This window comes from Polaribacter uvawellassae (genome assembly GCF_039748955.1).
Classification (GTDB): domain Bacteria; phylum Bacteroidota; class Bacteroidia; order Flavobacteriales; family Flavobacteriaceae; genus Polaribacter; species Polaribacter uvawellassae.
In genome coordinates this window covers 461,372-519,042 of record NZ_JBDIZN010000002.1, presented here as the reverse complement: position 1 = coordinate 519,042, position 57,671 = coordinate 461,372, and the positions used below count along the sequence as shown (strand labels likewise).

At 31.1% G+C, this 57,671-nt stretch carries 48 protein-coding genes, 1 other RNA gene and 1 pseudogene (2 of these 50 running past the window's edge); 21 read left to right on the top strand and 29 right to left on the bottom strand.

Going from position 1 to position 57,671, the window contains the following annotated elements; translation table 11 throughout:
* Positions 1-140, top strand: the final stretch of a protein-coding gene (locus ABDX67_RS06735; RefSeq protein ID WP_347174192.1) for a hypothetical protein. The gene continues 319 nt to the left of window position 1, outside the view; the window shows 140 of its 459 coding nt (coding positions 320-459); the start codon falls outside the window, past its left edge; it ends in the stop codon at positions 138-140.
* On the opposite strand, the gene ABDX67_RS06730 is transcribed toward ABDX67_RS06735, so the two are convergent.
* Positions 137-637, bottom strand: a complete 501-nt coding sequence (locus ABDX67_RS06730) for a DUF456 domain-containing protein (protein WP_347174191.1) — start codon at positions 635-637, stop codon at positions 137-139. The genes ABDX67_RS06735 and ABDX67_RS06730 overlap by 4 nt on opposite strands.
* 193 nt (positions 638-830) lie before the next feature.
* On the opposite strand from ABDX67_RS06730, the gene ABDX67_RS06725 reads away from it, so the two are divergent.
* The 4 genes from ABDX67_RS06725 to ABDX67_RS06710 all read left to right on the top strand — a co-directional run bounded on the left by ABDX67_RS06725 (position 831) and on the right by ABDX67_RS06710 (position 4,386).
* Positions 831-1,748, top strand: coding sequence for a hypothetical protein (locus ABDX67_RS06725; RefSeq protein ID WP_347174190.1), 918 nt, complete (start codon positions 831-833; stop codon positions 1,746-1,748).
* A gap of 4 nt (positions 1,749-1,752) precedes the next feature.
* A complete protein-coding gene (locus tag ABDX67_RS06720; protein WP_347174189.1) occupies positions 1,753-2,112 on the top strand; it encodes a BlaI/MecI/CopY family transcriptional regulator in 360 nt (119 codons plus the stop codon).
* Positions 2,113-2,184: 72 nt separating this feature from the next.
* Positions 2,185-3,801: a M56 family metallopeptidase gene (locus tag ABDX67_RS06715; RefSeq protein WP_347174188.1), complete on the top strand. Its 1,617-nt coding sequence runs from the start codon at positions 2,185-2,187 to the stop codon at positions 3,799-3,801.
* Positions 3,802-3,912: 111 nt separating this feature from the next.
* Positions 3,913-4,386 carry a hypothetical protein gene (locus ABDX67_RS06710; protein WP_347174187.1) on the top strand — a complete coding sequence of 158 codons (474 nt, stop codon included), beginning with the start codon at positions 3,913-3,915 and terminating at the stop codon, positions 4,384-4,386.
* 195 nt (positions 4,387-4,581) lie between these two features.
* On the opposite strand, the gene obgE is transcribed toward ABDX67_RS06710, so the two are convergent.
* The 3 genes and pseudogenes from obgE to secDF form a co-directional block, all read right to left on the bottom strand.
* On the bottom strand, positions 4,582-5,571 hold the full coding sequence (gene obgE / locus ABDX67_RS06705) for a GTPase ObgE (RefSeq protein WP_347174186.1): 990 nt from the start codon (positions 5,569-5,571) through the stop codon (positions 4,582-4,584).
* A gap of 87 nt (positions 5,572-5,658) precedes the next feature.
* Positions 5,659-6,778, bottom strand: a pseudogene (locus tag ABDX67_RS06700) (adenylate kinase).
* A gap of 85 nt (positions 6,779-6,863) precedes the next feature.
* Positions 6,864-9,842 carry a protein translocase subunit SecDF gene (gene secDF, locus ABDX67_RS06695; RefSeq protein ID WP_347174185.1) on the bottom strand — a complete coding sequence of 993 codons (2,979 nt, stop codon included), beginning with the start codon at positions 9,840-9,842 and terminating at the stop codon, positions 6,864-6,866.
* Positions 9,843-10,050: 208 nt separating this feature from the next.
* On the opposite strand from secDF, the gene ABDX67_RS06690 reads away from it, so the two are divergent.
* Complete coding sequence (locus ABDX67_RS06690; RefSeq protein ID WP_347174184.1) at positions 10,051-11,727, top strand: formate--tetrahydrofolate ligase; 1,677 nt, start codon at positions 10,051-10,053, stop codon at positions 11,725-11,727.
* A gap of 150 nt (positions 11,728-11,877) precedes the next feature.
* Here ABDX67_RS06690 and mdh read toward each other — a convergent pair whose 3' ends face one another.
* From mdh to asnB, 7 genes are all read right to left on the bottom strand, one after another.
* On the bottom strand, positions 11,878-12,804 hold the full coding sequence (gene mdh / locus ABDX67_RS06685) for a malate dehydrogenase (protein ID WP_347174183.1): 927 nt from the start codon (positions 12,802-12,804) through the stop codon (positions 11,878-11,880).
* Between the two features lie 131 nt (positions 12,805-12,935).
* Entirely contained in the window at positions 12,936-14,003 is a 1,068-nt protein-coding gene (locus ABDX67_RS06680; protein ID WP_347174182.1) for a DUF6588 family protein, read from the bottom strand.
* A gap of 116 nt (positions 14,004-14,119) precedes the next feature.
* Positions 14,120-16,057: a DNA topoisomerase (ATP-hydrolyzing) subunit B gene (gene gyrB / locus ABDX67_RS06675; protein ID WP_347174181.1), complete on the bottom strand. Its 1,938-nt coding sequence runs from the start codon at positions 16,055-16,057 to the stop codon at positions 14,120-14,122.
* 335 nt (positions 16,058-16,392) lie between these two features.
* Positions 16,393-17,091 (bottom strand): CPBP family intramembrane glutamic endopeptidase, encoded by a 699-nt coding sequence (locus ABDX67_RS06670; protein WP_347174180.1) that lies wholly within the window; start codon positions 17,089-17,091, stop codon positions 16,393-16,395.
* Positions 17,092-17,113: 22 nt separating this feature from the next.
* The gene (locus ABDX67_RS06665) at positions 17,114-17,683 is read right to left on the bottom strand and encodes a magnetosome magnetite crystal formation protein family (RefSeq protein ID WP_347174179.1); all 570 of its coding nucleotides are present in this window, start codon (positions 17,681-17,683) and stop codon (positions 17,114-17,116) included.
* A gap of 159 nt (positions 17,684-17,842) precedes the next feature.
* On the bottom strand, positions 17,843-21,295 hold the full coding sequence (locus ABDX67_RS06660; protein WP_347174178.1) for a pyruvate carboxylase: 3,453 nt from the start codon (positions 21,293-21,295) through the stop codon (positions 17,843-17,845).
* A 93-nt stretch (positions 21,296-21,388) separates the two neighbouring features.
* Positions 21,389-23,053: an asparagine synthase B gene (asnB, locus tag ABDX67_RS06655; RefSeq protein WP_347174177.1), complete on the bottom strand. Its 1,665-nt coding sequence runs from the start codon at positions 23,051-23,053 to the stop codon at positions 21,389-21,391.
* A gap of 419 nt (positions 23,054-23,472) precedes the next feature.
* Here asnB and ABDX67_RS06650 point away from each other — a divergent pair, with 419 nt between their 5' ends.
* From ABDX67_RS06650 to trpA, 7 genes are all read left to right on the top strand, one after another.
* The gene (locus tag ABDX67_RS06650) at positions 23,473-24,864 is read left to right on the top strand and encodes an anthranilate synthase component I family protein (protein WP_347174176.1); all 1,392 of its coding nucleotides are present in this window, start codon (positions 23,473-23,475) and stop codon (positions 24,862-24,864) included.
* Positions 24,865-24,920: 56 nt separating this feature from the next.
* The gene (locus ABDX67_RS06645) at positions 24,921-25,499 is read left to right on the top strand and encodes an anthranilate synthase component II (RefSeq protein WP_347174175.1); all 579 of its coding nucleotides are present in this window, start codon (positions 24,921-24,923) and stop codon (positions 25,497-25,499) included.
* 109 nt (positions 25,500-25,608) lie between these two features.
* Positions 25,609-26,595, top strand: coding sequence for an anthranilate phosphoribosyltransferase (gene trpD / locus ABDX67_RS06640; RefSeq protein WP_347174174.1), 987 nt, complete (start codon positions 25,609-25,611; stop codon positions 26,593-26,595).
* 119 nt (positions 26,596-26,714) lie between these two features.
* Entirely contained in the window at positions 26,715-27,503 is a 789-nt protein-coding gene (trpC, locus tag ABDX67_RS06635; protein ID WP_347174173.1) for an indole-3-glycerol phosphate synthase TrpC, read from the top strand.
* Between the two features lie 143 nt (positions 27,504-27,646).
* On the top strand, positions 27,647-28,288 hold the full coding sequence (locus tag ABDX67_RS06630; RefSeq protein ID WP_488168662.1) for a phosphoribosylanthranilate isomerase: 642 nt from the start codon (positions 27,647-27,649) through the stop codon (positions 28,286-28,288).
* A 58-nt stretch (positions 28,289-28,346) separates the two neighbouring features.
* Positions 28,347-29,531 carry a tryptophan synthase subunit beta gene (gene trpB / locus ABDX67_RS06625; protein ID WP_347174171.1) on the top strand — a complete coding sequence of 395 codons (1,185 nt, stop codon included), beginning with the start codon at positions 28,347-28,349 and terminating at the stop codon, positions 29,529-29,531.
* Positions 29,532-29,623: 92 nt separating this feature from the next.
* Positions 29,624-30,385 carry a tryptophan synthase subunit alpha gene (gene trpA / locus ABDX67_RS06620; protein ID WP_347174170.1) on the top strand — a complete coding sequence of 254 codons (762 nt, stop codon included), beginning with the start codon at positions 29,624-29,626 and terminating at the stop codon, positions 30,383-30,385.
* Here trpA and ABDX67_RS06615 read toward each other — a convergent pair.
* The 5 genes from ABDX67_RS06615 to ABDX67_RS06595 all read right to left on the bottom strand — a co-directional run bounded on the left by ABDX67_RS06615 (position 30,382) and on the right by ABDX67_RS06595 (position 38,860).
* Positions 30,382-30,825 carry an FKBP-type peptidyl-prolyl cis-trans isomerase gene (locus ABDX67_RS06615; RefSeq protein ID WP_347174169.1) on the bottom strand — a complete coding sequence of 148 codons (444 nt, stop codon included), beginning with the start codon at positions 30,823-30,825 and terminating at the stop codon, positions 30,382-30,384. The two genes, trpA and ABDX67_RS06615, sit on opposite strands and share 4 nt — an antisense overlap.
* A gap of 116 nt (positions 30,826-30,941) precedes the next feature.
* The gene (locus ABDX67_RS06610) at positions 30,942-32,564 is read right to left on the bottom strand and encodes an amidohydrolase (protein WP_347174168.1); all 1,623 of its coding nucleotides are present in this window, start codon (positions 32,562-32,564) and stop codon (positions 30,942-30,944) included.
* Positions 32,565-32,568: 4 nt separating this feature from the next.
* Positions 32,569-34,002 (bottom strand): M20/M25/M40 family metallo-hydrolase, encoded by a 1,434-nt coding sequence (locus ABDX67_RS06605; protein ID WP_347174167.1) that lies wholly within the window; start codon positions 34,000-34,002, stop codon positions 32,569-32,571.
* Between the two features lie 63 nt (positions 34,003-34,065).
* The gene (locus ABDX67_RS06600) at positions 34,066-35,814 is read right to left on the bottom strand and encodes a TonB-dependent receptor (protein ID WP_347174166.1); all 1,749 of its coding nucleotides are present in this window, start codon (positions 35,812-35,814) and stop codon (positions 34,066-34,068) included.
* A 4-nt stretch (positions 35,815-35,818) separates the two neighbouring features.
* A complete protein-coding gene (locus ABDX67_RS06595) occupies positions 35,819-38,860 on the bottom strand; it encodes a tetratricopeptide repeat protein (RefSeq protein WP_347174165.1) in 3,042 nt (1,013 codons plus the stop codon).
* 183 nt (positions 38,861-39,043) lie between these two features.
* On the opposite strand from ABDX67_RS06595, the gene ABDX67_RS06590 reads away from it, so the two are divergent.
* The 3 genes from ABDX67_RS06590 to ABDX67_RS06580 are packed head-to-tail and all read left to right on the top strand — an operon-like array spanning position 39,044 to position 41,586.
* Positions 39,044-39,730, top strand: a complete 687-nt coding sequence (locus ABDX67_RS06590; protein WP_347174164.1) for a cell division ATP-binding protein FtsE — start codon at positions 39,044-39,046, stop codon at positions 39,728-39,730.
* Positions 39,731-39,741: 11 nt separating this feature from the next.
* Positions 39,742-40,842 carry a glycosyltransferase family 4 protein gene (locus ABDX67_RS06585; protein WP_347174163.1) on the top strand — a complete coding sequence of 367 codons (1,101 nt, stop codon included), beginning with the start codon at positions 39,742-39,744 and terminating at the stop codon, positions 40,840-40,842.
* Positions 40,843-40,848: 6 nt separating this feature from the next.
* Positions 40,849-41,586: a glycosyltransferase family 2 protein gene (locus ABDX67_RS06580; protein ID WP_347174290.1), complete on the top strand. Its 738-nt coding sequence runs from the start codon at positions 40,849-40,851 to the stop codon at positions 41,584-41,586.
* Between the two features lie 134 nt (positions 41,587-41,720).
* Here ABDX67_RS06580 and msrA read toward each other — a convergent pair whose 3' ends face one another.
* From msrA to ssrA, 3 genes are all read right to left on the bottom strand, one after another.
* Positions 41,721-42,257 carry a peptide-methionine (S)-S-oxide reductase MsrA gene (gene msrA / locus ABDX67_RS06575; RefSeq protein WP_347174162.1) on the bottom strand — a complete coding sequence of 179 codons (537 nt, stop codon included), beginning with the start codon at positions 42,255-42,257 and terminating at the stop codon, positions 41,721-41,723.
* The gene (msrB, locus tag ABDX67_RS06570) at positions 42,254-42,694 is read right to left on the bottom strand and encodes a peptide-methionine (R)-S-oxide reductase MsrB (protein WP_347174161.1); all 441 of its coding nucleotides are present in this window, start codon (positions 42,692-42,694) and stop codon (positions 42,254-42,256) included. Before msrB ends, msrA begins: the two co-directional genes overlap by 4 nt.
* Before the next feature lie 103 nt (positions 42,695-42,797).
* Positions 42,798-43,192, bottom strand: a transfer-messenger RNA (tmRNA) gene (gene ssrA / locus ABDX67_RS06565).
* Positions 43,193-43,381: 189 nt separating this feature from the next.
* Here ssrA and ABDX67_RS06560 point away from each other — a divergent pair.
* Together ABDX67_RS06560 and ABDX67_RS06555 are read left to right on the top strand one after the other, a co-directional pair.
* On the top strand, positions 43,382-44,587 hold the full coding sequence (locus ABDX67_RS06560; protein ID WP_347174160.1) for an NAD(P)-dependent oxidoreductase: 1,206 nt from the start codon (positions 43,382-43,384) through the stop codon (positions 44,585-44,587).
* Between the two features lie 58 nt (positions 44,588-44,645).
* Positions 44,646-44,867 (top strand): DUF3820 family protein, encoded by a 222-nt coding sequence (locus ABDX67_RS06555; protein ID WP_347174159.1) that lies wholly within the window; start codon positions 44,646-44,648, stop codon positions 44,865-44,867.
* 24 nt (positions 44,868-44,891) lie between these two features.
* Here ABDX67_RS06555 and ABDX67_RS06550 read toward each other — a convergent pair whose 3' ends face one another.
* Positions 44,892-45,476, bottom strand: a complete 585-nt coding sequence (locus ABDX67_RS06550; RefSeq protein WP_347174158.1) for a hypothetical protein — start codon at positions 45,474-45,476, stop codon at positions 44,892-44,894.
* A gap of 25 nt (positions 45,477-45,501) precedes the next feature.
* On the opposite strand from ABDX67_RS06550, the gene ABDX67_RS06545 reads away from it, so the two are divergent.
* On the top strand, positions 45,502-45,867 hold the full coding sequence (locus ABDX67_RS06545; RefSeq protein ID WP_347174157.1) for a DUF5655 domain-containing protein: 366 nt from the start codon (positions 45,502-45,504) through the stop codon (positions 45,865-45,867).
* Between the two features lie 3 nt (positions 45,868-45,870).
* On the opposite strand, the gene ABDX67_RS06540 is transcribed toward ABDX67_RS06545, so the two are convergent.
* On the bottom strand, positions 45,871-46,821 hold the full coding sequence (locus ABDX67_RS06540) for a transglutaminase domain-containing protein (RefSeq protein WP_347174156.1): 951 nt from the start codon (positions 46,819-46,821) through the stop codon (positions 45,871-45,873).
* A gap of 22 nt (positions 46,822-46,843) precedes the next feature.
* On the bottom strand, positions 46,844-47,662 hold the full coding sequence (kdsA, locus tag ABDX67_RS06535; protein WP_347174155.1) for a 3-deoxy-8-phosphooctulonate synthase: 819 nt from the start codon (positions 47,660-47,662) through the stop codon (positions 46,844-46,846).
* Between the two features lie 76 nt (positions 47,663-47,738).
* Here kdsA and ABDX67_RS06530 point away from each other — a divergent pair, with 76 nt between their 5' ends.
* A complete protein-coding gene (locus tag ABDX67_RS06530; protein ID WP_347174154.1) occupies positions 47,739-48,740 on the top strand; it encodes a M20/M25/M40 family metallo-hydrolase in 1,002 nt (333 codons plus the stop codon).
* A gap of 77 nt (positions 48,741-48,817) precedes the next feature.
* Here the strand turns inward: ABDX67_RS06530 and ABDX67_RS06525 are convergent, their stop codons facing one another.
* The gene (locus tag ABDX67_RS06525) at positions 48,818-49,285 is read right to left on the bottom strand and encodes a hypothetical protein (protein WP_347174153.1); all 468 of its coding nucleotides are present in this window, start codon (positions 49,283-49,285) and stop codon (positions 48,818-48,820) included.
* A gap of 135 nt (positions 49,286-49,420) precedes the next feature.
* Between ABDX67_RS06525 and ABDX67_RS06520 the strand changes: the two genes are divergently transcribed.
* Positions 49,421-50,773, top strand: a complete 1,353-nt coding sequence (locus ABDX67_RS06520; RefSeq protein WP_347174152.1) for a UDP-N-acetylmuramate--L-alanine ligase — start codon at positions 49,421-49,423, stop codon at positions 50,771-50,773.
* Here the strand turns inward: ABDX67_RS06520 and ABDX67_RS06515 are convergent.
* The 6 genes from ABDX67_RS06515 to trkA all read right to left on the bottom strand — a co-directional run.
* Complete coding sequence (locus tag ABDX67_RS06515) at positions 50,770-51,840, bottom strand: nucleotidyltransferase domain-containing protein (protein WP_347174151.1); 1,071 nt, start codon at positions 51,838-51,840, stop codon at positions 50,770-50,772. The genes ABDX67_RS06520 and ABDX67_RS06515 overlap by 4 nt on opposite strands.
* Positions 51,827-52,951, bottom strand: coding sequence for a phosphoenolpyruvate carboxykinase (ATP) (locus ABDX67_RS06510; RefSeq protein WP_347174150.1), 1,125 nt, complete (start codon positions 52,949-52,951; stop codon positions 51,827-51,829). The genes ABDX67_RS06515 and ABDX67_RS06510 overlap by 14 nt, the downstream gene beginning before the upstream one ends.
* A gap of 85 nt (positions 52,952-53,036) precedes the next feature.
* Positions 53,037-53,213: a hypothetical protein gene (locus ABDX67_RS06505; protein ID WP_347174149.1), complete on the bottom strand. Its 177-nt coding sequence runs from the start codon at positions 53,211-53,213 to the stop codon at positions 53,037-53,039.
* A gap of 18 nt (positions 53,214-53,231) precedes the next feature.
* Positions 53,232-55,526 carry a T9SS type A sorting domain-containing protein gene (locus ABDX67_RS06500; RefSeq protein WP_347174148.1) on the bottom strand — a complete coding sequence of 765 codons (2,295 nt, stop codon included), beginning with the start codon at positions 55,524-55,526 and terminating at the stop codon, positions 53,232-53,234.
* A gap of 78 nt (positions 55,527-55,604) precedes the next feature.
* Positions 55,605-57,104, bottom strand: a complete 1,500-nt coding sequence (locus ABDX67_RS06495) for a TrkH family potassium uptake protein (RefSeq protein ID WP_347174147.1) — start codon at positions 57,102-57,104, stop codon at positions 55,605-55,607.
* Positions 57,105-57,107: 3 nt separating this feature from the next.
* Positions 57,108-57,671, bottom strand: partial view of a Trk system potassium transporter TrkA gene (gene trkA / locus ABDX67_RS06490; RefSeq protein WP_347174146.1) — the 3' portion only. Its footprint extends 786 nt past the window's final position; only the last 564 of its 1,350 coding nucleotides appear in the window; the start codon falls outside the window, past its right edge; it ends in the stop codon at positions 57,108-57,110.

Genomic DNA, 57,671 nt, shown 5'->3' with positions numbered 1-57,671 from the left:
TTCGAGGAAATAATACATGCAACGATTTAACTAAAGCTATAAGAAATATATTAAAAAATAACCCAAAAATAATTCCTGCGATTAAAAACGGTGAAAATGTAAAAGAGGAATTTAAAACAATGTTAATGTATCGATTTTAAAAAAAGACAGACTTATATTCCCAAAACGTGCTGATATAAAACCAAAGATACACCAAACCAACTCCGAATTTTAAACTAGCGGAAACAAAGAATCCAAGTAAAGATCCAAAAGACGCCTTTAATGCTTTGTCTGAATTCTTTTTTGCAAAGGCAATTTCTCCAATAAATGCCCCAACAAAAGCTCCAATTAACATTCCTAATGGAATAGGAGAGAACAAACCAATTAGCAAGCCAATTGTGGTTCCGTAAACTCCATATTTACTTCCGCCAAATCGTTTTGTGCCAATGGCAGGAATAAAATAATCTAATACCCAAACCAATATTGCAATTGCTAAAGTGATTCCTAAAAACGTCCAATCTTTTGGAACAGCAGATGTAAAACTCAATAATAATAAACCAACCCAACCAGTTAATGGTCCTGGTAAAATTGGTAAAAAAGCACCGATGATTCCTAAAATCATACAGATAAATCCTAAAAAGAGTAATAATATGTCCATAAATTAATGTCATTGCGAGAATTAAATAATTCGCTGCAATCTTATTTTTGAGATTACTTCGTCATACTTCTTTGTAATGACGTAGTTTTTATAGTAAGACGAAAATACAAAAACTTTGTTACGAATTATTTTTAACTAAAAAATTAGTTTAAACTAATTTTTTAGTTATATTTGTTCGAAGAAAATATGTAGCATGAAGATAATAAAGGGAAATATTGTGCTTTTTATATTGAGTTTTGTTGTGAATTTAAGTTTTTCTCAACAGAGAGCGGATGACATTAATTTGCCAAAAATTAAGAATCCAAGGTTTTTAAAATCTAAAGGACCAACAATTTATATAGATCAAAGCCATCAAAATTTTCATCAAAAAGCAGGGAGATTTAAACCGTTTTCTGATTTGTTAATTTCTGACGGATTTAACGTGGACAGTATTATCAACCTTAAAAAACTGAATACTGATGATATTTTAGTAATTGCAAACCCAATAAATCAAAAAAATGTTGGCAATTGGAGCAAACCAATTTATGCTGCTTTTTCTAAAGATGAAATAGCATTCTTAAAAGATTGGGTAAAAAGAGGTGGTAAGCTGATGCTAATTGCAGATCACATGCCTTTTGCAGGAGCAGCAAATGATTTAGCAAGTGCTTTTGGTTTTAAATTTTGTGATGGTTTTGCATATTTAAAAAAAGAACGAATAAACCTACCTGATGTTTTTTCTAAAGCAAATAAAAGATTAGTTGAATCGGAAATTACAAATGGAACTTTAGGTGAAAAAATAAACTCAATTACTACGTTTACAGGTTCTTCATTTACAATTCCAAAAGAAGCAAAAGGAATTTTAAAATTTATAAAAGATGATTATTGTTTAGCTCCGCAAGTTGCTTGGCAATTTAATAAGGAAACTCCAAAATCTGATTTAGAAAACAAATATCAAGGAGCAATTTTAAATTTTGGAAAAGGAAAATTAGCAGTATTTGGAGAAGCAGCAATGTTTACAGCACAAACAATTACAAATAATTCAGGAACTTTTAAGTTTGGCTTTCATGCTAAAAGTGCTCCAAACAATGTAGAATTTATTAGAAATTTATTTTTTTGGCTAAGTAAAAATTAAAAACATGAAACAATTAACAAAAGCAGAAGAGCAGTTTATGCAGGTTTTATGGACTTTAGGAGAAGCATCTGTAAAAGAAATTATAGAACAACTTCCAAAACCGAAACCAGCATATAACACCGTTTCTACAATTATTAGAATTTTAGAAACCAAAGAATTTGTACATCACAAAACTAAAGGAAGAGGTTATGTGTATTATCCGATTGTAGATAAAGATGTGTATAGCAACCAAACTTTGCATAAAGTTGTGGATGGTTATTTTGATGGTTCTTTTAAAAGTATGGTTTCTTTTTTTGTAAAAAAGAACGATATGGATATTGCTGAACTAGAAACTATTTTAAAAGAAATTAATAAAGAGAATTAATTGTCTCCTCGAGCGGAGTCGAGAGGTCATTTAGGTCTCAAATCTGCTCGACCTGACATAAAAATTAGAACTATGATAACTTATATTATTCAAGTCGTTTTATTTCAAATACTGTTTTTAGCGGTGTATGATTTCTTTTTAAGTAAAGAAACGTTTTACAAGTATAACAGATGGTATTTGTTAGGAACTCCAATTTTATCTTTTGTGTTGCCTTTGATAAAAATCCCAACTTTTCAAAAGGCAATGCCGCAAGAAATTATGATTTTACTCCCAGAAGTGATGTTGTCTCCTCAAAAAGTAATAGAACAAACGACTTTTTATAGGGATGGATCTTTCAATTATCTAAACCTTTTATTTTGGATTGGAGCTTTATTATTTACAATAGTATTTCTGATAAAACTATTTAAAATTATTTGGTTAATTACAAAGAATGAAACCATACAAAAACATTTTTATAGATTGGTTTTACTACCAAAAGAGAACAATGCGTTTTCATTTTTTAATTATATCTTTTTAGGAAAAAATATTCCGGCAGAAAAACAAGAATCAATTATTGAGCACGAATTAATTCACGCAAAACAAAAACACTCAGTAGATTTATTGTTTTTTGAGTTGTTAAAAATTGTAATGTGGTTTAACCCAATGATTTATTTTTATCAACATAAAATTACCTTATTGCATGAATATATTTCTGACGCTGCCATTATAAAAAACACAAAAAAGCAAGATTATTTTAACACTTTACTAAGCCAAACTTTTCAGGTTGAAAACATTTCGTTTGTCAATCAATTTTACAAACATTCACTCATTAAAAAAAGAATTATTATGATGACAAAAAACAAATCAAAACAAATTAAAAAGGCAAAGTATTTATTGTTATTGCCACTATTGGCAAGTATGTTAGTTTATACTTCTTGTGAGAAAGATATAAATTTAGTTGATGAGGAATTAAAAAATAATTCTGAATTTTCTTCAAAAACACCATTAAGTAATTTGATGAATAAAATAAATATTAACGATAAAAGCACCTATGAGGTTGGGAGTGATTTTTATTTTAAGGTTAAGGAATTTGTTTTAAAAAACACAAATATTTCTTTAGACTTAAACAAGAACAGAGTTTTATTAGAAGTTACAATAACACCTAATGGAGGGTTAGAAGATGTAAAAATTAAAAATATACCACTTGATTTTGAAGCTGGGAATATGTTTAATAATTTACCAAGATTAATTAAGGTAAAGAAAGATGGTAAATATGTTGCAATGAAGTATACGTTGCCAATTACATATAGTTTAAACAACAAAACGAATAAAGCATTATATTCAGAAAACAATAATGATGTACCATTTGCAATCATAGAAGAGGTTCCGGTCTATCCAGGTTGTAAAGGAACTAGAGAACAAAAAAAGAAATGTTTAAACGAAAATATAAAAATGAAAATAGTTAAGGAGTTTAATGCTGATTTAGCAAAAAGTTTAGATATTTCAAAAGGAAAGAAAAAGATTTGGGTTGTTTTTAGAATAAATGAGAACGGAGAAGTTACTGAAATTAAAGCAAGAGCTCCACATCCAAAGTTAAAAGATGAAGCGGAAAGAGTAGCTAGTTTATTGCCAAAAATGATTCCTGGCAAACAAAGAGGTAAAGCAGTAGGAATGAAATATACACTACCAATTTCTTTTGTAGTAGAATAAATTTTAATTGTTTATCCAAAGTTTAAAGCAGGAGTTATTCCTGCTTTTTTGGTTGAGCACTATTTTTTAGAACAATAATTAAATCGTATTTTTACCTAGTAAATTTATAGCATGCGATTTCGAGTACTTTCTCTTTTCTTACTTATTTTGATTGGTACTTCTTGTGAGTACTTAAATTTAAGTAAGAAATCTAATTTACAAGAAGTTGACACCATTATTGATTTTTCTTCTGTTGATGTTTTTCCAACATTCGAAGCGTGTAAAAACTTTATCGATAAAGCAAAAAAAACAGACTGTTTTAGAAATACAATTCATAAACACATTTTTGAAAGTTTAGCAAAACACAAACTAGAAGTTAAAAACCCGGTAAACGAAATAATCAATGTTGTGGTTTTAATCAATAATAAAGGCATTGTTTCTATTCAGAAAATTACTTCTTCTGAAACTCTAAAAAAAGAAATCCCCACAATTGATAGTTTAATTACAATAAGCTTGCGCGATTTACCAAGGCTTTCTCCGGCAACCAAAAGAGGAATTCCGGTTGCTACACAATATCAAATTCCGATTCAGATTACTGTAAATTAGGTTGTTGATTTAATATTGGTTTTAGCCACGAATTCACAAATTTTATACTAATTATTTTACGAATTTAGAAAAAACGAAGGTTTTTTATTCATGAAATTTACAACTAAAACTAAAAATAGATTTCCGTTTCCGAAAATCTATTTTTTATTTTTTAAAGAAGAGTTCTTGACTCCGCTCGAACAGACAATTATATTGTTAATTCAACATTTTCCAAAGTTGATCTTTCAATTCTGTCAATCCTGTGTTTGCAATTGAAGAGAAAAATATATGTGGAACGCCATAGGGTAAATCCTTTGTAATTTCTGCTCTTAACTCATCATCTAACATATCGTCCTTAGAAATTGCCAATAATCTATTTTTATCTAACAACTCTGGATTGTGTGTTTTTAGTTCGTTTAATAAAATTTTATATTCTTTATTGATGTCTTCACTATCCGCAGGAATTAAAAATAACAATGTAGAATTACGTTCAATATGACGTAAAAAACGAAACCCTAAACCTTTTCCTTCTGCAGCACCTTCTATAATTCCAGGAATATCTGCCATTACAAAAGTTTGATGATTTCTATGTTCTACAATTCCTAAATTTGGTTTTAGCGTAGTAAATGCATAATCAGCAATTTTTGGTTTTGCTGAGGTAATTACTGATAGCAAAGTAGATTTTCCTGCGTTTGGAAATCCAACTAAACCTACATCAGCTAATAATTTTAATTCTAGTAAAAACCAACCTTCAATTCCATCCATTCCTGGTTGTGCATATCTTGGTGTTTGATTTGTAGAAGATTTAAAATGCCAGTTTCCTAAACCGCCTTTTCCACCGCGTAATAAAACAACTTCTTGTTTGTCTTCTGTTACTTCGAATAGAATTTCGTTGGTATCTGCGTCTCTAACAATAGTTCCTAAAGGCACTTCTATATAAATGTCTTTTCCATCGTGTCCAGTACTTCTACTTTTACTTCCAGAGCCACCATGATCTGCTCTAAAATGTTTTTTAAATTTTAGATGAAATAATGTCCACATATTTTTATTTCCACGAAGAATAATATGTCCACCACGACCACCATCTCCACCATCTGGACCACCTTTGGTAATAAATTTTTCTCTGTGTAAGTGCATAGATCCGCTTCCTCCTTTACCAGAAGATGCGTACACTTTTATGTAGTCAACAAAATTTCCCTCAGTCATTATTTCTATTGTTTATATGTTGATTTGTCTAATAGTTTATTCGTGTTTGTGATAAACACATAAACGATTTAACGCATAAACAGTTGTTTAAAGTTTGTCAAAAACTTCTGCTAATCTATTTGTAATATCGCTAATACTACCAACTCCATTTACACCATAATAGTTTCCTTGCGCTTGGTAATAGTCTTTTAAAACTGCAGTTTTTGTATTGTATTCGTTAAAACGATTTCTAATTTTTGATTCGTCAGTATCGTCTGTTCTTCCGCTTGTTTTTCCTCTTTCTAATAAACGAGCAACTAGTAAATCTTCAGAAACCTCTAAAGCTACCATTCCGTTAATTTTTTCTCCTTTTTCAGCTAAAAAAATATCTAGTGCTTTTGCTTGAGATTCTGTTCTTGGAAAACCATCAAAAATAAATCCGTTTGCATCTGCATTTTTATTTACTTCTGCTTTTAGCATTTCAATTGTTACTTCATCCGGAACTAAATCTCCTTCATCCATGTATTTTTTAGCCAATAAACCTAATTTCGTTTGATTTTTGATATTGTATCTAAAAACATCTCCGGTAGAAATGTGAATTAGATTGTATTTTTCTTTTAGCAATGTTGCTTGTGTGCCTTTTCCTGCTCCTGGAGGACCAAATAATACAATGTTTTTCATAATTTTATTGTTGTGTTGTTAGTTGGTAAATGGTAGGATAGTTCCTTCCTAATCCATTATAATCTAAGCCGTAGCCGACAATAAATTTATCTGGAATGCTTTTTCCGATATAATCTATTGGTAAATCTTTTTTAAAAACATCTGGTTTAAAGAATAAGGTTGCAACTTTTAATTGCTTTACTTTTTTATCTTTAAAGATGTCATAAATTTCTTTTAATGTATTTCCTGTATCAATAATATCTTCTAAAATAACTACAGTTCTGCCTTCAATATTTTCATTTAAACCAACAAGTTGTTTTACTTTTTCTGTTGATGATGTTCCTTCATAAGAAGCAAGTTTTACAAATGAAATTTCACAATTTCCTTTATAAGCTTTAGCAAAATCTGAAACAAACATAAAAGAACCATTTAAAATTCCGATAAACAAAGGAGTTTCTCCTTCGCAATCTTTAGCAATTTGTTGTGCTAAAGAGCTAACAATGTTATTGATTTCAATTTCATCAATAAATGGTTTAAAACTTAAATCGTGTAGTTTAATGGTGTTCATTTTGCAAAGATACGTTCTTGTTATTGAATGAAAAAACCGTTTTGAATTAAGTTCAAAACGGTTTTTTTATTTTAGTCTTTTCAGATTATTCTTTTTCTACTTTCTTAGAAGTATCAAACATAATAGGAGTTGCAATAAACAATGAAGAGTATGTTCCAACTACCACACCAACAATTAATGCAAACATAAATCCTTTAATAGAATCACCACCAAATAAGAAAATAGCCATCATTACTAATAATGTTGTTAAAGAAGTATTGATTGTTCTTCCTAAAGTAGAACTTAATGCTTTGTCTACTACTTTTGTGTAATTCCATTTTGTATGAATTCCTGCAAATTCTCTAATTCTATCAAAAATTACCACCGTATCATTTAATGAATAACCAACTACAGTTAATATTGCTGCAATAAATGATTGTCCGACTTCCATATCAAACGGCATAAATCTGTATAATATTGAGAAAATTCCTAATACAATTAAAACATCGTGGAATACGGCAACAACCGCACCTAAACTAAATGATATTTTTCTAAAACGTAATAAGATATATAAGAAAACTACAATTAACGAACCTAAAACCGCCCATAATGCAGATGTTTTAATATCATCGGCAATTGTTGGATCAACTTTCATATAACTCATAATTCCACTACCAGCTTTTTCAAAACCAGGTTTAAAATTCTCGTATGTAGTTGAGCCTAAATGAGGTTTTAATCCGTTATATAAAGCAGCTTGTACTTCGTCATCAACAGTTAAACCTTCGTCATCTATTTTGTAAACAGTTGTTATTTTTAATTGATTAGAAGTTCCATACGTTTTTACTTCTGGTGCAGATCCAAATACTTCTTTTAAATCTTCAGCAACTTGAGTAGAGTTCATTGGTTGATCAAAACGAACAACATAAGAACGACCACCTTTAAAATCAACTCCTTGTTTTAATCCTAGAGTTGCCATAGAAACGATTCCTCCAATAATAATAGCTCCAGAAATAACGTAAGCAATTTTACGTTTTCTTAAGAATTCTACATTTATATTTTGAAACCAGTTTTTAGAAATAGAAGTATTAAATGTTAAGTTTTTATTTTTGTTAATAGCTCCATCAATTAACATTCGAGTAATAAATACCGCAGTAAATAATGATGTTGCAATACCAATCATTAACGTTAAAGCAAAACCTTTAATTGGTCCTGTTCCAAAAACATATAAAATAATACCAGTTAATAAGGTTGTAATATTTGCATCAATAATTGCAGATAAAGCTCCTTTTACACTAAATCCATCTTCAACAGCTAATTTTAATCCTTTTCCGCCGTTTAATCCTTCTTTAATTCTTTCAAAAATAATAACGTTTGCATCTACAGACATACCAATTGTTAAGATAATACCTGCAATTCCTGGTAATGTTAAAACCGCACTAAACGATGCTAAAATTCCGAAGATGAATAAAATATTAACCGCTAATGCAATGTTTGCAAATAAACCTGCTCTACCATAATAGAAGAACATCCAGATTAATACCATTGCTATTGCTAACCCAAATGAGTTCAAAGATTTGTCAATTGACTCTTGCCCTAAAGATGGTCCAACTACTTCTGCTTGAATAATTCTAGCAGCAGCAGGTAATTTACCAGCTTTTAAAACTGTTGCAATATCTTGTGCTTCTTCAACTGTCATTAATCCACCAGAAATAGAAGTTCTACCTCCAGAAATTGGTTGATTAACAGAAGGAGCAGTATATACATAATCATCTAAAACAACAGCAACAAATTTACCAGCATTTTCTGTGGTCATTTTTTCCCATTGTTTAGAACCAGTAGAGTTCATTGTCATACTTACTTCTGGTTTGTTCAGTTGATCAAATTCTTGAGAAGCATCTACAATTACATCACCTTCTATAGTAGCAACATCTTTTCTGTTAGATTTGATTGCATATAAACTGATAACTTCTGCAGTTTTATCTGCATTTGGTTGTGCTTTATAATCCCATAAAAACTTTACATATCTAAGATTGCTAGGTAATAAAGCTCTAACTTCTTTTCTATTTAATAATTTATTTACAACTGCAGTATCAGAAACTTTAGCCATTGCAACTAAAGAACTAACTTGTTGTTGGGTTTGTGCTATATTTGGAGATAAATATGTAAATAATGTTTTTTGGTTATTTACTTCTGTAGAATCTTTTTTCCCTAATAAGTTATCGATATCATCTTTTTTGATAGTATCTGTTGTTACTGTAGGATTTTCATCTTTTAAAAGCTCAGTAATTTTTGTGTTTGCAGTAAAGAAGAAGTTTTGTACTTCTGTATTCGTATACACTTCCCAAAATTGTAATTTGGCAGTACTTTCTAATAGTTTCCTTACACGCTCAATATCTTTTGCTCCTGGTAATTCTATTTGAATTCTACCAGAATTACCAACACGTTGAATGCTTGGTTGTGTAACACCAAATTTATCAATTCTACTACGTAATACTTCAAAAGCAGTATCAATAGAATTGTCTATTTCTGTTTGGATAATTGGCTTAACCTGAGCATTTGTTTTGTTAAAATTAATTCCTTTATCAGCTAAGGTTTTTGTTCCAAAAATAGAAGGATCACTTAACTTAACAGTTCCGTTACTTAATTTTTCAAATTCCGAAAAGAATAAGTCTAAATATGTACTAGTACTGTTTTTTTGTGCTGCATCTGCAGCTTCTAAAGCTTGGTTAAAAATAACATTGCTAGTTTCATTAGACAATCCTATTAAGATATCTTTTACAGATACTTGTAAAATTGCATTAATTCCACCTTTTAAATCAAGACCAAGATTCATCTCCTTGTCTCTAATGTCATTGTAGCTATATTCAGCAAATCCTAGATTTATAATTTTAGCGTTTCCAACACTATCTAGATATTTTTTTTCAAAATTAGCTAAAGCTTTACCGTCATTATCGGTAACTTTTCCTTTCGCATACACCTTTGCGGCATCCTCAACATTCCCTGCGAAGTAGGTAAATGATAATTGATATAAACTTACTAATCCAAAAAGGATAGCGAATAATCTGATAAGTCCTTTGTTTTGCATCTTCTATTTAATTTTAATCGACTTCTTTGTAAAAACGTGCAAATATAGTATTTCAAAAAAGAGTAGCCAATTGTTTTGTCATATTTGTAGCATAAGATTCTTGTTTTTCAAAGCTTTAAAAAAAAGGATAAAAAAGAACCTTTAATTTTTTATATATTTACTCACCAAAAATAAGAGAATTAATCATTAAAAATAAAAATCATTTCAAATGGCTTACCAATCGGATATTGAAATAGCACAAGCTAAAACGCTTGTTCATATTAGAGAAATTGCAGCAAAATTAAATATTGATGAAGAAAATATGGAAATGTACGGTAAGTACAAAGCCAAGTTGCCTTTAAGTTTAATTGATGAAAATAAAATAAAAGAAAACAACTTAGTACTTGTAACAGCGTTAACTCCTACGCCTGCAGGAGAAGGAAAAACAACGGTTTCTATTGGTTTAACAGAAGGATTAAATAAAATTGGTAAACAAGCAACTGTGGTCTTAAGAGAGCCATCTTTAGGTCCGGTTTTCGGAATAAAAGGAGGAGCAGCTGGTGGTGGACATTCACAAGTTGTACCGATGGAAGACATCAATTTACACTTTACAGGAGATTTTAATGCCATTGAAAAAGCAAATAATTTATTATCAGCTTTAATAGATAACAATTTACAAAGTTCAGTTAATAACTTAAATATTGATCCAAGAACCATTCTTTGGAAACGAGTTATTGATATGAATGATAGAGCGTTACGAGATATTACTATTGGTTTAGGTGGTACTGGAAATGGAATACCAAGACAAGATGGATTTAACATTACGCCAGCATCAGAAGTGATGGCGATACTTTGTATGGCAACAGATTTTGAGAACTTAAAAAAACGTTTAGGAGATATTTTTATCGGATTTACTTTTGATAAAAAACCAGTTTTTGCACGTGATTTAAAAGCAGAAAACGCCATGGCAATTTTGTTAAAAGATGCCATTAAACCAAATTTAGTGCAAACTTTAGAAGAGAATCCAGCAATTATTCATGGTGGACCATTTGCAAATATTGCACAAGGTACAAATACAGTTTTGGCTACAAAAATGGGATTAAGTTTATCTAATTACGTAGTAACAGAAGCTGGTTTTGGAGCAGATTTAGGAGCTGAAAAATTCTTAAATATTAAATCGGCTTTTGCAGGGTTAAATCCAAAATGTGTGGTTTTAGTTGCAACAATTAGAGCATTACGTCATCATGGTGGCGCAAAACCAGACGAATACAATACGCCAAGTGTAGAAAGAGTTACAGAAGGATTTAAGAATTTAGAAAAGCATATCGAAAACATTCGTAAGTTTAATATTGAACCAGTTGTGGCTATTAATTCATTTGTTTCAGATTCCAATGAAGAAGTGCAATTTATAAAAGATACCTGTGTAGGATTAGGAGTGCATGCAGTATTGTCTGAAGGTTGGGCAAAAGGAGGTGAAGGAACCAAAGAATTAGCAGCAGCGGTTGCTGATGTTGTAGAAAATAAAGCAACACAATTTAAACCTTTATACGATTGGAAGAGTCCTGTAAAAGAAAAAATAGCCATTATTGCAAAAGAAATTTACGGAGCAGACGGTGTGGTTTATGATAAAAAAGCGGAATTAAATTTACGTAGAATTGATCGTTTAGGATTTAATGATTTTGCAATTTGTATGGCAAAAACACAAAAATCTTTTTCTGATGATGAAAAATTGATAGGAAGACCAACAGGGTTTTCTATAACTGTTCGCGAAATTGAAATTGCAGCCGGAGCACAATTTATTATTCCAATTTTAGGGAAAATGATGCGTATGCCAGGTTTGCCTGCAAAACCAGCATCAGAAGGAATGAACATTGATAATAATGGTGTTATTTCTGGGTTGTCTTAAATCCCCTTTGCCTTTCAGGCGTTTCCCAAAAGGGAAAAATTAAGTTTTATTCTGAGAATTTTATAGAATAAAAAAAATCCAGCCATTTGGCTGGATTTTTTATTTTCTCTATTTGCTAAAAACGAAAGGCTAAAATCAAACAGCTAAATACTACAATTCTAACAATCCGTTTGTTTTTTTAACACCTTCTGCAGATGCTTCTAAATGTGCTTTTTCAGCATCACTTAAATGAATCTCTACAATTTTTTCGATTCCGTTTTTACCTAAAACAACAGGAACTCCAATACATAAATCGTTCAGTCCATATTCGCCTTCTAATAAAGTAGAACAAGGGAAAATCTTTTTAGTATCACAAGCAATTGCTTGTACCATTCCAGAAACTGCTGCTCCTGGTGCATACCAAGCAGAAGTTCCTAATAATCCAGTTAAGGTTGCACCACCAACTTTGGTATCTTCTAAAACTTGTTGTAATCTTTCTTCAGAAATAAATTCAGAAACAGGAACAGAATTTCTTGTTGCTAAACGCGTTAATGGAACCATTCCTTTATCAGAATGTCCACCAATTACCATTCCGTCAACATCAGAAATTGGAGCTCCTAAAGCTTCTGCTAATCTGTATTTAAAACGAGCAGAATCTAAAGCACCACCCATTCCAATAATTCTTTTTTTAGGTAAATCAGTAGTTTTGTGTACTAAATATGTCATTGTATCCATAGGATTAGAAACAACAATAATTATTGTATTAGGAGAATGTTCAATTAAACTAGCCGAAACCATTTTTACGATTCCTGCATTAATTCCGATTAATTCCTCACGAGTCATTCCTGGTTTTCTAGGAATTCCAGAAGTAATTACACAAATATCTGAATTTGCTGTTTTAGAATAATCACTAGTAGAACCAGTAATTTTAGTATCAAATCCGTTTAAGGAAGCTGTTTGCATTAAGTCCATTGCTTTACCTTCTGCAAAACCTTCTTTAATATCTAATATTACAACTTCTGAAGCGAAATTTTTAATAGCGATGTACTCTGCACAACTTGCGCCCACAGCACCTGCACCTACAACTGTTACTTTCATTTTATTTTGTTTTGTGTGTTGAATAAATTTTGTTGTACAAAAGTACTATAAATTATTGTAAATATGCCTTGATGTAAATCAAAAAAGGCTACGAAATTCGCAGCCTTTTATACTTTTGTTTATTTAGTAGTTTATCTAATACTTAAAGCGATACCAGCACTAACGGTATTGTATTCTTGAATTGTGTAATCTGCAAATATTTTTAAGAACCATAAGCTAAATCTAGCTCCAATTGTAGTCTTAAATCCACTTGCGTCAAATTCCATGTTTGGAGGTGTTAAAGTTTCTTCATAAGTATAAGATTGACCACCTTCTGAGTATGTAAATTCTCCTTTATAAGTTCCTGTCATTTTAAATTTAGAAGTACCGCCACTATAACCGATACCACCATAAAAATTAATAAAAGGAAAATTTAAAGAAGCAATTGCTTGTGCTGTATAAGAACGCAATTCAAAATCTGCAGAAGCATTTGCCATTTGAAAGTTTCCAGAATTTACATCTGCAAAACCATAATTAACATCCATAGAAGTATAAGCTGCTAATAAAGAAACATGCAATGGTAATCTTTTTAAAGGTCCAAACCAACTTGTAATTTCCTTTTTTAAACCAATTCCATACATACTTGCTTTTCCGCCATCTTCACCTAAGTCTGTTTCAGGAAAAAAACGAACCATTGCTTCCATTTTAAAAGGTAAACCAAGGTTAAATTGTGCAACTGGAGCAGGAACCGCATTTAATGGTAAGTCTCCTGTTACACCACCTGGAGTATCAAAGTTTGCAGTAACAGTTCTAGATTGTCCGTTTGCAGGTGAACCAGGATCATTAATTTTTACAGTTTTTGATACTGTAAAAGTTGTAGGTGAATTAGGTCCAGCAAAAGTAGATGCTGATGTACTTGTAGAAGTAACCGAAGTTAACCCTAAAGCAGAAATAGAAAACATTTCTTTTTCACTTGGAACCATTGCAGCACTTAAGCCAACAGTTAAATCAAATCCTAATATTTTATGAACCTTAGCTGTATGATACCAACCATTATTCATTCCGTAAATAAAACCTTCCATTGCAGGTGTAAAGTATGCTTCCATTAGTTTGTTAGCATCTGTTCCATCCGCAAGTAAAATGTTTTCAAAACCTTCTTGGGCTTTAGTTGTATTGCTTAGTGCAAATACGCTAATAAAAATTAAAATGTACCTTTTCATATTATAAGAGTTTAGTTAAAATTATTTGTTTTATTTATGCTAATATATAAAGAAAATAAAAAACACACCTTTTTAGGTGTGTTTTTTGATAAAAATACGACAAATGCCGTAGTTTCTTAAGCGTCGATATTAGCATATTTTGCATTTCTTTCGATAAAATCTCTTCGTGGTGGAACTTCGTCTCCCATTAACATAGAAAATACTCTATCAGCTTCTGTTGCATTGTCTATTACAACTTGTCTTAGGGTTCTAAACTCAGGATTCATAGTTGTGTCCCATAATTGCTCAGCATTCATTTCTCCCAAACCTTTATAACGTTGAATAGAAACTGAACCGCCCATTTGTTGTGCGATTAAATCACGTTGATTGTCATCCCAAGCATATTCTCTTTTTTGTCCCTTCTTTACTAGATATAAAGGTGGCGTTGCAATATAAATATATCCTTGCTCTACCATTTCTCTCATATATCTAAAGAAGAATGTTAAAATTAATGTTGCAATGTGGCTACCATCTACATCGGCATCACACATAATCACAACTTTATGATAACGAACTTTACTTAAGTTTAGTGCTCTTGGGTCGTCTTCTGTTCCGATTGAAACTCCTAATGCAGTAAACATATTTTTGATTTCTTCATTTTCAAAAACTTTATGTTGCATTGCTTTTTCAACATTCAAGATTTTTCCACGTAATGGTAAAATTGCTTGAAAGTTTCTGTCTCTTCCTTGTTTTGCTGTACCACCTGCCGAATCTCCCTCAACTAAGAAAATTTCACATTGAGAAGGATCTGTCTCTGAGCAATCTGATAATTTACCAGGTAAACCACCAATGCTCATCACTGTTTTACGTTGTACCATTTCACGAGCTTTGCGAGCTGCATGACGTGCTTGAGCTGCTAAAATTACTTTCTGAACAATGGTTTTAGCGTCATTCGGGTTTTCTTCTAAGTAATCTGTTAGCATTTCAGAAACTGCTTGAGAAACTGCTGCTGTAACTTCTCTGTTTCCTAATTTTGTTTTAGTCTGACCTTCAAATTGTGGTTCTTGAACTTTTACAGAAATAATAGCTGTTAATCCTTCACGGAAATCATCACCAGCAATTTCGAATTTCAGGTTTTTTAACAAGCCAGAATCATCCGCATATTTTTTAAGAGTAGCTGTTAATCCACGTCTAAAACCAGATAGATGTGTTCCACCTTCGTGTGTGTTGATATTGTTTACATACGAGTGTAAATTTTCTGAATACGAAGTGTTATAAACCATTGCAACTTCAACAGGAACGCCATTTTTTTCTCCTTCAATAGAAATAACATCACTAATTAATTGCTCTCTTGTACTGTCTAAATATCTGATAAACTCAGGCAATCCAATTTCACTATGAAATGTTTCTGAGATAAAGTTACCTTCATCATCTGTGTTACGTTTATCTGTAAGTGTAATGGTAATTCCTTTGTTTAAAAAAGATAGTTCTCGCATACGAGTTGATAAAGTCTCGTAATTGTATTCTGTTGTCTGTAAAAAGATGGATTTATCAGGTGAAAAAGTTACAATTGTTCCTGTAAAATCTGTTTCTCCAATAGTTTTAACCGGATATAAAGCTTTCCCTTTTTCGTATTCTTGTTCCCAAATTTTTCCGTCTTTATGAACTGTAGCTCTTAAATGTTCAGATAATGCGTTCACACAACTTACACCAACACCGTGTAATCCACCAGAAACTTTATAAGAATCTTTATCAAACTTACCTCCAGCACCAATTTTTGTCATTACAACTTGTAGTGCAGAAACGCCTTCTTTTTTGTGGATTCCAACAGGAATTCCACGTCCGTTATCTTTGGTTGTGATTGAATTGTCTTCGTTGATGGTAACATCAATAGTATCACAATATCCGCCCATTGCTTCATCAATAGAGTTGTCTACAACTTCATATACTAAATGATGCAGTCCTCTAATTCCAATATCTCCAATATACATGGATGGACGCATTCTAACATGTTCCATTCCTTCTAATGCCTGAATACTATCGGCTGAATAATCGTGTTTTTTTTCTTCGCTCATTATTTTGAATTAAATTAAACGTTATTGTTACTTCGAGTGATTTCGATTTTTTTCGAAATTGTGTCGAGAAGTCATAAAAAAAATCGCCTAGAAAAGACGAAATCTTACCTAACAAATTTAATCAAATTTTGAGTTTATAAAAAGCGAATTGATGAAATTATGTCTAAATTATCAACATTTGTTAATTACTAAAAAGTGGCTTAAATCGCTTAAAAACGACTTTATTTTTAGTTTTTAACTTTTAGGAGTTGCTTGATTTTTTGAAAATAAAAAAAATCCCACAGAAGCGATATTTTAGCATTTTGTTTGTTGTTTAAAATGACTTAATTATTCTTTTAATCTTTCAGTTTTACATTATAACGTAAATATTGTTTCACAAAAATAAAAGTGATGAAAGAAGGGAAAAGACCTTTGAAAAGTGAAAAGTACAATCCATTCCATTCTGATAATTGTATTCTTGAGGTTTCTGTAAATAAAAGTTCTCCATAAGGTTGAGATTGCATGAAAAATGCAAGTAAAAGATTCCATCCCAAATGAAACCCTAAAGGCATTAATATAGAATTTGTTTTTGCAAATGTGTACGCCCAAACATATCCAGTAAACCCTGTTATTAGAATCACATAAAGTATTGATATAATTCTACCTCCTAACATTCCGTACGAAAAAACATGATAAATTCCGAAGCATAAAGCTGAGATAAGAATCGCTTTTTGTATGCCAACTTTTCTAATAAGAATATAAAGAATCGCGCCTCTAAAAACCAAATCTTCTGTTAAAGCAGATCTTAAATGATACACCAATGCGTTTAAAATAGTTTGATAATGTATTACCGAATTTAACTGCCATTTTACAGATAAAACCAATGTTTCAATATAAATAGTTAATAAACAAAGAAGAATTGTAAAGACAAAACCTATAAAAAACTGAGTGGTTCTTTTGCGGTTTGGAATGATTCCTAAAACAGCAATATTCTTTTTTTCGATGAAATGCAACAGCAACCACGAAACTACTATTATTACTAATAATCCTAACATATTGTGTGAGATTTAAAAAAAGTTAAACTGATTTTGATTTCAAAAAAGGAATGGAAAGCGGATAGTTAAAAGTTCCTTTACTTAAAGCTGACATGATATTTATAAAAGTGGTTATCAACCCAAATAAAACAATTGCTGCGGTTAAAAAGAAATTCATTCCTGGAAACGGAAAAAACAAGAGTAATGATATGATAAAATAGACAGTTATTGAACAATGAAAATTGACAACTGCTCTTCCGTGTGCGTCGTATGTTTTGTTATCATTTGCTTTGTGAATCCAAAGAAATAGTGGAAACAGCATATTTGCAAACGGAATAATTAAACCTAAAAAAGGCGAAGCGTGTAAAAGCAACATCCATTTCCGTTGAATAACTTCTTCATTTGGATTGTCAACAATCATTAAATTTTCTAAGTCGATTTGTAAACCTTCTGCCAACAATTTTACAGTTTGTAAATGTGGTTGTACTTCTTCTTTCTCGACACGTTGTATGGTTCTAATTCCAACCGAAGATGCATCAGAAAGTTGTTCTTGCGTAAACCCTTTTAAAGTTCTTTGGTATTTTAAATTTTTTCCTAAAGATTGATTTTCCATTTTCCTATTTTGATGCTACAAATGTATGATGAACTTCTTGTTTTTAGCACGCCATTTAAATGTCATCGATCTGTCAGTTTCAGTATTTACAGATTGTTCAGCTAATATAAAACAAAAAATCCCGCTTTAGCGGGATTTTTAATTGACAATAACTCCTTTTTATGATAACCGAATAATCAAATCTTCAGAATTTACCATAATGCCTGGTTTTAAAACCACTTCTTGTATTTTTGTAGCTTCATTTGCTGTAATAGTCGTTTCCATTTTCATGGCTTCAATAATAAATAAAGGTTGATTTTTAGTGATTTCTTCGCCTTCTTTCACCAATATTGTGGACAACATTCCTTGTAATGGAGCTCCAATTTCTTTTGGATTTGATTTATCTGCCTTTGCGTGTTCTACTTTATCAATTTTAATAGATGTATCTTTTATTTGTACAGATCTACCTTGTCCGTTTACTTTAAAATATACCGTTACAAAACCATCTTCATTCGGTGCTCCAACAGAATCTAAAGTGATAAGCAGTGTTTTTCCTTTGTCTAATTCAACAATAATTTCTTCGCCAATTTCCATTCCGTAAAAGAAATTCTTAGTTGGCAAATTCATTAAATTGTCATATTTCAAATGTTTGTTATACGAATCTGTAAAAACTTTTGGATATAATTTGTACGATAGAAAATCAGTAATATTAATTGGTCTGCTTAAATCTTGCTCAAATATTTTTTTAAATGCTTCGTATTCAGCTTCAATATCTAAAGGAGCCATGTGAGCATTTGGACGATCTGTATACGGTTTTTCATTTTTCAAAATCAACTTCTGAAGTTCTTTTGGAAAACCACCAACAGGCTGACCTAAGTCTCCTTTAAAGAAACTTACCACTGATTGCGGAAAGGAAATTGAGTCTCCTTTTTCTAATACATCTTGAACTGTTAAGTTGTTGCTCACTAAATATTGCGCCATATCTCCAACTACTTTAGAACTTGGTGTAACTTTTACAATATCGCCAAAAAGCATGTTTACATCAGCATACATTGCTGTAATTTCATGGAATCGGTCTTCCAATCCTAAAGCTTGCGCTTGTGGTTTTAAATTTGAATATTGTCCACCCGGAATTTCATGTTTAAAAACTTCTCCAGAACCTGCTTTTAAGCCAGATTCAAACGGATAATAAAATTCTCTAACGGTTTCCCAATAGTTAGAATATTCGTTCAATGAATCAATATTCAACGGATTTTCACGTTCATGAAATTTTATCATTTCTACAACCGAATTAAAATTGGGTTGCGATGTCAATCCAGATAAACCACCAAGAGCAACATCAACCACATCAACACCAGCTTCAATCGCTTTTAAATAGGTTGCAGATTGAATTGACGAAGTGTCGTGCGTGTGTAAATGAATCGGAATATTAATTTCTTGTTTTAACGCTGAAACCAACTCAAAAGCGGCAAACGGTTTTAATAATCCAGCCATATCTTTAATGGCTAAAATATGTGCTCCGGCATTTTCGATGTCTTTGGCTAAACTTGTGTAATATTTTAAATTGTATTTTGTGTTCTTAGGATTTAAAATATCGCCAGTATAACAAATAGATCCTTCAGCTAAACCTTCCGTTCTATTTCTGACGTGTTCAATGCAAGGAGCAATAGATTTCATCCAGTTCAAAGAGTCAAATATTCTAAAAATATCAACTCCATTTTCCCAAGATTGTTCTACGAATTTTTCAATTAAATTATCAGGATACGCCGTGTAACCAACTCCATTTGAGCCTCGAAGAAGCATTTGTAAAAGCGTGTTTGGCATTGCTTTGCGCAATAACTGTAGGCGTTCCCACGGATTTTCCTGTAAAAAACGCAAACAAACATCAAAGGTTGCACCGCCCCAAACTTCCATACTAAAAATATCAGGATTATTTTTAGAATAGCCTTCCGCTACTTTTAGCATATCAAAAGTTCGCATTCTTGTTGCTAACAAACTTTGGTGCGCATCACGCATTGTGGTGTCTGTATAATGTATTTTATTTTCAGCTTTTAACCACTGAGAAAATTTATCTGGACCTAATTCTGTCAATAAATCTTTTGTTCCCTTCGGATGTGTTGCATTCGCATCAAACTTAGGAACTACAGGTTTTACAAATGTTTTTGTAGGATCTATTTTTTTGACATCAGCATTTCCGTTTACAATGATATCGCCTAAATATGTGACTAATTTGGTTGCTCTATTTCTAGGAGCTTTAAACACAAATAAATCTGGATTTTGTTTTATAAAATTAACAGTTACATCTCCTTTTCTAAAAGTTTCGTGTTTTAAAATATTATCCAGAAAAAGCATGTTTGTTTTTACGCCTCTAATTCTGAATTCAGCCAAAGCCCGACGAACTTTTCTACAAGCTCCATCTAAAGTTCTGCTATTTGCAGTTACTTTTACCAACATAGAATCAAAAAACGGAGACACAATTGCACCTTGATATACAGATCCTGCGTCTAAACGAATTCCGAATCCTGATGCACTTCTGTACGTAGTAATTTCACCATAATCTGGTTTAAAATCGTTCTGTGGATCTTCGGTTGTAATTCTACATTGCAATGCATAACCAGTAACTTTAATAGCTTCTTGATTTGGAATTTTGATTTGTTGATCGGCTAATTTATATCCTCCAGCAATAAACAATTGTGTTTTTACCAAATCGATATTGGTTACCACTTCTGTAACTGTATGTTCAACTTGAATTCTAGGATTTACTTCAATAAAATATATAGAGCCATCATCGTCTACTAAAAATTCAACCGTTCCAATATTATTATAATTTACGGCTTTACAAATATCAATTGCATATTGATAAAGTGCGTCTTTTGTTGCTGGTTTTAAATCGTAAGAAGGAGCAAATTCAATTACCTTTTGATACCGACGTTGTACCGAACAATCTCGTTCAAATAAATGAACTGTATTTCCATAATTATCGGCTACAATCTGAATTTCTATATGCTTCGGATTTTCTACAAATTTCTCTAAAAAAACAGTATCATCTCCAAATGCATTTAGAGCTTCACGTTTACTTTCGTTAAAAGCACCTTTAAGTTCTTCGGATTTTCTAATCACTCGCATTCCTCTTCCGCCACCACCAGAAGCGGCTTTTAGCATAATTGGGTAGCCAATGATTTCTGCTTCACTTAAAGCAGTTTCAATATCTTTTAATGGTTTTTCGTTGCTTCTAATAATTGGAATATTGTTGGCAACAGCTACTTCTTTTGCAGTGATTTTATCGCCAAGCGATTTAAGTACAGATACTTTTGGGCCGACGAAAATAATGCCGTTTGCTTCACATTTTTCAGCAAATTGTGCATTTTCTGATAAAAAACCATAACCAGGATGAATTGCATCTGCACCACATTGAAGCGCAACTTTTATCAATTCATCAATATTTAAATACGGTTTTAAGGGTTCATTATCTTCACCAATTTGATAAGATTCATCTGCTTTGTATCTGTGAAGCGAGTACCTGTCTTCAAAGGTGTAAACACCTACGGTTTTAACGTTTATTTCTGTACAGGCTCTAAAAATTCTGATGGCAATTTCACCTCTATTGGCAACAAGTACTTTTTTAATTTTCATATTGATTTTTTTATGAGATAAAGTTACTGATTTGAGAAGCTATTACAGAATAAAGATTTTAATAATTGTTAACAAGCTTCTTCGTTGTTATTTTTAATACGCATCTGCATGCACCATTTTAATAGCTCTTCCAGAAGGTTCGTTTTGGTTTTTAAAACTTTCGTCCCATTCTAAAGCGATTCTTGAACTACATGCAATTGATGGTTCTTGCGGTACACTCAATGCAGCTGTATCACTCGGAAAATGTTCTGCAAAAATTGAGCGATAATAAAATTCTTCTTTTGTAGTCGGAGTCTGAATTGGGAATCTGAACTTCGCATTTGCTAATTGTTCATCAGAAATTTTAGAATTTACAACTTCTTTTAACGTGTCAATCCAATCGTAACCAACGCCGTCAGAAAATTGTTCTTTTTGTCGCCACGCCACACTTTCTGGTAAATATTTTTCAAACGCTTTTCTGATGACCCATTTTTCCATGCGTTCTCCATTGATCATTTTATCTTTTGGGTTGATGCGCATCGCAACATCCATAAATTCTTTGTCTAAAAACGGAACACGACCTTCAATTCCCCAAGCAGCCAAAGATTTGTTTGCTCTTAAACAATCGTACATGTGTAATTTGTCTAATTTACGAACGGTTTCTTTATGAAACTCTTCTGCATTTGGTGCTTTATGAAAATACAAATATCCACCAAAGATTTCGTCTGCACCTTCTCCAGACAACACCATTTTTACACCCATTGATTTGATAACTCGTGCCATTAAATACATTGGAGTAGAAGCTCTAATGGTTGTGATATCGTAAGTTTCTAAGTTGTAAATAACATCTTTTATAGCATCTAACCCTTCTTGAATGGTAAACTTAATTTCGTGATGAACAGTTCCAATATGATCGGCTACTTTTTGGGCTGCAGCCAAATCTGGCGAACCTTCTAATCCAACCGAAAACGAATGCAATTGTGGCCACCAAGCAGCTTGCGTATCATCAGATTCAACTCTTTTTTCAGCATGTTTTTTAGCGATTGCAGAAATAATTGATGAATCCAATCCGCCAGAAAGTAACACTCCGTAAGGAACATCAGACATTAACTGTCTACGAACAGCCGCTTCTAAAGCATCGTGTAACTTATCAATAGAAGTTTCATTTTCTTTTACAGCGTTAAATTCCATCCAATCACGAGTATACCATTTTTTATATTCTCCGTCTTTGCTAGACAAATAATGTCCAGGCGGAAATAATTCAATTTTTGTACAAACGCCTTCCAAAGCTTTTAATTCTGATGCCACATAAAATGTTCCGTTTTCATCCCAACCAACATATAATGGAATAATTCCCATATGATCTCTAGCAACAAAAAATTCGTCATTTTCAACATCGTAAATTGCAAAACCGAAAATGCCGTTTAATTCGTCTAAAAACGACGTTCCTTTTTCTTTGTATAATGCCAAAATAACTTCGCAATCTGAAGCTGTTTGAAAATTGTAAGAGCCTTCAAATTGTTTTCTTAGCTCTCTATGATTGTAAATTTCTCCGTTTGCAGCTAAAATCAGCTTTTTATCTTCACTAAATAAAGGTTGTTTTCCCGAAGATGGATCTACAATTGCCAAACGCTCATGCGCTAAAATGGCTTTTTCATCACTGTAAATTCCGCTCCAATCTGGTCCTCGATGTCTAATTTTTTTAGCCATCTCTAATAGTTGAGGTCTTAATACTTCAGCTTTTTCTTTTAAATCAAACGCACATACAATTCCACACATAATCTATCTCTTTTTGTAAATTTTATTATAATTATGATGCAAATAAACAATTACTATTGTTGTTATTAAATGTAAATAGTATTAATGGTTTAATAAATATACTTAAAAGGCGAAATTTAAGTTTATTTGTAAGTTTGAGTAGTGCAAATCAGCTAAAATTATATAAATATGTTATCAAGATTAATTTTTTAATTTTTTTGTTTGGTCATTTAAAAATCTATTATACATTTGTAGTTCAATGATGAAAACACAAAACATATGGTGGTGGAACTCTCTTAATCGATAAGTGAGGAAAATCCTATATGTATATAAAACATAAACAAAAAAGGCTTATCTCACGATAAGCCTTTTTTTTATGCTGAATTTATTTCAGCATCTATTGAAATTAATTAACACGATACTGAATCAATTCAGCAACCATGAAAAAATTACAATTTAAAACAACTAGTACAACTCGAATTTCTGATACGGTAACTCCGGTTGGTTTGTATTTAAGATTTAGAGATAAATTTGCCAATTCTTTATTGTTAGAAAGTTCTGATTATCACAGTAAAGAAGATAGTTTTTCTTTTATCTGTATAGAACCAATTATTTCGATGAAAGTAGATGACAATCAATTTGTAATTTCTCAAAAAGGAAAAACAATTGAAAAGCAAACTATTGAAAAAAACTTTTATGAATTGTTTGATAACTTTTCAAAGGCTATTGATTTAGATTGTGAAGCAAAACTAAAAGCATTCAACGGATTGTACGGATATACAACCTATGATGCTGTTCAGTATTTTGAAAACATCAAATTACATGTTAAAGATGCGCCGTCTAAAATTCCGTTGATGCAATACAGTTTTTACCGATTTATCATTGCCATCAATCATTTTAATGATGAAATGACTTTGATAGAAAATGTAGAAGCAGGAGCTAAAACTAGAATTTCGGAAATAGAAACGATTATAGAATCACAAACTTTTAATACACAAAAATTTGAAATTAAAGGAGATGAAACTTCAAATTGCACGAACAAAGATTTTAAAGAATATGTAGTAAAAGCAAAAGCACATTGTAAACGTGGCGATGTTTTTCAGTTGGTATTATCTCGACAATTTCAACAAGAATTTAAAGGTGATGAATTTAATGTTTATAGAGCATTGCGTTCTATAAATCCGTCTCCATATTTATTTTATTTTGATTACGGTTCTTTTAAATTGATGGGTTCTTCTCCAGAAGCACAAATTAAAATATCAGCAGGAAAAGCAACGATCAATCCAATTGCTGGAACGTTTCGAAGAACAGGTGACATGGCGGAAGATATCAAGTTAGGGAAACAATTATCAGAAGATAAAAAAGAAACTGCAGAACATGTTATGTTGGTCGATTTGGCGAGAAATGATTTGAGCAAACATGCAGAACAAGTAAAAGTTGAAGTGTTTAAAGAAGTACAATATTTTAGTCATGTAATTCATCTGGTTTCAACCGTACAAGGAAAAATAAAAGGAAACCCGATTGAAATTGTTGGCGATACGTTTCCGGCAGGAACGTTGAGTGGCGCACCAAAATACAAAGCGATGCAATTAATTGATCAATACGAAAATCAATCTCGTGGATTTTACGGTGGTGCAGTCGGAATTATTGGTTTAGACGGTTCTGTAAACTTAGCCATTGCAATTCGTTCTTTTGTGAGTAAAAGCAATGTGTTGTATTATCAAGCTGGCGCTGGAATTGTCATCCATTCTGATGAAGAAAAAGAATTACAAGAAGTAAATAATAAATTAGCAGCGTTGAAAAAGGCATTGTTGTTAGCAGAAGAAATTTAGTAATCAGTGAACAGTTATCAGTGAACAATTACACACATAAACGATTAAACAATAGTATGAAAATATTAATTTTAGACAACTACGATTCTTTTACCTACAACCTAGTTCATATGGTAGAAGACATTACTGGAAATTTACCAGATGTTTTTAGAAATGATGAAATTGAGGTAGAGGAAATTCAGAGATACGATGTGATTATTTTATCTCCAGGGCCAGGAATTCCGGATGAAGCAGGGATTTTAAAAGAAGTCATTGCAACGTATGCAGGAAGAATTCCAATTTTTGGAGTTTGTTTAGGATTGCAAGCAATAACAGAAGTTTTTGGAGGACAAATTGAAAATATGGGAGAAGTTTTTCATGGTGTAGCCACTGAAATGACGATTATCAAAGATGATGCAACTATTTTTAAAAATATTCCATCAAAATTTGATGCAGCAAGATATCATTCTTGGATTGCATCCAAAGAAAATTTCCCATCAGAATTAAACATAACAGCCATTGATGAAGATGGAGCAATTCAGGCAATTGAACATAAAGAATTTAATGTGTCGGCAGTTCAGTTTCATCCAGAATCTATATTGACTGAAGTGGGAGAACAAATTGTTCGGAATTTTTTAGAAGGAGTTAAATCTTAAAAAAGAACGTAATTCCTGCGAAAGTAGAAATCTTATGAGAGAAAATAAAAAAACAGATTCCTGTTTACGCAGGAATGACATAAAGAGATTGAAATAAATTCAGCATAAAATGAAAACAATATTAAACGATTTATATCAACAAAAAACCTTGTCAAAAGCTCAAGCAAAAGAGATTTTGATAGGCATCGCGGCAGAAAAGTACAACGATGCACATTTAGCATCTTTTATGACGGTTTTTATGATGCGTCCAATTACTGTTGATGAACTTTCTGGATTTAGAGAAGCTTTAAAAGAATTAGCAATACAAGTAGATTTCTCTGATTTTAACACCATCGATATTGTAGGAACTGGCGGCGATGGAAAAGACACGTTTAACATCTCAACTTTAACCTCATTTATTGTTGCAGGAACTGGACAAAAAGTTGCCAAACACGGAAATTATTCTGTGTCATCACAATCGGGTTCTTCTGATATGTTGGAAAGTTTTGGATATGAATTCACAAATGATGAAGACATTTTAAAACAACAATTAGAAGATGCAAATATTTGTTTTTTACACGCGCCAAAGTTTCATCCAGCAATGAAAGCTGTTGGTCCAACACGAAAAGCCTTGGCTTTAAAAACATTTTTTAATATGTTAGGGCCGTTGGTAAACCCGAGTTCACCACAAAATCAATTATTAGGAACTTTTAATTTAGAAGTTGCACGTTTGTACAATTATATGTTGCAGGATGAAGGAAGTAATTACGGAATTGTACACGCATTAGATGGTTATGATGAAATTTCCTTAACTGGAGCTTTTAAATTGTTTAGCAAACACGGAGAACAATTAATTACTCCAGAAGAATTAGGGTTTAAAAACTTGGCACAATCAGAAATATTTGGAGGAAATTCTGTAACTGATGCAGCAAAAATTTTCAAGAATATTATTGAAGGAAATGGGAGTGAAGCGCAAAATAATGTAGTGCTAACAAATGCTGCTTTTGCGTTAAAAATTGTTGATGATAAAAAATCATTTGAAGAAGCGTTTGAGGAAGCAAAAAGTTCGCTTTTTGGTTTGAAAGCAAAAGAAAGTTTGAGTAAAATAATAAAATAAAGTTCTCGATACAATTTTCTCATAAAATCGAAAATCACTCGAACTGACAAACGTATTGTTACATCGAGTGAATTTATGAAGAATGAATAAATTTGTATCGAGATGTAATTAAAATAAAGATGACAATTTTAGAGAAAATAATCGCATTTAAAAAGAAGGAAATCGCAAAAATTAAAGCAGAAGTTCCTTTAAAGAAATTAGTAGAAAGTCCAAATTTTGACAGAAAGGTGTTTTCACTTAAAAAATCTTTGTTAGAAGTTGGTTCAACCGGAATTATTGCCGAGTTTAAACGTCAATCGCCATCCAAAGGAATAATCAATGATAAAGCAACTATTGCCGAGGTTACTAATGGATATTTGGACGCAAATGTTGCGGCGCAATCTATTTTAACGGATACTTCGTTTTTTGGTGGAACGATGGTAGATTTAATGGAAGCAAGAGTTATCAATCAGCAAAAACCAATTTTAAGAAAAGATTTTATTGTTGATGGATTTCAAATTGTAGAAGCCAAAGCAATTGGAGCAGATGTTATTTTATTAATCGCTTCTTGTTTGACTTCTGTTGAGTTAAAAAATTATGGAAAACTTGCGTCTGAACTTGGATTGGAAGTGTTGTACGAAGTGCATACACAAGAAGATTTGGATAAAATCAATGATTTGGACAATAAAATCATCGGCATCAATAACAGAAATTTAAAAACTTTTGAAGTTGATTTGGAACATTCAATCAAGTTGGCAAATCAAATTCCAGATACTTCTGTAAAAGTTTCTGAAAGCGGAATTTCAGATCCAAGAATTATTACGGGACTAAAAGAATACGGTTTTCAAGGGTTTTTAATCGGAGAAAATTTTATGAAAGAAGAAGATCCTGGTTTGGCGTGTCAAGAGTTTATCAGTCAAATTAGATAATATATAAATGTCAGTTCGAGTGAGTTTTGAGGAACGAAAAATTTGTATCGAGAACACATGAGACTTCTCGATACAATTTTCTTTTATCTCGACTCCGCTCGATATGACAGAAAATCACTCGAAGTGACAAGAAAATAGAAAGTATGAAACTAAAAGTTTGCGGAATGAAATACCTAGAAAATATCCATCAAGTTGCGGCTTTGCAACCCGATTATTTGGGTTTTATTTTCTATGAGAAATCAAAAAGAAATTTTGATGGAATCATTCCGGAACTTCCAAAAGAAATTAAAAAAACAGGCGTTTTTGTCAATGCAACAATAGATGAAGTAGTTTCAAAAATAAAGCAACACGATTTACAAGCAGTTCAATTACATGGTGATGAAAGTGTGAATTATATTAAAGAACTAAAATGTCTGTTCGAGCGGAGTCGAGAACTAGAAATTATCAAAGTATTCGGAATTAAAGACGAATTCGATTTTGATGTTTTAAAACCCTATGTAGAAGTTGTTGATTATTTTTTATTCGACACCAAAGGAAAAGAACGTGGCGGAAACGGAATCACATTTGATTGGAAAGTTTTAGAAAAATATCCTTTTACTAAACCATTCTTTTTAAGTGGCGGAATTGGTTTAGAACAATTAGAAGAAATACATCAAATAGGCAAAACAGATTTACCAATTTACGCATTAGATGTCAATAGTAAATTTGAAAGTAAACCAGGATTTAAGAAAATAGAAGAGTTAAAAAAGTTTAAAGAAAACGTCATTATAAGTAAAGCGAAGTAATCAGTTTGATGAAAAAAGGATTGCTTCGTTACATTTGTAATGACAGAAAATAATTCAAATGAAATCAAAATTTCAACCCACTAAAGAAGGATATTACGGTCAGTTTGGAGGAGCATTTATTCCAGAATTGTTATATCCAAATGTAAAAGAATTGGAAGATAATTATTTAGATATTTTATCTTCTGATGCATTTCAAAAAGAATACAAAGATTTGTTGCAGCATTATGTTGGTCGCCCAAGTCCGTTGTATTTAGCAAAACGATTGTCAGAAAAATACTGTGCAACTATTTATTTAAAACGCGAAGATTTAAATCATACCGGAGCGCATAAAGTAAACAATACAATTGGTCAAATTCTAGTTGCCAAACATTTAGGAAAAACGAAGATTATTGCAGAAACTGGCGCAGGACAACACGGCGTTGCAACCGCAACTGTTTGTGCATTAATGAATCTAGAATGTGTTGTGTTTATGGGAGAAACAGACATCAAACGTCAAGCGCCAAATGTTGCTCGTATGAAAATGTTAGGAGCAAAAGTTGTTCCTGCAACAAGTGGAAGTAAAACGCTTAAAGACGCAACAAACGAAGCCATCAGATATTGGATACAACATCCAGAAACCTATTATTTAATTGGTTCTGTGGTTGGTCCGCATCCATATCCAGATATGGTTGCGCGTTTGCAAGCGGTGATTTCTGAGGAAATGAAAGTGCAACTAAAAAAGCAAACTGGAAATGAAAATCCGGATAGCATTATTGCTTGTGTTGGAGGCGGATCTAATGCTGCTGGCGCATTTTATCATTATTTAGAGGATGAAAATGTAGAATTAATTGCTGTTGAGGCTGCTGGTTTAGGAGTGGATTCTGGCGAAAGTGCAGCAACTTCTCAATTAGGCGATGTTGGTGTAATTCATGGAAGTAAAACGATTTTAATGCAAGATGAATACGGACAAATTACAGAACCTTATTCTATTTCTGCTGGATTAGATTATCCTGGCGTTGGTCCTTTACATGCTTTTTTACACGAAACAAAACGTGCAAAATTTATGAATGCTACGGATAAAGAAGCGTTAGACGCTGCTTTTGAATTGACTCTGTTAGAAGGAATAATCCCTGCTTTAGAAAGCGCGCATGCGTTAGCAGTTTTACCAAAAATGAAATTGAAGAAAGAACAAGTTGTCGTAATCAATTTATCGGGCAGAGGAGATAAAGATTTAGAAACTTATATTAATTATTTAGAAGATTAGTTGTCATTCCTGCGAAAGCAGGAATCTCATAATTATAAGTAAAATTAAAAAATAGATTCCCGATTTCTCGGGAATGACAAAGTAGAAACAGCATGAAATCATTAAAAAACATATTTCAAGAAAAGAAAAATTTATTATCGATTTTCTTTACAGCAGGTTATCCAAATCTAAATGATACAGCACAAATCATTTCAGAATTAAGTAAAAGTCAAGTTGATTTTATTGAAGTTGGTTTGCCATATTCTGATCCTTTAGCGGATGGCCCAACAATTCAGGATAGTAGTCAAGTTGCTCTGCAAAACGGAATGAATTTAGACATCGTTTTTGAGCAATTAAAATCGATTAAAGATTCTAATACAACACCGTTAGTATTAATGGGATATTTGAATCAACTATTAAAATATGGAGAAGATAAATTTTGTAGAGCTTGTGTAGACTGCGGAATTGAAACACTAATTCTTCCAGATTTACCAATGATTGAATACGAAAATCATTATCAGCAATTATTTGAAAAATATGGATTGACCAATGTTTTTTTAATAACACCACACACATCCGAAGAAAGAATTAGAAAAATAGATAAATTAACGGAAGCTTTTATTTATGTAGTGGCTTCGGCTTCAATTACTGGAGCAAAAGGAGAAATATCAAATCAGCAAATTGCCTATTTTGAACGCATAAAATCTATGAATTTAAAAAGTAATTTAATTATTGGTTTCGGAATTTCAGACAATGAAACTTTTAAAACGGCGTGTAATTATGCAAACGGAGCAATTATTGGTTCGGCGTTTATAAAAGAATTGTCTAAAAACGGAGTGAATGGAATTGGTAATTTTATACAATCTGTCCGTTAATTATTTACTTTTAGTAAATGTATGCTAAATACTAAAACAGATCCGCCAGGAATAGAACTAGAACCATTACTTCCGTAACCTAAATGAGAAGGAATTAACAACCAACCTTGTGAATCTTCATTAAAATAAGTTAACCCTTCTGTCCAACCATCAATTACTTGTTGTAAATTAAAGGAAACGTTTTGTCCTTGGTCAAACAATTTTCCATCGGTAAAATATCCTTTATAGTTTACAGTAACATTAGAGTTTGACGTAGGTTTAACCCCAGTACCAACATCTGTAATTACATAATATAAACCAGAAGCAGTTTTTGTAGCGTTTAAATTTTTGGCTTTTATATATTCTTGAATCTCAAGATCGTTTTCTGAACTAAAATCTTCTTCATTATTGCTACAAGAAACAAAAAGGAAGATTAAGAATAAAGGGATATATGATTTCATTATAGAATATATTTTATATGTAATATAGTGCGAATATATAAAACCTTTTGGGAAGTTTATAAAACAAAAAAACAAACCAATTTGGTTTGCTTTTTTGTATAGTTATGTTTAGAAGTTTAATAAACCTTCTCTCCATTTAAATACGTAGAAACCACTTTAGTTTCATGAATTTTACTTCCATCAACTTCCATAATATTTTGATTTAGGATAATGAAATCAGCAAACTTACCAACTTCAATGCTTCCTTTTTCGTTTTCTTCAAAGTTAGAATGTGCTGCCCAAATTGTCATTCCACGTAAAGTTTCTTCTCTGGTTAAAGCATTTTCTATTTGAAATCCGCCTTTTGGAAATCCTTCTGTATCTTGGCGAGTTACTGCGGCAGAAAATGTTAAAAACGGACTTACTCTTTCTACAGGAAAATCGGTTCCTAACGCTACACTTCCGTATTTGTTTAATAAATCTTTAAATGCATACGCACCTTTCATACGTTCTTTTCCAATTCTATCGCCAGCCCAATACATATCAGAAGTTGCATGTGTTGGCTGAATAGAAGGAACAACATTGTCAAACAAATCAAAATCTTCTGGAGAAATAATTTGTGCGTGCTCAATTTTCCAACGTCTGTCTTTTTGACCTTTTAAAGCTTCTTTATAGGTTTTTAAAATATGAGTATTTGCAGAATCTCCAATGGCATGTGTATTCATTTGATAATCTGATTTTGCAATTTGATTTGCAATTTCTGTATATCTAGTTGGATTAAAAATCATGGCTCCAAAATGATTGTCTCTATCGCTATAAGAATCACGCATTGCAGCTCCTCGAGAACCCAAAGCGCCATCGCCATACACTTTAAACGAACGCACATTTAAGCGATCTGTTTTAATAATTCCTTTTGGTAAATAGTAATCTAAATTTTTCTGACTTACAGAAACCATTGCGTAAATACGCATTTTTAAATCTCCTGTTTTTTGTAAACTATCCATTAAATCGATCGTAGATTTTCCAACTCCAGCGTCATTTACAGTTGTTAATCCATAACTAAAAGTTACTTTCTGTGCATCTAATAAACCTTGAATAGATTCTTTTTTTGTTGTGTTCGGAGTTTTGATATATCCCATTGCAGCATCAATCAAAACACCAGTAAGTTTTCCTTTTTTCTGGATAAATTCTCCTCCAGAAATATTTTTCGGAAATTTTGTGCTAGACAAACCTGAATATTTTAAAGCAGCTTCATTTACTAATAAAGCATGACCGTCAACTCTACGAATTGCAACTGGTGTATCAGGAAATAACTTGTCTAATTTTTCTTTTGTTGGGAATTCTTTTACCTCCCAATCGTTTTGATCCCAACCACGACCAGTGATGTAATCTGCATTTTTTTCTTTTTTAAATGCAGCTAATTTTTCTAAAATTTCATCATAACTACCAGTTCCTCTTAAATCTACTTTTTGTAGACTTAATCCTAATCCGAAGAAATGACAATGTGCATCAATTAATCCTGGAACAATAGTTTGGTTTTTGGCATCAATAGTTTTTAGAGTTGCAAAGTTTTTTTGGATTTCGTCATTGGTTCCAACTCCAATAAATTTTCCGTCTTTAACCGCAAAACTTTCTGCTTTGTCAAAATTGTTATTTACTGTGTAAGCATTTGCATTGATGACAATAAAATCTGCTTTTTCTTGTTGTTTGCACGATACTAAAAGCATCAAGAAACTAAGTGATAAGATTATTTTTTTCATTGTATTATTGTTTGATTGGTGTGTTGTTATATAAATATTTATCCATTAAATAAATCATGCTTGCCATAGAAGCACTTCCTAATTCAAGCTCACGTTTGTTTACTTTATCAAAAGTATCTGTTGCTGCATGATGATAATCAAAGTAACGTTGTGGATCTGGACGATAACCAACCAAGGTGGTTCCTTCAGATTTTAGTGGACTAATATCTGCACCACTTCCGCCTTTTTTAATGTCGTGTAATCCATACGGAGCTAATAATTTTTTCCAGCTTTTTAATAAATTGGTGTTTGCTGAATTAGCATCAATTGTAAAACCTCTTGGCGTATGTCCGCCAGCATCAGATTCTAATCCTCCAATATGAATTTCTTTGGTTGTTTTTACAGCATCTGCATAAGCAGTTGCACCGCCACCACCTTGTTCTTCATCCATAAAGAAAACAACACGAATAGTGTTTTTTGGCTTGATATTATTGGTTTTAAAAATATGTAACACTTCTAATGCTTGTACAATTCCTGTTCCGTCATCATGAGCGCCATCTCCTAAATCCCAAGAATCTAAATGTCCACCAACAACGATTATTTTTTCTGGATTTTCTGACCCTTTAATTTCACCAATTACATTGAAAGATTTTTCTTTTGGTAAATTTTTAGAAGTTTGTCTTAAATATACTTTTAATTTAGGATCTTTTTTTAATTGCTTGCTCAGCGTTTCAGCAGCTAATGTGCTAATTGCAGCACCAGGAATATATTCGCTTTCTGGAATATCTCCATAACGCATGGTTCCAGTATGTGGATAATCGTCAATATTGTTTGTCATAGAACGAACAATAACTGCCAACGCACCAAACTTACCAACGGTTGCTGCACCGCTTCCTCTTTGATCTACACAACCGCCATAAGCACTAAATGTATTGATGATAGAATTATCAAATGGTCTGTTGTAAAAAATAATTTTACCTTTTGCTTTATCTCCTAATGCTTCAGCTTCTTTTAGACTAAAAACTTCAATAACTTCAGCAAAAACACCTTTATTTGGTGTTCCGATTGAGCTACCTAAAGCACAAACAGCCATATCAACTTTTTTACCGTTTGAAACAAAATAAGAAATTTCTTTTTCTCCTCTAACCCAATGAGGAACAAGAGCAGGTTGTAGCCAAACTGTGTCTAAGCCAGCTTCTTTCATTACACGTTCTCCCCATTTTACAGCTAATGCTGCTTCTGGAGAACCAGATAATCTTCCGCCAACATTTGATGTTAAATCTCGAAGCCATTCGTAAGATTTACCGTTTAATAACGCGGTGTCAAATATTTTTTTGATGCTTGCTGCATCCACTTTTTCTTCGGCAGTTAATTCGTTTGAAGTTGTTTTTGTTTCTTTCTTTTCGTTACATGCAATTACTAAAATTGTAAAAAGAAAAAGAATGGATAGTTTTTTCATTGGTTGTAGTTTTATAAAAGTTTATAAATCTACATAAAATCAATGAATTATAAAGTCTGAAAATTAAAAATCAAACTTATAACTAATTCCTGCTAACACTTGAAAACCTTGTACATCAAAATTACTGAACTGTTGGTATTCTGAATTTAAGACATTATTCATTTTTAAGAAAGCGGTAAATTTGTCGTTAAAATGATAACCTCCATTAATGTTTACATCAACAAAAGATTTTAAGGTTTGTACTCCGTTTATTGCCGATGGATATATCCCGCTATACGTAACATCTTTTCTGTCGGAAACAAAGAAAACATTTACGTCTGTGTACCATTTTGTGGCTTTGTAATTTCCGAAGATTTGGGCATTCATCGTTGGTAAATTCCAAGCTTCAGTTTGGTTTGTAATTGTGTACGAATTAAATTCACCATTTGCTCCAATTACTAAATTTCTATTTACATCAACGGTAAATTCTCCGAAAAAAGTAAATGTTTTAACATCGTCATAAATTACTGAAAAAGAGTTTCCGTATTCATAACCCAACAAACCAGCAGTGTTTGTTCCGTCTGATTTAGAATTATTTCTTATAAACATTGCTTTGTCATTTTCATCGCTATAACTTGCTTTTAAATCGTAGCTAATATTTGGAGATAATTTTCCGTTTAATCCACCGAAAAATTCATATTTTTTATTGGTTTGCGTAATAAATTGTGTCGGCGAAATATATGGATTTTTATCACTAAAATTCTTAATTGTATTTGTGTTTAAATCTCCGCCAGCACCAACATAAACAGTTACATAATTTGCCACTAAAGGATAATTGATGTTGATGTCTGGATACACAAAAACCTGATTTATTTTATTTTCTAAATCTGAAGTGAAATATAATTTTGTTCCGATTCTAAAAGTAAAATCATTGTATTCAAAATTATATTTGGGAGCAACACCAACTGTAAAAAAGCTGTGTTCTAATCTTGTTGCTGCGCTATACGATTGCGCAAATTCTCCGTTTACATAATCAAAATTTGTATCTAAAATTAAATCGTTTAATTTTCTACCAATATTTTTTAATGAGATTTTAAATTGTGGTTTAAAAGTAAATCGCAATTCTTTACTCAACAATTCGTCAGAGAAAAAAGATAGACTTACTTTACTAGAATTGATAAAGAAATCTTCAAAAACAACTTCGGCTTCGGTTTCAAAATTAGTATAAGCTTGCTGTTCGTCAATTGCAGAAATTGTTGCAGGTAAATAAGTTATTGAACTTGGTAAACCATACCAATTGTATTTGTTTTGTTCGTAGTTTGCTCCAATTTTCCAAGTAAAATAACGCTCTTCTTGTTTGTAAAACGCACCAAATTTCATGTTAGAAAAATTGCTATCTAACGGAGTTGTATCAATACTATTTTCTGATGAAATGTATTTAGCATACAAACCGAAATCGTTTTTAAATCGTGTTGCATGATGCAAAAAAGCTTCTACAAATGGCGTTGAGTTATTTCCAAAACCAGCAGCCAAATAATTGTTGTACAAACGTTCTTTAACGCCCATATTAATTCCTTTTGCAACGCCGCTTTTAGGAATAAATGTTGATGCAACTGGCGCAGAAAAAATCTGATATTTTAATTGCTTCTTTTGGTTTTTTGCTCCTAACTGAATTTTCGGATTCTTCTTAATTTTAAAAGCATCAGAAATTGTTGGAGTATAAGAAGTAATTACATTGATCACCTCAGTTTTTATAGTGTCTTTTGTCTTTGTTTGAGCAACTACAAGTGTGCTTAAAGTACAAAAGCAAAGTGTTAATACAATTTTTCGCATTGTTTTAATCTCTTTTATTGTTGTTAGGAGTTACAGATTCGTTCGTTTTTGCTTCGTTGGTTTTTATAGTAGAAAGCTCTCTTTGAGCATCTAAAATAACATCATCAAACTGAGTAAAATTTTTAATAATGTTTTCTAAAATGTACGTTGCTTGATAGGCATCTTTTAGACCATAATAGTTTTTCGCCATTATAATATAACTTTTAACGCCCCAATATTTATAGGTAGAATAATCTGCAATTAAAGTTTGAACTACTTTATTAGATTCGGCATATTTTTTATTCTGATTTTTAAAATATGCATTAAAATACAATGCTTCTGCTTTTAATTCGCCACTTGCATTGCGTTCAACTTCGTTATAAAATTCTTCAGCAGTAATTAAATCGTCTGTTTTAAAAGCAGAACGTGCAATAATTGTTTTTGCATCAAACTCAACATTTTCTTCTAGCTTGTCTTTCTGCAATACTTTTTCTGCATATTCTACCGCTTCTTTAAATTCATTTGCTTCGTAGTAACTTTTCATTAAATTACTTTGCGCAAATAAAATATTCTGCGGATAATTAGCTTCTTGTTCTAAACGAATTAAAAGCGGAGTTGCATGTACCCAATCTGCTTTTTCTAAATAAATTTGAGATAATTTATTTAAAGATTCTTCGCTAAATTCACTTTGATTTTGATCAACAACATATTGATAATACTGTGTAGCCTTTTCTGTTTGATTTGTTTTTGATAAAGATTGCGCCAAATAAAAATTAGCTTTTAAAGCGTGTAATCCGTTCGGAAAAGCTGCAATGTATTTTGTAAATCCTTCAATTGCTTTTTCCGCATTGTTTTCTAAAAATTTATTTTCGGCAGATTCATACGTTGTGTTGTCTAAATCGGCATCAGTAACATTTACAAAAGAAATGTCTTTTACCCAAGCTGCATATACATCAACCTGACCTAAATCTACATATACGTTTCTTACATTTGTAACAGCTTCTCTTGCCTCGTTTGAGTTTGGATAGTCGCTTACAATCTTTTTAAATCTATCTAAAGCTTGTGCATTGTCATTGTCATTATAATACAGTAAACCTTGACGCAATAATGCTTTCGGAACATAAGAACTTTTGGTGTGTTGTGATAAAAGTCTGTTAAACGTTTCGTGTGCTTTTGCATTATTTTTTACAGAAACATAAGTGTTTGCTAATTGAAACAAAGCATCATCTTGCAAACTTGTAAGTTCATAATTATTCACTAAATCATTTAGATTGTTAATTTTTTTAGTGTTATCGCCTAAAAACCCAAAACTAATAGCTTTTTGATAAGTTGCATAATCAGATCCAACACCTAAATTATTTATTACTTTATCATAAGCAGAAATTGCATTCGAATATTTTTTAGTTACAAAATAACAATCTGCTAAACGGATATTTGCATCATCTAATAACGGATTGTCTTCTTTTGTTTTTCTGATAAAACTGTTGAATGAACTTGCTGCTTTTGTATAATCTTTTAACTTAAAATGACTGTAAGCAATATTGTAATCAATAGATTTAAACGCATCAATTTGTGATGCGCCCGATGTTTTTTTAAAGGTTGTAAATCCGTCTAAAGATTTTTTAAAATTCGACAACTGATAATCGGTTTCGGCTTTCCAAAACAATGCCGAAACTTTTATTTTAGTATCAGACGACGTTGTTGCCGCTATAAAATAAGGATACGCTTCTTGTAATTTTTTAAGATTGAATAATTGAACACCTCTGTAATAAGATACATCTTTGGTAAATTCTTTGTTTTCGTTACTTTTCTTTTTTGCTAAATAATCTAACGCTCCTTGATAATCTTGTTGATACAAATAAGAAGTTACCACCAATTGATTTATTTCTTGGTAAAAAGGTGATTTCGGATACGCAGTTAAAAAATCTTGCAAAACGTCTGCAACACTTTTATACGGATTTCCTTGTTCGTAACTTAATTTGGCATAATTTAAAAAAGCATCTTCTTTAATTTTTGCATCAAAATCCATTTCGCTAGCGCTTTTAAAAGCATTTAAAGCTTCTGGCTTTTTTTCTAAATACAAATAACATTCTGCTAAATGATAGTACGCATTTTGTGAAACACTGTTTTTATCACCAATAATTTTATTAAAGTTTTTTACAGCATTTTCAAAATCATTTTGTTTGTAATATGCATATCCTAACTGATAATAATCTGTATTATTCCATTTGCCACGTTTGCCTTTATAAGCATTTAGATACGGCAACGCTTCTTTGTATTTTTTTAAATTGAAATAACTCTCACCAACAATTTTAGAAATGTCAGAAATCTCTTTTTGCTTAGAATCTTTTAATAGTTTTTCTCCAATTTCAATACTTTTTTCAAATCGTCCATCTTTAAAACTGATGTCTAACAAATAATAGGTTGCTTCACTTGTGTAAGAAGCTTGTTTTGCAATTTCTTGTAAATGGATTTCTGCCGTTTCGTAATCTGCTTGTTTATAGGCGATAAATCCGTAGTAATATCTAGAATCATTTCCGTAACGAGCATCATTAATTAAAGGGAAGAATTTTTTTCTAGCCAAGTTTAAGTTTCCAGTGGTTAACATTGCGTAACCCATTTTAAAATCGAGCTCTTTTTTATTTTCGGTTGATAAAACTTCTCTATTTACTTTAGAGTACCATTTTAAAGCATACGATGCTTTTTTATTAGCAAAATAATAATTACCAACATTTAAAAATGCTTTCTCTTTTTTGTTGCTATTTGGGTTGTTTTCTACAAAAGCTAAAACCATTTTATCGGCTTCAACCTGATTTAGCTTTATAGCGCACATTGCAGTATAATATTCAGAATCTGACTTTAACGCAGAAGTGCTTTTATTTTTTAGAGCAACTTCTTTAAATGTTTTTTGAGCAGCAGCGTACGCTTTATTATTGTACAATTTAATAGCGTTGTTATAATCAGCTAAACTATTTGTTTCTATTTCTGTTTGCTGAGCAGAAATAATGCTAGAACTTACGGTGATTAAAACTAAAAAAGCGAATTTTTTAAAAAAGCGAATGTTCATTTTTCTTAAAGGGTTTTTTGGCTATTTGAAAACTATAACGCAGTTTTTATTATTTTGTTGGATGAAAATTAAAAAAACAAACGTTGGTTTAAAAAATCAAAGATAAAAATTGTTAAAGATTAATTCTCTTAATATTTCTTTAAACTGACAAGAAAATTATAAGTTTGTAGAAACTACTTTTTTATGGCTGATGCAATTTTACTTCTAGAAGACGCAGATATTTACCAAAGAGATAATTTGGTGCTTTCTAAAGTCAATTTAAAAATTGAAAAAGGCGAGTTTTATTACTTGATAGGAAAAACAGGAAGCGGTAAAAGTAGCTTGATGAAAACCTTGTATGGCGATTTAAATTTAAAACGCGGAAATGGAACCATTGTAGATTTTGATTTAAGAAAATTAAAAGAAAAAGACATTCCGTTTTTAAGAAGAAAAATCGGAATTGTGTTTCAGGATTTTAAATTGTTAAATGACAGAACCGTTTTTGATAATTTATTATTCGTTTTAAGAGCAACTGGCTGGAAAGACAAAGAAAAAATGACCGCTAAAATTCATGAAGTTTTAGAAAAGGTTGATATGAAAACCAAATACTACAAAAAACCTTTCGAACTTTCTGGCGGAGAACAGCAACGCGTTGCCATTGCAAGAGCTTTATTAAACGATCCTGATTTAATTTTAGCCGATGAGCCAACAGGAAATTTAGATCCAAAAACTTCGTTAGAAGTAATGGAATTGCTAAACGGAATTCACCAAAGTGGAAAATCAATTTTAATGGCAACGCACGATTATGCTTTGATTGTAAAGTTTAAACAAAAAACAATTAAGTGCGAAGGTGGCGAAGTGTTTGAAGTTGTGCAACAAGCAATTATTTAAGAAAACGTATGTTGAACTCAAAAAAAAAAATATTTGTAGCGGTAACAAATGATATTTCTACAGACCAACGAGTTCATAAAATTTCTAGCTATTTAGTCAGTAAAAATTTTGATGTTTTGGTGTACGGAAGAGTTTTGCCAACAACTTTCTCGATAAAAAGAACGTATCAAATCCAACGGAAAAAACATCTTTTTAATCATAACTTTTTGTTTTACGCTGAATATAATTTTCGTTTATTTTTTAAATTACTTTTTTACAAATGCGATATTATTTTAGCAAATGATTTAGATACGTTGCCTGCTTGTTTCTTTGCAAGTAAATTTAAAAAAGCGGAATTGGTTTATGATAGTCACGAGTTGTTTTCTGAAGGACCAGAATTGCAAGGACGGAATTTTGTAAAAGGTTTTTGGAAAACATTAGAACGTTTTTTCTTGCCGAAAATTAAAAAATCATATACGGTAAGTCAATCAATTGCAGATTATTATAATACAAAACACAAAGCTAATTTTGGCGTTGTAAAAAATGTTCCGTTGTTGCAAAGAGAAATTGTTAAGGTTGATGCAAAATTTCCAACAGAAAATAAAACGATATTATATCAAGGAGTTTTAAACCCGGGAAGAGGAATAAAACCAATGATAAAAGCCTTGCATTTATTAGAAAATGTAGATTTAATCATTATTGGTTACGGAAAAGTAGAAGCAGAATTGCAACAATTTGTAAAAGATGAATTGTTAGAAAATAGTGTTCATTTTTTAGGTAGAATTCCGCACGAAGAATTACCAAATTACACAAAATTAGCAACAATCGGAATGGTGTTGGAAGAACCTTTAGGTTTGAGTTTTGAATATTCTTTACCTAATAAATTATTTGATTATATTCATGCAGAATTGCCAATAATTTGCGGCAATTTACCAGAAATAAAAAAGGTTGTAGAAACATATAAAGTTGGAGTAGTAGTTGAAGATTATTCTCCAGAAAAGATTGCTGAAAAAATTCAAGAATTAATTGATAATCAAGCTTTGTATTATCAAATAAAACTGAATCAACAAAAAGTCAAAAAAGGGTTTTGTTGGGAAAACGAACAACGGCTATTAGATAATTATTTTTATTAAAACGACATCGAAAAAATTATTTCCATAATAATTCCAACCTACAACAATCTTAAGAAATTAAAAGAGTGTGTTGCTAGTATTCAACATCAAACATTTACAGGTTTTGAAGTTTGGATTGTTGACGGAAATTCATCCGACGGAACAAAAAAGTATTTACAAACATTAGAAAAACCTTTTCATTTTATTTCAGAAAAAGACAACGGAATTTATGACGCTATGAACAAAGGAATTTCTTTGTCAAGCGGAAAATGGCTCTATTTTTTGGGAGCAGATGATTCTTTAAAAGAGAAAACTACTTTAGAAAATGTAGCAAAAGAATTACAACCAAATTTTGATGTTGTTAGCGGGAAAATACAATATCAATTTTCTGATTCAGATGCGCGTCAAATTAAAAAAAACAATGGCGTTTTCTCTTCTAAGTGGTCAAAAAAGCTATGGATTAAAAACACAGTACATCATCAAGCAACTTTTTATAAAAGAGAATTGTTTAAAGAGAATCAATACAATACAAATTATAAAGTATTAGCCGATTATGCGTTTAATTTACGAGTGTTTACGAATAAAAAGAACGTAAAAATCATTCCTAATATTATTGCTTTTTGTAATAGTCAAGGAATTTCTAAAAACTACAATTGGTCTTTGTATAAAGAAGAAATTAAATTTAAAACCAAAGCGTCGTCAAGATTATTATGGCCTTTGTTTTTTAAAATAGCATTGTTAAAATATCTTTTTAAGAAAATATAAAAAACCCGCTTCAAATAAATGAAGCGGGAAAATTGCTATGAAAAAGAATGATAAGAAACTCTTATCAGTTACTTAGACTCTAATTTCAGGAAAAGTTTACAAAGAACTTACGGTTTTAACAAAACTTTAAGATTTTATTTTAATTTATCGGCGTGTAATCTTCTCAACGCATTTAGTTTTGGAGTGATTACATAACTACAATATCCTTGTTCTTTGTTTTCTCTATAATAATTTTGATGTTCAGAATCGGCTTCATAAAAAACAGAAAACGGACTAATTTCTGTAACGATGTTTTCTTCGTAAACCTCAGATAATTCTATTAGAACTTCGTTTGCAACCTCTTTTTGAGTTTCATTTTGATGAAAAATTACAGAACGATATTGAGTTCCTCGATCTGCTCCTTGTTGATTTAACGTTGTAGGATCGTGTGTTGTCATAAAAATGATAAGAATCTCTGCAAATGAAATGATAGTTGTATCAAAAGTAATTTCAATCACTTCTGCATGTCCAGTTAATCCAGAACAGATTTCTCTATAGGTCGGTTTTCCAGGAACTGTTCCGCCAGAATACCCAGAAACTACTTTTTCTACACCTTTTACTTCTTGAAAAACTGCTTCAGTACACCAAAAACAACCGCCGCCAAGAATGGCAGTTTCTATATTATTTTTCATTTTTTTAACTGTATTGAAATAGAATTTACACAAAAACGCAATCCGCTTGGTGCTGGTCCATCAGGAAAAACATGACCTAAATGTGCATCGCAAGTATTACACAAAACTTCAACACGAATCATTCCGTGTGTGGTGTCTTTATAATATTTTATTGCATTTTCTTTGATTGGTTCTGTAAAACTTGGCCAACCGCTGCTAGAATCAAACTTAATACTCGAATCAAATAATTCTGTGTCGCAACAAGTGCACGTATATTTTCCTGTTTCGTAGGTAGAACAATGTTCCCCAGTAAAAGCACGTTCAGTTCCTTTTAAACGTGTAATTTGATATTGTTCTGGAGTTAATTGTGCTTTCCATTCATCATTTGTTTTGGTAACAATTTTGTCTGGTGTTGGATTTCCTTTTGTAGCATAATTGATTACATCTTTCCAAGTCATTCTTTAAATTTTAAATTCAATTATTGGTCGTAAAATAAACGATTAAATTACAATAATTGTTGAACTAAAAATCCTGTAAATAATTTACAGGATTTTTTTGTTTTTGTGGAGACGCCGAGAATCGAACTCGGGTCCAAACAAGCGGCCAAAAGGCTTTCTACATACTTAGTTTTTAATTAATTTTCGTCTAGTAGCTGATTAAAAACAATCCACTAAAAGCTTATCTTCTTTAGTTTCAAAATGGTGTCGAAGCTCCAACATTTCTATGTTTACATTTACGATGCCCAAAAGTGAAACGCCGCAAACCAAGGCTTTTCGTGGACATAAAGCTTGCACACCTAGTGTGCCGAGGCCAATCCTACTGTAATTCGGATTAAGCAGCTAAAGCGTAGTTATCTTCGCCGTTTAAAAAAGTTGAAATAAGTTTAACGAGTCTTGATTTCATTCCTCGGTATGCTTACATTCTAACGCGACTCGCTGTCAAAACCAGTCGTCCCCTTAATGAAATAGTAAAATTAATTTTACGTAATTGAATTAATCCCAAACTTGATTTGGGAGCGCATCAATCTATTTCAAATGCTATTCTAAAGAACAGTTTGCAAATTTAATAATAAAAATGACAAAAATAGCGTTTGTACATCTTTATAAAATCAATATCTTCGAGCAAAATAAATACTTAATTAAATTATGAAGTTTGGAATTATAAAAGAGCGTAAAAACCCGCCAGATAGAAGAGTCGTTTTTTCGCCAAAAAAATTACAAGAGTTTCAAAAAACATATCCAAAAGCTACTATAAAAATTGAGAGTTCTGATATTAGAGTGTTTTCTGATGCAGAATATGAAAAAGCAGGATTTGAAGTTGTAAAAGATATTTCTGATTGTGATGTGATGTTAGGCGTAAAGGAAGTTCCGATTGAATTTTTAATTCCGAATAAAAAGTATTTTTTCTTTTCTCATACCATAAAAAAACAACCATATAACAGAGATTTATTACTCGCAATTTTAGAAAAAAAAATCGAATTATATGATCATGAAACGATTGTAGAAGAAAGCGGAGCTCGTCTAATTGGCTTTGGGCGTTATGCCGGAATTGTTGGTGTTTATAATGGTTTTAGAGCTTACGGTTTAAAGCAAGAAACTTTTCATTTACCAAAAGCAGAAACGTTGGCTGATCAGAAAAACTTAATTGATGAGTTACATAAAATTAAGTTACCGAATCTTAAAATTTTATTAACAGGAAGCGGAAAGGTTGCAAATGGAGCAAAAGAAATGTTAGACGCAATGCACATTAAAAAAGTTTCTGTAGAATCGTATTTAAATGACAGTTTTAACGAACCTGTATATTGTATGATTGATGTGTTAGATTATAACAAACGCAAAGACAATCAAGTTTTAGGTAGAAAAGATTTTTATAAGCATCCAGAAAATTACGAATCTAATTTTATGCGTTTTGCAAAAGTGACAGATTATTTTATTGCTGGGCATTTTTTTGGTGATGGTTCTCCATATTTATTTACCAGAGAAGATGCAAAATCCAACGATTTTAACATTAAATTAGTCGCAGACATTTCTTGTGATATTGATGGTCCAGTTGCATCAACATTAAGAGCATCAACAATTGCAGATCCAATTTATGGTTATAATCCGCAAACAGAATCAGAAGTTGATTATAAAAATGAAAACGCTATTGTTGTAATGGCTGTTGATAATTTACCCTGCGAATTACCAAATGATGCAAGTGTAGGTTTTGGTGAATTATTTTTAAAGAATGTAATTCCGGCTTTTTATAACGATGATAAAAACGGAATTTTAGCAAGAGCAAAAATGACAGAAAACGGAAAGTTGACAGAACGTTTTTCGTATTTGCAAGATTATGTTGATGGTAAAGAATAGTTTTATTTGTAATGTCTAGTTTAGCGTAGTCGAAAGATTTTTTTATCATTAAAATTAAATGGAACAAAATCAGCAATTTTTAATTGATACTTCAAAAATGAAAATGCCGTACGGAAAATACAAAGGTACTTTTCTAATCGATTTGCCAGAACATTATGTGGTTTGGTATAACAACAAAGGATTTCCGAAAGGAAAACTTGGGCAAATGTTGGGTTTGGTTTATGAATTAAAACTAAACGGTTTAGAGGATATCATTCGAAAAATAAGACATCAGTATTAAACAAGTTGATGTAGATTTTTTTAATTACTGAACTGCTTTTATTGTGAATAATCCATAAAATATATGAGAAATTCCAAGACTCATTAAAAGATAAAAGTTAATTCCGTTTGTGTAAAGTGCTATAATTCCTAACAAAACACAAATCATTGAAAAGTAATACAATGGTATTGATTTACTAAAATTTAAAATCATTAAAATACATCCATATCCAATCAAAAAAGCAGGAATAATAAATTGTTCTTCTCCTATTCTTAATAAATAAAATAAAACTAGATAGAGTAGTGCAATTAGTACAATTAAAAACAAAATAGATTTTTTTGAATTCCGATTCCAAACTTTATTTCCAATTTTTCTTTGAAATCTTCTGTTCCCAAAAAATAATGCAAGCATAGAGAAAAGGACAATCAATACAGTAATAATGACAATAAATCCTTCTAAAAAATTAACGGTTAAGAATCCAAACGGAGAAGCATCTGTACTAAAACCTTCAATAGTTGTCTTTATCAATAAGGCGCCGATTAGAATATAAATTCCAATAAAAATACTTGGTCTTCCTTTTAATACAAAGTTGAAGTTTGTGTTCTTAATTAAATTCCTATTTTTAGCCATAATTTGTAAAGCTAATATACAAAAAATGAAACCAGCTGAAGAATATATTCTAAGTAGACCAGAACCATTTAAATCGATATTATTACACTTACAATTATTGATTGAAGGAAGTTATTCTAATGTAGAAATGAGATATAAATGGAAAATTCCTGTTTATTATATTGATGATAATCCGTTTTGTTATTTAAACGCATCTCTTAAAAAAGGATATGTTGATGTTTGTTTTTGGGCTTCTGCTCATTTAAAATACAATGAACATTTAATTACTGAAGGAAGAAAAGTAGTGAAATCTTTACGTTATTTTAAGCTAGAAGATATTAATGAAAAAGTATTGCTTTCGGTTTTAGAAGAAGCGTATAATTCTAAAGAAAAAGGTTTTTACAAAAAATAATAATTATCGAATTTTATATTGGAGTGCAATTTCATTATTGATAAAAATAAACAGTTCAGATCTTCTGTTATTTTCTAGGTTGATTGTAAAACTTCCAATAGAATTATTAAAAGTTACAATGGCTTTTTTTCCGTAGCGTTGTCCTTTAAATTGATAGCCAATCACATCAGTAGAAGTTAAGTTTTTGATTTTAATTTCAATTACTTTTTTACCAGAAATAATACCGTTTTTTGGAGAGATTAATGTTAGGTTTTTGTAAAAAAAACCTTGGCCAATTATTGGTTGACTAGCATAGGTTTTTCCGTTTATTGGTTTTTGGACTAATTGCCAATTCTTATCTTCAGGTAAATGAGTTCTTAATAATTCAGTTGGGTTTGGATAAAAATAATATTCTGTAAAATTTTTTTCCCATTGATTATTAATCGCGTAACCAGCAGCCCAAGTTGCATCAACCAATTGCCATTTGTTATTTAGCTTAACTGCATTCCAAGCATGATTTGAAGTTGTTGGAATGACACCAATTTCATTTGAAGAGTTTCGAGCGTAACCTTTTATGATTACAGCTTCGATTTGTAATAAATCACACACTTTCTTAAACGACTGCGCATAACCTTCGCAAACAGATTTTCTTTTTTTAAAAGTTTCGTTTACAATATCGTCTTTTATCTGTTGTAATTTTACTTGCTTTTCGGCTTCATTTTTATAACTAAATCCAACTTGTTTAGTTGTAGGATTATAGAATTCTTCTAAATCATATCTAATATTTTCTGTTAACCAGATAAATGTTGCTCTTATTTTATCGGCATCAGAAGTAAAATCTACATTAATTTTAGTCGCTAATTTTTGAGCAGAATTAAATTTCGGATAACGTTTTACTTTTGTATCAACATCTGTATAATTTTGAGATTGAACAGTAAAACTTATAAAAAGAAATAAAATGAATAGTTGCTTCATAAAACTATAACAACTTAAAAAATTATAAATTGTTTACCGTTTTTCTAATGGCAACTAAATTGCTAAGTAAACTTTCTAAATGATCTAAATGCAACATATTTGCACCGTCGCTTTTTGCATTTGCAGGATCAAAATGAGTTTCTAAAAACAACCCATCAACATTATTTACAACGCCGGCTCTCGCAATTGTTTCTATCATATCTGGTCTTCCGCCAGTTACACCAGAATCTTGATTTGGCTGTTGTAATGAATGCGTAATATCTAAAACTGTTGGAGCAAATTTTCTCATTTCAGGAATTCCTCTAAAATCAACAATCATATCTTGATAGCCAAACATGGTTCCTCTATCGGTAATCATTACTTGTGTATTTCCAGAATCGATTACTTTTTGAACGGCGTGTTTCATTGCAGACGGACTCATAAATTGTCCTTTTTTTAAGTTGACAACTTTTCCTGTTTTTGCGGCAGCAACAACCAAGTCTGTTTGACGAACTAAAAAAGCTGGTATTTGTAACACATCAACATATTGTGCAGCTCTTTCTGCATCTGATGCTTCATGAATATCAGTAACAGTTGGTACGTTAAATGTTTCTGAAACTTTGCGTAAAATTTTCAATGCTTTTTCATCACCAATTCCAGTAAAACTATCAACTCTACTTCGGTTTGCTTTTTTAAAACTTCCTTTAAAAACAAACGGAATTTCTAGTTTGTTAGTTACTTGTAACACTTTTTCTGCAATTCGCATTGCCATATCTTCACCCTCAATAGAACAAGGTCCAGCAAGTAAAAAAAAGTTGTTAGAATTGGTGTGTTTTATGTTGGGAATTAATGTGATATCCATCGAAAAATAATTTTAGCAAAAATACAAAATAATTATTGCTTTTGAATTCATATCTTTAGCACTTAAATTTATAACCATGAAAAAAATACTTACACTTCTTTTTGCTTTTGTATTGATGTATTCTTGCAAAACAAATAAAGAAAACACCAATCAAGAAATTACAGTAGAAAGTATCGATACAACTACAGTTAGAAAACATTTATATACGCTAGCTTCCGATAAAATGGAAGGTAGACGTACTGGAACTCCAGGAATTGAAAAAGCTGCTCAATATATTGAGGGTGAATTTAAAAGAATAGGTTTGCAAACCTATGATACCTTAACAGATTTTAGACAAAGATTTACCTTTGAGGATAGAAGAACTAAAAAGAAAATTGAAGCTTTTAATGTTATAGGAATTTTAGAAGGGAAAAGTAAAAAAGATGAATATGTAGTTGTTTCTGGGCATTATGATCATCTAGGAATTAGAAAAAGAGAAGGCCAGTTAGACAGTATTTATAATGGAGCAGATGATGATGCTTCTGGTACAACTGCTGTTTTAGCGTTGGCAGAATATTTTAAGAAAAAAGGAAATAACGAGCGTACTATTGTGTTTGTTGCATTTACAGGAGAAGAAATGGGTTTATTAGGTTCTAGACATTTTGGAAAAGATGTTGATGCAAGTAAATTTGTTGCAGGAATCAATATAGAAATGATTGGAAAAGATTCTGAATTTGGTCCAAAAACAGCTTGGTTAACAGGATTTGATCGTTCTGATTTTGGAAAAATAATTCAAAAGAATTTAGAAGGAACAGGTTATGTTTTACATCCAGATCCGTATGATAAGCAAAATTTGTTTTTTAGATCAGACAACGCTTCTTTAGCTAGATTAGGTATTCCATCTCATACATTTTCTACTGTTCCGTTACCTACAGATAAACATTATCATAAAGCTTCTGATGAAGCAACAACATTAAAAGTTTCTGTTGTAACTGAAACAATTAGAGCAATTGCTTTAGGAACAGAAAGTATTATCAACGGTAAAGATACACCAACAAGAGTTCAGTTGACAGAAAAGGAAATGGGAGGAAGACGTTAGTGTAAGTTTTCTATATTTTATAAATAAAAAATCCTCTAAATTAATTTAGAGGATTTTTTTATGTATTGTAAAAAAGTTTAGAACTGATATCTAACACTTAAAGCAATGTCAGAATTTAATCCTTCATAAATAGTGGTAAAACCAAATTCAGGTCTGTAATCTAAAGAGATTAAAATAGGCGCTTCAAAATTGTACTCAATTCCTAAATTTCCAGTACCAAAGAAGAAAGTGTCAGAAACACCACCAGCTTTAATGCTTCCAACTCCACCACCAACTCCAGCATACCAATTAAATCTGTTTTCTAGAGACCACACCCACTGATAAATACCTGTTGCTTTAAAAGAATCTGCTCCATTTCCGTTACGAATCCCTAAATCGATTTCTAATCTGTTATTTTCACTCAATTTATGTTGATAAGAGATTTCTCCACCAAAACCACTATTGTCACCAAAACGTAGACCAATTGCGTTTTCAGAAACCTCTTGTGCATTCATTGTAAAAAATGATGCAAATACTAAACCAATAATTAAAAATGTTTTCTTCATAATTTTGTAAAAATTTATTGTTAAAATTAATTTTAATACAAAGATACTACACATAAATTGTACCAAACAAATAATTAATTTTTTTAAAATTATTCTTTTTATTGTTTTGTATTTTTACACCTTAAGAAAAACGAAATGAACATACATTTTATTTCAATTGGAGGAAGTGCAATGCACAATCTTGCAATTGATTTATTGCAAAAAGGGTTTACAATTACTGGTAGTGATGATCTAATTCATGAGCCATCAAAATCTAGATTAAAAAAATATGATTTACTACCAAAAGAATTTGGATGGTTTCCAAAAAATATCAATCAAAATTTAGATGCTATAATTCTTGGTATGCATGCTAAAAAAGACAATCCTGAGCTGTTAAAAGCACAAGAATTAGGGTTAAAAATATATTCATATCCAGAGTTTTTATTTGAACAATCTAAAGATAAAACTAGAGTTGTCATTGGAGGCTCTCATGGGAAAACTACAATAACTTCTATGGTTCTGCATGTAATGCATTATCATGAAAAAGAAGTTGACTTTATGATTGGTGCGCAGTTAGAAGGATTTGAAACAATGGTTCATTTAACTGAAGAAAATGATTTTATAGTTTTAGAAGGCGATGAGTATTTAAGTTCACCAATAGATTTAAGACCAAAATTTCATTTATACAAGCCAAATATTGCTTTGTTAAGCGGAGTAGCTTGGGATCATATGAACGTTTTTCCAACGTTTGAAAATTATGTAGAACAGTTTAAAATTTTTATAGATTCGATAACTAATGGCGGAATATTAGTTTACAATGAAGAAGATGAAATTGTAAAACAATTAGTAGAAGAATCTACATCAGCAATTAAAAAGTATCCATATAAAACTCCAGATTATTTTATAGAAAACGGAATTACCTATTTAAATACTCCAGAAGGAGATTTACCTTTAGAAGTTTTCGGAAAACACAATTTACAAAATTTAGCTGGCGCAAAATGGATTTGTCAACATATGGGAATTGATGAGGATGATTTTTATGAAGCCATTGTAAATTTTAAAGGAGCGAATAAACGTTTAGAAAAAGTTGCAGAAAATTCATCAACCGTAATTTTTAAAGACTTTGCACATAGTCCAAGTAAAGTTGCAGCAACAACTAAAGCAGTTAAAGAGCAATATTTAGAAAGAACAGTTCTGGCTTGTTTAGAGTTGCATACATATTCTAGTTTAAATGTAAATTTTTTATCAGAATATAAAGGAGTTTTAAATGATGCCGATAAGGCAGTCGTTTTTTATTCTCCTGATGCAGTTGCTATTAAAAAATTAGATACAATTTCTAAAGAACAAATAGCTGCCGCTTTTGAGAGAGAGGATTTAATTATTTATACAAATCCAACTGAGTTTAAAGTGTTTTTATTGAGTCAAAATTTAGAAAACACCGCTTTATTATTAATGAGCTCTGGTAATTATGGCGGATTGGATTTTGAGGAGGTTAAGAGTTTGGTTTAATTCTGTAGGCGATTTTTTAACCTTTTTATAAACCAAGCTCTATATTCTTTTTTATAAAAAATTTTAATAGTTTTTAATAACCTAGATATAAATAAAAAATAAACATTCCATTTTCTTTTACTGAGAGAATTTTTTTTAGGGTTTTCAATTAAGGCAATTTGTTTTTTTAAAAAAGATTTAGTGCTTTTTGTTTTTGTATAATCTAGAGATTTTGGGTTATTAAAAATCATGCAAGAACTTGCCAAAAAATTTTTTAAATAACCAGATTTTGGATGTTTAAAAGAAGTCAAAACTTTGTTAGCAAAGGTAAGTTTTGAAACTAAAAACAAATCGTAAGAATTTCTTAAAGAAATAGATTTATACCATTGCCCTTTATCATTAATTTGTTTATTAAAGCAAGTCATTAAAACTTGATCATTATACGATAGAATAGTAATATTTTTTTTTGTTTTTATTAAGTTGTTTTTTATGTAAGCATAGTTGAATTGTTTGTCATTTGTTATCATTTTATAATGAACTTCCAAAGAAGAAATTTTTCCAGCTTTTGTTAATTTAGGATAATGTCTATTAAAAATGGTATTGTCAATATAATCAATTGAACTTTCACTATAACTATCTTTCTTTAGAAGTTGTATTACTATTTTAAATTGTTTGATAGACACTATAAAATCAATATCTCCAACCATTCTTTCAGCAATATCTTCATACAAACCTTCTAATAAATTTCCAGTCCCTTTTAAGAAAATTGGAGTGATGTTATTTGCTAATAATAAATTGTTAATTTCTTTTGCTTGTTCAATTATTTGTAAATTTCGTTCTCTGTTTAAATCGGTTATGTGTTTCATGTAATTTACCAATTCTTCAGGTAAATAAGAAAGTAAATTTGCTCTTTTTAGATTGCAGTATAATGCAGGAAACACATAATGAGCCGTACTTACTTTTACAACATTGTCCCAATCAACATTACCTGATTTTATTTCTTGTTCAACAATCTTTTTATTGTGTTCTTCATGAGTTATTGTTAAGCATTTTCCGACAAAAAAAAGTGTTTCTTTATAGGTCATCATTAAAGATTTTAGAAACTGTTTTAATCATTTTTGTATTGTTAGAATAAGTTAATTGATAACAAGGTAATTCTAAAAACCAATCTAAAAAAGTAGATACATTTTTTTCTAAAGGAGAAATCCAAGAGTCTGGAATTAATTGTTGAAAAGCATTTACTTTTGAAATGGAGTTTATTTCTAATTCAATATTAGGATTGTACTTAATAAACACCAAAGCTTTACATTTTAATTTTAAATTGTAATTGATATTATTTGGTGGTAAATAACGAACTGTTTTATGTAGTTTTTTAAAATGATATTCAGCAGAATTTTCTAATTCAGGGTAAAATGGAAGTAAGGTTTTAAAACTTTTCTTTTTTATTGATATTGCTGCTGGATATGTAAAAATATTTTTTTCGTTATCTATTGGTACAAAATCATCTGCGATACAATCAAACCCGTTTGCGTTTAACAATGCTAATGAAGTGCTTTTTCCATTTCCAGAATCACCTAAAAAAAGTATAGATTCTTTTCTGTTGCTAATTGCTGATGCATGAAAAACTCCCATCCATTCTGTTTCTGGTTTTTTATAGATATCTATGAGTAAATGCATAGAAAGTTTTCCTTCAAAAACATGTGCTTCATTTTTATTCCATTTACCAATAATAGCATCATTTTTTAAAAAAACAATAGATTCATTCTTATCAAAAATTTTGTAATTGAAATGAAATTTATTCTGATTTTCTATTTCTAGATGTGCAAATGTTGGATGAATTTTTAAGAGATGAAATTCGGTTTCAAATTGAATTTTGAAAATGTAATTATGTATAGAATAATATCTTTCAGAATAATATTTGATTGGTGCCTTATAAGCTTCAGAATTTTGTAGAACTTCTTTCTCTAATGTGTTATTGGTTGAATATAATAAAAAAATGTCCTCAATAAATTTTTTGATAACTTTTTTTGGAGCATCAATTTTTTCTAAAGCCCAAGTTTCTATACTTTCAAAAGAATCATTTTTATTTATTTTTAATAAAATGTCAGCAGCAATTTTCTCTAAAACTAAATATGAATTTGAGTTTTTAAACCAAACTATTTCTTTGCCTTCTATTTTCTTTATAACGACTTTGTTCATTAAAAACTAAAATACACTTTTAAAAAATAACTCAATAAAAAAAACCTCGAAATTTCGAGGTTTTTTTTATTGAGTTATTGAACGGTTAAAATCCACCGCCGTCTCCAGGTGCAGCTGGACTTCTTGCTTGTGCGGTTTTAGGGTTTAATAAAAGATACGTCCCTATAGCTGTTAATGCCGCATATTTTCCATAGCTACCAATTTTTTTAATAGCTTCTTTTCGAGTAATATTTTCTTCTGTATTTTTCGTTTGTTTTTTCATCTCAAAATTAGCTTTAAATTAGTTTAAGAATATTTTCTTGTTAATATTTCCCTTGTCAGTTTCAAGTTTAACAATATAAATTCCTTGTTTTATAGAATTAGATAAAGTAATATCCATAGTAGAGCTAGATTTTAAATTTTTATGAAATACTCTTTTACCTAAAATATTATACATTGTAAGTGATGCTTTATCGCTTTTTAAACCTGTTATTCTTAATGTACGATCTGAACTCAAATACATGCTTATCTTATTTAACTCAAAATCGTTGACATCTAGTGTTTTTCTTAAATCTGTAGTAGATGTTCTTAAGAAAAACCTTCCAACTCCGTTACTATTAGCATCTAAAATAATTTTATAATTACTGTTGTCTTCATCTAATCGAGTTATTGTTTTCTTTTCTGTGTCTTCTAAAAAAACCATTAATCCAGTTGGTAAACTAAGATGATTGATAGAAAATGTAATTTCTTTTCCAGCATCAGCATTTAAACCTAAAGGAATAATTGTGTTTTCATAATCGTCTTTTGGTAAAGATTGCAGCATAAAATCAATCCCTTCGCTATTTGATACTAAATGAGAGTATAAACTAAAACTTGTAGATTGACCAGTAAATGTTCCTGCATCAAATCCAGGGTCTAACGCTTTTGTGGAATTATCTTCATATTTAACTTCTGTAAATTTTTGATTGTTATCTTGATCATTTACAAATACTTTTATTGTAGGATTACTTGTTCCTTTGTAAAAAGTAACTCCTGTTTGATGACTTTGAAGAGATTCTGTAAATTTAAAATTATTTGAATTTGCATTTCCAGCATTATCTGCATTTACAAAAAATGCTTGTCCAGTATGAATATAATCTGCTCCATTTAAAGTAGTGTAATTGGTTCCGTTCCAAACATAGACAAATTCATGTGTGTCTGTAAGGTTTGCCGCGTTAGCAGCAATTAACTCACTTACTTTAATGTAAGAAGGAAAAGGGTTACCAACAAAGTTCCATTTGTTTGCTCCTCCAGTAAATCCTTCAGTAATTGTTAATGTTACATCACTTGTTGGAAAAGTTCCAACAAAACCGTAATCACCAGCACCAATTCTTTTTAGAGAATATCCTTGTCCTTGATTAAAAGTTGTTGCAGCTCCACCAGTTTGAAAATAATTCCAACTTCCGCTGGCAGAAGTAGTATTGTCATAGGTACTAACTGCGTCATTATTTCCAGCGCCTGATACATTAATAGAGTTTGTAGTATTCCATGCATCATCATATTGTTCTCCTATAACTGGAGAAGAAACTAAGTGCCAATCTGTATTATTTACATTAACATTATAAGTTAAATCACCTGTTGAAGTTCCATAAACGATTAATGATCCTCCGCCATTTATGGTTAAATCACCTGTAATTGTTAGTGTGCCACTTACAGTTAAAGAATTTACAGAATTAATGGTTAAAGTTTCACTAGCTTCAATGGTTAAATTACCAACTAAAGCTGTAACTCCTGAACTAATTATTGGAGAAGTTGCAACATTTGGAATTGTAACCAAAGAAGAGTTTGTGGGAATTCCATTACTCCAGTTATCTGCTAAATTCCAAACAGCACTTGTTGAGCCGTCCCAAGTAGTAGAGCTTGTAGTGAAAGCATCTCTAGAAAAATCAAGTGAGTTTTCTCCATTTGTAGTTTCATTAGTCCAATTTCCATTTGTATTTAATTGAGTGTAATAATTAGCATAAGAAACTTGATCTGATCTAGAACCAGTATATTTTGCTCCATCTGGTGAAGCAGACATGTCGGCAATAATTATAGAAGTTCCAATAACTAAACCAGTATTTGTTAAGGTAATAGCATCTCCATCAAAAGGACCAAGTTCTGTAGCATCATTACCTATTTGAATAGCAGCAATATAAGTAGTTGGTGTACTAGAATCTGTACCAATAAATGCAATTATACCATCTTTACTACCCGATAAGCCAAAAGCACCGCTTCTTGTTATTGTTCCGATTGAAGCACCAAAAGCTGGGTTAGCATCACTATCTACATCTGTGAAAGCTACAACAGTACCTGCTTTAATAATACTTCCTCCAGTATTCCAAGTAATAGTTCCTTCACTTCCAGCTAAAGCACTAGGAGAACCAACACCAGTAGTTTCATCATCAGTAAAATAAATTGTAGTGCTTGCTGCAATATCAGCTAAAGCAACAATAGCAAAATCTTTATCACCATCAGCATTAAACTGAACAAAAGCAATATCTCCTGCTGATTGTGCAAATATAGAAACTGATAAGAAGATTGATAAGTAAGTAGTTAATAAGTATTTTTGTTTCATAATCAAAATTTTTAGAACTTAAAGTTAGAAAAAAAAAGCGAACAAAAAAAATGCTATAGAAAAAGAGGGCTTATATTATTAGTTTTTTCTCCAGAAAAAAGGAGAAAATAAGATAAGTACTGTAAACAGTTCTAAACGTCCAATTAGCATTAAAAATGCACAAAACCATTTAGCTGCATCAGACAAATGTGCAAAATTATCAATTGGACTTACAGAGCCAATTGCAGGGCCAATATTTCCTAAAGAAGAACTTGCAGCTCCTAGAGCGGATGTAAAATCTAGCCCTAAAAAAGTTAAAATTACAGAAGAAACTACAAAAATAAGCATGTAAATAATAAAGAAAGAAATAATATTAAATACAATGGTGTGGTTTACAGGTTTTCCGTCATATCTAACTGGAATAATTGCATTTGGGTGTAATGCTTTTTTAAATTCTAAAAAACTGCTTTTTAGCATGATAATATGACGTACAATTTTTACTCCACCACTTGTAGAACCAGCAGAACCACCAACAAAGAACAGTGCAAAGAAAACTCCTGTTGCAAAGAAACTCCACATGGTAAAGTCGGCAGTAACAAAACCAGTTGTTGTAATTACAGAAATTACTTGAAATAGTGAGTGTCTAACAGCACTTTCTACTTCACCAAAAACCTTTGGGTGATTTACTGTAGTTTTAAGCGTTGGGTCTTGATAAAAAATAATAATAACTGCTATAATTGTTGTTACTATTAAGGTGCCAAAAAAGTAATATTTAAATTCCTCGCTTTGAAATATTTTCCGGACTTTTCCTTTTAAAGCAAAATAAGTAAGTACAAAATTTGTTCCTGCAATAAACATAAAAAGAATTATGATATATTGAACTAACGGCATTGCATTATAATGAGCGATACTTGCATTTTTTGTAGAAAACCCACCAGTACTCATGGTTGCCATTGAATGATTTATAGCATCAAACCAGGTCATGCCAGCAAATTTTAGCAAGAAAAATTCACTAAAAGTTAAAGCCACATAAATTAGCCATAAACGCTTTGCAGTATCAGAAATTCTTGGATGTAATTTATCTGTAGATGGTCCAGGAGCTTCCGCCATAAATAGTTGCATTCCTCCAATTCCTAATAAAGGTAAAATGGCAATAGTTAATACAATAATTCCCATTCCACCAATCCAATGTGTTGCACTCCGCCAAAATAAAATACCTTTTGGCATACTTTCTATGTCTGATAAAATAGAAGAACCCGTTGTAGAATAACCAGATAATGTTTCGAAAAAAGCATTAGTAATATCTGGAATTGCTCCACTAAAAAGATAAGGAAGCATTCCTGTAATAGATAAGGTTAACCAACCTAAAGTTACAATTAAATAACCTTCCTTTTTTTGAATATTTGTAGATGTTGGCTTGTTGAAAAAGTACAATAATAAACCTAAAAAAACAGTAACAATTCCTGCGTTTAAAATACCAAACTTAGCATCTTCTTGATAATAAACGCTAAACGGAACAGCAATAAACATAAAAACTCCGTTTAAAATAGCTGTTAAGCCAAGAAAACGGTAAATAATTTTTAGGTTTAAAGATCTCATTTATTAAGATTTAAATAACTCTTCTACAATAGAAATTGCTTCTGGTAAACAAAAAACAATGGCTTTGTCTCCAGCTTTTATTTGAAAATTACCAAAAGACATCAAAGCTTCGCCGTCTCTTATAATTCCGCCAAAAACTGCTTCTCTAGGAAATTTTAATTCCTTAATTGGTTTTTTTGTTACTTTAGAGTTTTGTTTAACTTCATACTCAAAAATTTCTGCATCAATATTGTGTAAATTAGCTAAAGCAAGTACTTCGCCTTTTCTAATATGTTTAAAAATGCTACTTGCCGCTAAGAGTTTTTTATTGATTAATGTATCAATTCCAATAGTTTGAGAAATGTTCATGTAATCCATATTCTCTACCAATGCAATTGTTTTTTTAACGCCTTTAGATTTTGCAACCAAACAAGACATTATATTGGTTTCAGAATTGCCGGTTACAGCAATAAAAGCATCCATTTCTCTAATATTTTCTTCTTCTAAAAGCTCAATATCTCTTCCATCGCCATTAATAACTAAAGCGTTTGATAATTTATCAGCAATATCAAAAGCTCTGTCTTTGTC

Coding starts and splice junctions, on each gene's coding strand:
- ABDX67_RS06605 (WP_347174167.1), bottom strand. CDS start 34,002: ATGAAAAAACTATCCATTCTTTTTCTTTTTACAATTTTAGTAATTGCA.
- ABDX67_RS06630 (WP_488168662.1), top strand. CDS start 27,647: ATGAAACTAAAAGTTTGCGGAATGAAATACCTAGAAAATATCCATCAA.
- ABDX67_RS06615 (WP_347174169.1), bottom strand. CDS start 30,825: ATGAAATCATATATCCCTTTATTCTTAATCTTCCTTTTTGTTTCTTGT.
- ABDX67_RS06610 (WP_347174168.1), bottom strand. CDS start 32,564: ATGAAAAAAATAATCTTATCACTTAGTTTCTTGATGCTTTTAGTATCG.
- ABDX67_RS06660 (WP_347174178.1), bottom strand. CDS start 21,295: ATGAAAATTAAAAAAGTACTTGTTGCCAATAGAGGTGAAATTGCCATC.
- ABDX67_RS06670 (WP_347174180.1), bottom strand. CDS start 17,091: ATGTTAGGATTATTAGTAATAATAGTAGTTTCGTGGTTGCTGTTGCAT.
- ABDX67_RS06500 (WP_347174148.1), bottom strand. CDS start 55,526: ATGAAACAAAAATACTTATTAACTACTTACTTATCAATCTTCTTATCA.
- ABDX67_RS06590 (WP_347174164.1), top strand. CDS start 39,044: ATGGCTGATGCAATTTTACTTCTAGAAGACGCAGATATTTACCAAAGA.
- ABDX67_RS06530 (WP_347174154.1), top strand. CDS start 47,739: ATGAAAAAAATACTTACACTTCTTTTTGCTTTTGTATTGATGTATTCT.
- ABDX67_RS06595 (WP_347174165.1), bottom strand. CDS start 38,860: ATGAACATTCGCTTTTTTAAAAAATTCGCTTTTTTAGTTTTAATCACC.
- ABDX67_RS06545 (WP_347174157.1), top strand. CDS start 45,502: ATGAAACCAGCTGAAGAATATATTCTAAGTAGACCAGAACCATTTAAA.
- msrB (WP_347174161.1), bottom strand. CDS start 42,694: ATGACTTGGAAAGATGTAATCAATTATGCTACAAAAGGAAATCCAACA.
- ABDX67_RS06550 (WP_347174158.1), bottom strand. CDS start 45,476: ATGGCTAAAAATAGGAATTTAATTAAGAACACAAACTTCAACTTTGTA.
- ABDX67_RS06520 (WP_347174152.1), top strand. CDS start 49,421: ATGAACATACATTTTATTTCAATTGGAGGAAGTGCAATGCACAATCTT.
- ABDX67_RS06665 (WP_347174179.1), bottom strand. CDS start 17,683: ATGGAAAATCAATCTTTAGGAAAAAATTTAAAATACCAAAGAACTTTA.
- ABDX67_RS06600 (WP_347174166.1), bottom strand. CDS start 35,814: ATGCGAAAAATTGTATTAACACTTTGCTTTTGTACTTTAAGCACACTT.
- obgE (WP_347174186.1), bottom strand. CDS start 5,571: ATGACTGAGGGAAATTTTGTTGACTACATAAAAGTGTACGCATCTTCT.
- ABDX67_RS06690 (WP_347174184.1), top strand. CDS start 10,051: ATGGCTTACCAATCGGATATTGAAATAGCACAAGCTAAAACGCTTGTT.
- ABDX67_RS06525 (WP_347174153.1), bottom strand. CDS start 49,285: ATGAAGAAAACATTTTTAATTATTGGTTTAGTATTTGCATCATTTTTT.
- trpA (WP_347174170.1), top strand. CDS start 29,624: ATGAAATCATTAAAAAACATATTTCAAGAAAAGAAAAATTTATTATCG.
- ABDX67_RS06720 (WP_347174189.1), top strand. CDS start 1,753: ATGAAACAATTAACAAAAGCAGAAGAGCAGTTTATGCAGGTTTTATGG.
- ABDX67_RS06505 (WP_347174149.1), bottom strand. CDS start 53,213: ATGAAAAAACAAACGAAAAATACAGAAGAAAATATTACTCGAAAAGAA.
- ABDX67_RS06715 (WP_347174188.1), top strand. CDS start 2,185: ATGATAACTTATATTATTCAAGTCGTTTTATTTCAAATACTGTTTTTA.
- msrA (WP_347174162.1), bottom strand. CDS start 42,257: ATGAAAAATAATATAGAAACTGCCATTCTTGGCGGCGGTTGTTTTTGG.
- ABDX67_RS06680 (WP_347174182.1), bottom strand. CDS start 14,003: ATGAAAAGGTACATTTTAATTTTTATTAGCGTATTTGCACTAAGCAAT.
- ABDX67_RS06515 (WP_347174151.1), bottom strand. CDS start 51,840: ATGATGACCTATAAAGAAACACTTTTTTTTGTCGGAAAATGCTTAACA.
- gyrB (WP_347174181.1), bottom strand. CDS start 16,057: ATGAGCGAAGAAAAAAAACACGATTATTCAGCCGATAGTATTCAGGCA.
- trpC (WP_347174173.1), top strand. CDS start 26,715: ATGACAATTTTAGAGAAAATAATCGCATTTAAAAAGAAGGAAATCGCA.
- ABDX67_RS06540 (WP_347174156.1), bottom strand. CDS start 46,821: ATGAAGCAACTATTCATTTTATTTCTTTTTATAAGTTTTACTGTTCAA.
- ABDX67_RS06710 (WP_347174187.1), top strand. CDS start 3,913: ATGCGATTTCGAGTACTTTCTCTTTTCTTACTTATTTTGATTGGTACT.
- mdh (WP_347174183.1), bottom strand. CDS start 12,804: ATGAAAGTAACAGTTGTAGGTGCAGGTGCTGTGGGCGCAAGTTGTGCA.
- trpD (WP_347174174.1), top strand. CDS start 25,609: ATGAAAACAATATTAAACGATTTATATCAACAAAAAACCTTGTCAAAA.
- asnB (WP_347174177.1), bottom strand. CDS start 23,053: ATGTGTGGAATTGTATGTGCGTTTGATTTAAAAGAAAAAGCTGAAGTA.
- ABDX67_RS06555 (WP_347174159.1), top strand. CDS start 44,646: ATGGAACAAAATCAGCAATTTTTAATTGATACTTCAAAAATGAAAATG.
- ABDX67_RS06650 (WP_347174176.1), top strand. CDS start 23,473: ATGAAAAAATTACAATTTAAAACAACTAGTACAACTCGAATTTCTGAT.
- ABDX67_RS06730 (WP_347174191.1), bottom strand. CDS start 637: ATGGACATATTATTACTCTTTTTAGGATTTATCTGTATGATTTTAGGA.
- trpB (WP_347174171.1), top strand. CDS start 28,347: ATGAAATCAAAATTTCAACCCACTAAAGAAGGATATTACGGTCAGTTT.
- ABDX67_RS06560 (WP_347174160.1), top strand. CDS start 43,382: ATGAAGTTTGGAATTATAAAAGAGCGTAAAAACCCGCCAGATAGAAGA.
- ABDX67_RS06725 (WP_347174190.1), top strand. CDS start 831: ATGAAGATAATAAAGGGAAATATTGTGCTTTTTATATTGAGTTTTGTT.
- ABDX67_RS06510 (WP_347174150.1), bottom strand. CDS start 52,951: ATGAACAAAGTCGTTATAAAGAAAATAGAAGGCAAAGAAATAGTTTGG.
- ABDX67_RS06495 (WP_347174147.1), bottom strand. CDS start 57,104: ATGAGATCTTTAAACCTAAAAATTATTTACCGTTTTCTTGGCTTAACA.
- kdsA (WP_347174155.1), bottom strand. CDS start 47,662: ATGGATATCACATTAATTCCCAACATAAAACACACCAATTCTAACAAC.
- secDF (WP_347174185.1), bottom strand. CDS start 9,842: ATGCAAAACAAAGGACTTATCAGATTATTCGCTATCCTTTTTGGATTA.
- ABDX67_RS06645 (WP_347174175.1), top strand. CDS start 24,921: ATGAAAATATTAATTTTAGACAACTACGATTCTTTTACCTACAACCTA.